The sequence below is a fragment of the Tardibacter chloracetimidivorans genome (genome assembly GCF_001890385.1).
Taxonomy (GTDB): domain Bacteria; phylum Pseudomonadota; class Alphaproteobacteria; order Sphingomonadales; family Sphingomonadaceae; genus Tardibacter; species Tardibacter chloracetimidivorans.
In genome coordinates this window covers 2,339,261-2,395,813 of the sequence record NZ_CP018221.1, presented here as the reverse complement: position 1 = coordinate 2,395,813, position 56,553 = coordinate 2,339,261, and the positions used below count along the sequence as shown (strand labels likewise).

50 protein-coding genes, 1 tRNA gene and 1 riboswitch (2 of these 52 only partly in view) are annotated in these 56,553 nt (G+C 65.6%); of the genes, 33 read left to right on the top strand and 18 right to left on the bottom strand.

Translation table 11 applies throughout. The annotated features are described in order from the left end of the window. On the bottom strand, nucleotides 1-439 hold the 5' portion of the coding sequence (locus tag BSL82_RS12325) for an outer membrane protein (protein WP_072597785.1). It extends 122 nt beyond the left edge of the window; the window shows 439 of its 561 coding nt (coding positions 1-439); the start codon lies at nucleotides 437-439; its stop codon lies beyond the left edge, outside the window. A 226-nt stretch (nucleotides 440-665) separates the two neighbouring features. On the opposite strand from BSL82_RS12325, the gene BSL82_RS12320 reads away from it, so the two are divergent. The 6 genes from BSL82_RS12320 (at nucleotide 666) to BSL82_RS12295 (ending at nucleotide 7,310) form a co-directional block, all read left to right on the top strand. Continuing rightward, a complete protein-coding gene (locus BSL82_RS12320; RefSeq protein ID WP_072597784.1) occupies nucleotides 666-2,105 on the top strand; it encodes a circularly permuted type 2 ATP-grasp protein in 1,440 nt (479 codons plus the stop codon). Next, nucleotides 2,105-3,037 (top strand): alpha-E domain-containing protein, encoded by a 933-nt coding sequence (locus tag BSL82_RS12315; protein WP_072597783.1) that lies wholly within the window; start codon nucleotides 2,105-2,107, stop codon nucleotides 3,035-3,037. The genes BSL82_RS12320 and BSL82_RS12315 overlap by 1 nt, the downstream gene beginning before the upstream one ends. Before the next feature lie 9 nt (nucleotides 3,038-3,046). Continuing rightward, nucleotides 3,047-3,880: a transglutaminase family protein gene (locus tag BSL82_RS12310; protein WP_072597782.1), complete on the top strand. Its 834-nt coding sequence runs from the start codon at nucleotides 3,047-3,049 to the stop codon at nucleotides 3,878-3,880. Nucleotides 3,881-3,890: 10 nt separating this feature from the next. Beyond that, the gene (locus tag BSL82_RS12305) at nucleotides 3,891-4,640 is read left to right on the top strand and encodes a proteasome-type protease (RefSeq protein WP_072597781.1); all 750 of its coding nucleotides are present in this window, start codon (nucleotides 3,891-3,893) and stop codon (nucleotides 4,638-4,640) included. 106 nt (nucleotides 4,641-4,746) lie between these two features. After that, nucleotides 4,747-6,066: a glycosyltransferase family 87 protein gene (locus BSL82_RS12300; RefSeq protein ID WP_072597780.1), complete on the top strand. Its 1,320-nt coding sequence runs from the start codon at nucleotides 4,747-4,749 to the stop codon at nucleotides 6,064-6,066. A gap of 17 nt (nucleotides 6,067-6,083) precedes the next feature. Beyond that, the gene (locus BSL82_RS12295; RefSeq protein ID WP_072597779.1) at nucleotides 6,084-7,310 is read left to right on the top strand and encodes a glycosyltransferase family 87 protein; all 1,227 of its coding nucleotides are present in this window, start codon (nucleotides 6,084-6,086) and stop codon (nucleotides 7,308-7,310) included. On the opposite strand, the gene BSL82_RS12290 is transcribed toward BSL82_RS12295, so the two are convergent. Then, entirely contained in the window at nucleotides 7,264-8,481 is a 1,218-nt protein-coding gene (locus BSL82_RS12290; protein WP_072597778.1) for an argininosuccinate synthase, read from the bottom strand. The two genes, BSL82_RS12295 and BSL82_RS12290, sit on opposite strands and share 47 nt — an antisense overlap. Nucleotides 8,482-8,619: 138 nt before the next feature. Here BSL82_RS12290 and BSL82_RS12285 point away from each other — a divergent pair, with 138 nt between their 5' ends. Beyond that, entirely contained in the window at nucleotides 8,620-9,186 is a 567-nt protein-coding gene (locus tag BSL82_RS12285) for an EF-hand domain-containing protein (protein WP_072597777.1), read from the top strand. A gap of 101 nt (nucleotides 9,187-9,287) precedes the next feature. On the opposite strand, the gene BSL82_RS12280 is transcribed toward BSL82_RS12285, so the two are convergent. Together BSL82_RS12280 and purD are read right to left on the bottom strand one after the other, a co-directional pair. Further along, nucleotides 9,288-10,511, bottom strand: a complete 1,224-nt coding sequence (locus BSL82_RS12280) for an SAM-dependent methyltransferase (RefSeq protein WP_072598766.1) — start codon at nucleotides 10,509-10,511, stop codon at nucleotides 9,288-9,290. A gap of 61 nt (nucleotides 10,512-10,572) precedes the next feature. Further along, a complete protein-coding gene (purD, locus tag BSL82_RS12275; RefSeq protein ID WP_072597776.1) occupies nucleotides 10,573-11,850 on the bottom strand; it encodes a phosphoribosylamine--glycine ligase in 1,278 nt (425 codons plus the stop codon). On the opposite strand from purD, the gene xseA reads away from it, so the two are divergent. The 4 genes from xseA (at nucleotide 11,849) to BSL82_RS12255 (ending at nucleotide 17,632) form a co-directional block, all read left to right on the top strand. Further along, the gene (gene xseA / locus BSL82_RS12270) at nucleotides 11,849-13,249 is read left to right on the top strand and encodes an exodeoxyribonuclease VII large subunit (protein ID WP_083579200.1); all 1,401 of its coding nucleotides are present in this window, start codon (nucleotides 11,849-11,851) and stop codon (nucleotides 13,247-13,249) included. The two genes, purD and xseA, sit on opposite strands and share 2 nt — an antisense overlap. 11 nt (nucleotides 13,250-13,260) lie before the next feature. Beyond that, nucleotides 13,261-13,464: a DUF2093 domain-containing protein gene (locus BSL82_RS12265; RefSeq protein ID WP_072597775.1), complete on the top strand. Its 204-nt coding sequence runs from the start codon at nucleotides 13,261-13,263 to the stop codon at nucleotides 13,462-13,464. A gap of 29 nt (nucleotides 13,465-13,493) precedes the next feature. Beyond that, complete coding sequence (locus tag BSL82_RS12260) at nucleotides 13,494-14,378, top strand: M23 family metallopeptidase (protein WP_226998456.1); 885 nt, start codon at nucleotides 13,494-13,496, stop codon at nucleotides 14,376-14,378. A 398-nt stretch (nucleotides 14,379-14,776) separates the two neighbouring features. Next, the gene (locus BSL82_RS12255; protein WP_083579199.1) at nucleotides 14,777-17,632 is read left to right on the top strand and encodes a TonB-dependent receptor; all 2,856 of its coding nucleotides are present in this window, start codon (nucleotides 14,777-14,779) and stop codon (nucleotides 17,630-17,632) included. A 54-nt stretch (nucleotides 17,633-17,686) separates the two neighbouring features. Here the strand turns inward: BSL82_RS12255 and clpB are convergent, their stop codons facing one another. Then, nucleotides 17,687-20,293 (bottom strand): ATP-dependent chaperone ClpB, encoded by a 2,607-nt coding sequence (gene clpB, locus BSL82_RS12250; RefSeq protein WP_072597773.1) that lies wholly within the window; start codon nucleotides 20,291-20,293, stop codon nucleotides 17,687-17,689. Nucleotides 20,294-20,496: 203 nt separating this feature from the next. Here clpB and BSL82_RS12245 point away from each other — a divergent pair, with 203 nt between their 5' ends. Further along, nucleotides 20,497-23,355 carry a M16 family metallopeptidase gene (locus BSL82_RS12245; RefSeq protein WP_072597772.1) on the top strand — a complete coding sequence of 953 codons (2,859 nt, stop codon included), beginning with the start codon at nucleotides 20,497-20,499 and terminating at the stop codon, nucleotides 23,353-23,355. Nucleotides 23,356-23,362: 7 nt separating this feature from the next. On the opposite strand, the gene BSL82_RS12240 is transcribed toward BSL82_RS12245, so the two are convergent. Both BSL82_RS12240 and purE read right to left on the bottom strand, forming a co-directional pair. Then, the gene (locus BSL82_RS12240) at nucleotides 23,363-24,427 is read right to left on the bottom strand and encodes a 5-(carboxyamino)imidazole ribonucleotide synthase (protein ID WP_237267705.1); all 1,065 of its coding nucleotides are present in this window, start codon (nucleotides 24,425-24,427) and stop codon (nucleotides 23,363-23,365) included. Between the two features lie 8 nt (nucleotides 24,428-24,435). Then, on the bottom strand, nucleotides 24,436-24,891 hold the full coding sequence (gene purE, locus BSL82_RS12235) for a 5-(carboxyamino)imidazole ribonucleotide mutase (RefSeq protein ID WP_418361279.1): 456 nt from the start codon (nucleotides 24,889-24,891) through the stop codon (nucleotides 24,436-24,438). Nucleotides 24,892-25,130: 239 nt separating this feature from the next. Here purE and BSL82_RS12230 point away from each other — a divergent pair, with 239 nt between their 5' ends. After that, a complete protein-coding gene (locus BSL82_RS12230; protein ID WP_072597769.1) occupies nucleotides 25,131-25,742 on the top strand; it encodes a GGDEF domain-containing protein in 612 nt (203 codons plus the stop codon). A gap of 49 nt (nucleotides 25,743-25,791) precedes the next feature. Here BSL82_RS12230 and gpmA read toward each other — a convergent pair whose 3' ends face one another. After that, on the bottom strand, nucleotides 25,792-26,484 hold the full coding sequence (gene gpmA / locus BSL82_RS12225) for a 2,3-diphosphoglycerate-dependent phosphoglycerate mutase (protein WP_072597768.1): 693 nt from the start codon (nucleotides 26,482-26,484) through the stop codon (nucleotides 25,792-25,794). Between the two features lie 105 nt (nucleotides 26,485-26,589). Here gpmA and rlmN point away from each other — a divergent pair, with 105 nt between their 5' ends. The 3 genes from rlmN (at nucleotide 26,590) to BSL82_RS12210 (ending at nucleotide 28,840) form a co-directional block, all read left to right on the top strand. Further along, nucleotides 26,590-27,777, top strand: coding sequence for a dual-specificity RNA methyltransferase RlmN (gene rlmN / locus BSL82_RS12220; protein WP_083579335.1), 1,188 nt, complete (start codon nucleotides 26,590-26,592; stop codon nucleotides 27,775-27,777). Between the two features lie 99 nt (nucleotides 27,778-27,876). Further along, nucleotides 27,877-28,167 (top strand): hypothetical protein, encoded by a 291-nt coding sequence (locus BSL82_RS12215; RefSeq protein WP_072597766.1) that lies wholly within the window; start codon nucleotides 27,877-27,879, stop codon nucleotides 28,165-28,167. 136 nt (nucleotides 28,168-28,303) lie between these two features. After that, complete coding sequence (locus BSL82_RS12210; protein ID WP_072597765.1) at nucleotides 28,304-28,840, top strand: helix-hairpin-helix domain-containing protein; 537 nt, start codon at nucleotides 28,304-28,306, stop codon at nucleotides 28,838-28,840. Between the two features lie 7 nt (nucleotides 28,841-28,847). Here BSL82_RS12210 and BSL82_RS12205 read toward each other — a convergent pair whose 3' ends face one another. Then, nucleotides 28,848-29,768, bottom strand: a complete 921-nt coding sequence (locus BSL82_RS12205; RefSeq protein ID WP_072597764.1) for a hypothetical protein — start codon at nucleotides 29,766-29,768, stop codon at nucleotides 28,848-28,850. Nucleotides 29,769-29,899: 131 nt separating this feature from the next. Here BSL82_RS12205 and BSL82_RS12200 point away from each other — a divergent pair, with 131 nt between their 5' ends. Then, the gene (locus tag BSL82_RS12200; protein WP_072597763.1) at nucleotides 29,900-31,219 is read left to right on the top strand and encodes an SLC13 family permease; all 1,320 of its coding nucleotides are present in this window, start codon (nucleotides 29,900-29,902) and stop codon (nucleotides 31,217-31,219) included. Between the two features lie 11 nt (nucleotides 31,220-31,230). On the opposite strand, the gene BSL82_RS12195 is transcribed toward BSL82_RS12200, so the two are convergent. The 4 genes from BSL82_RS12195 to tsaD form a co-directional block, all read right to left on the bottom strand. After that, complete coding sequence (locus BSL82_RS12195) at nucleotides 31,231-31,599, bottom strand: response regulator (RefSeq protein WP_072597762.1); 369 nt, start codon at nucleotides 31,597-31,599, stop codon at nucleotides 31,231-31,233. 36 nt (nucleotides 31,600-31,635) lie between these two features. Further along, entirely contained in the window at nucleotides 31,636-33,066 is a 1,431-nt protein-coding gene (locus BSL82_RS12190; RefSeq protein WP_072597761.1) for a DUF7125 family protein, read from the bottom strand. 92 nt (nucleotides 33,067-33,158) lie between these two features. Further along, the gene (locus BSL82_RS12185; RefSeq protein WP_072597760.1) at nucleotides 33,159-34,148 is read right to left on the bottom strand and encodes an NAD(P)H-dependent glycerol-3-phosphate dehydrogenase; all 990 of its coding nucleotides are present in this window, start codon (nucleotides 34,146-34,148) and stop codon (nucleotides 33,159-33,161) included. After that, complete coding sequence (tsaD, locus tag BSL82_RS12180) at nucleotides 34,145-35,188, bottom strand: tRNA (adenosine(37)-N6)-threonylcarbamoyltransferase complex transferase subunit TsaD (protein WP_072597759.1); 1,044 nt, start codon at nucleotides 35,186-35,188, stop codon at nucleotides 34,145-34,147. The genes BSL82_RS12185 and tsaD overlap by 4 nt, the downstream gene beginning before the upstream one ends. Before the next feature lie 42 nt (nucleotides 35,189-35,230). Between tsaD and hemC the strand changes: the two genes are divergently transcribed. The 9 genes from hemC (at nucleotide 35,231) to arsB (ending at nucleotide 44,586) form a co-directional block, all read left to right on the top strand. After that, on the top strand, nucleotides 35,231-36,157 hold the full coding sequence (gene hemC / locus BSL82_RS12175; RefSeq protein WP_072597758.1) for a hydroxymethylbilane synthase: 927 nt from the start codon (nucleotides 35,231-35,233) through the stop codon (nucleotides 36,155-36,157). Then, entirely contained in the window at nucleotides 36,157-36,867 is a 711-nt protein-coding gene (locus BSL82_RS12170) for a uroporphyrinogen-III synthase (RefSeq protein WP_072597757.1), read from the top strand. Before hemC ends, BSL82_RS12170 begins: the two co-directional genes overlap by 1 nt. A gap of 28 nt (nucleotides 36,868-36,895) precedes the next feature. Further along, the gene (locus BSL82_RS12165) at nucleotides 36,896-37,867 is read left to right on the top strand and encodes a hypothetical protein (protein WP_072597756.1); all 972 of its coding nucleotides are present in this window, start codon (nucleotides 36,896-36,898) and stop codon (nucleotides 37,865-37,867) included. Between the two features lie 108 nt (nucleotides 37,868-37,975). Further along, nucleotides 37,976-38,060: riboswitch (glycine riboswitch) on the top strand. 152 nt (nucleotides 38,061-38,212) lie between these two features. Continuing rightward, nucleotides 38,213-39,352, top strand: coding sequence for a glycine cleavage system aminomethyltransferase GcvT (gcvT, locus tag BSL82_RS12160; RefSeq protein WP_226998455.1), 1,140 nt, complete (start codon nucleotides 38,213-38,215; stop codon nucleotides 39,350-39,352). A 17-nt stretch (nucleotides 39,353-39,369) separates the two neighbouring features. Beyond that, nucleotides 39,370-39,735, top strand: coding sequence for a glycine cleavage system protein GcvH (gene gcvH / locus BSL82_RS12155; RefSeq protein ID WP_072597754.1), 366 nt, complete (start codon nucleotides 39,370-39,372; stop codon nucleotides 39,733-39,735). Between the two features lie 14 nt (nucleotides 39,736-39,749). Beyond that, entirely contained in the window at nucleotides 39,750-42,605 is a 2,856-nt protein-coding gene (gene gcvP, locus BSL82_RS12150) for an aminomethyl-transferring glycine dehydrogenase (RefSeq protein WP_072597753.1), read from the top strand. 37 nt (nucleotides 42,606-42,642) lie between these two features. Continuing rightward, on the top strand, nucleotides 42,643-42,975 hold the full coding sequence (locus tag BSL82_RS12145; RefSeq protein WP_072597752.1) for an ArsR/SmtB family transcription factor: 333 nt from the start codon (nucleotides 42,643-42,645) through the stop codon (nucleotides 42,973-42,975). 10 nt (nucleotides 42,976-42,985) lie between these two features. After that, nucleotides 42,986-43,516 carry an arsenate reductase ArsC gene (locus tag BSL82_RS12140; RefSeq protein WP_072597751.1) on the top strand — a complete coding sequence of 177 codons (531 nt, stop codon included), beginning with the start codon at nucleotides 42,986-42,988 and terminating at the stop codon, nucleotides 43,514-43,516. Between the two features lie 38 nt (nucleotides 43,517-43,554). Beyond that, entirely contained in the window at nucleotides 43,555-44,586 is a 1,032-nt protein-coding gene (arsB, locus tag BSL82_RS12135) for an ACR3 family arsenite efflux transporter (protein WP_193408610.1), read from the top strand. A gap of 11 nt (nucleotides 44,587-44,597) precedes the next feature. Here the strand turns inward: arsB and BSL82_RS12130 are convergent, their stop codons facing one another. Continuing rightward, complete coding sequence (locus BSL82_RS12130) at nucleotides 44,598-44,873, bottom strand: hypothetical protein (RefSeq protein ID WP_158010881.1); 276 nt, start codon at nucleotides 44,871-44,873, stop codon at nucleotides 44,598-44,600. 146 nt (nucleotides 44,874-45,019) lie between these two features. Between BSL82_RS12130 and BSL82_RS12125 the strand changes: the two genes are divergently transcribed. Genes BSL82_RS12125 through BSL82_RS12105 form a run of 5 tightly spaced genes read left to right on the top strand, consistent with a single transcriptional unit; the run spans nucleotide 45,020 to nucleotide 48,642 of the window. Next, nucleotides 45,020-45,502 carry a UPF0262 family protein gene (locus BSL82_RS12125; protein ID WP_072597748.1) on the top strand — a complete coding sequence of 161 codons (483 nt, stop codon included), beginning with the start codon at nucleotides 45,020-45,022 and terminating at the stop codon, nucleotides 45,500-45,502. A 10-nt stretch (nucleotides 45,503-45,512) separates the two neighbouring features. Further along, entirely contained in the window at nucleotides 45,513-46,067 is a 555-nt protein-coding gene (gene dcd / locus BSL82_RS12120) for a dCTP deaminase (RefSeq protein ID WP_072597747.1), read from the top strand. Next, nucleotides 46,067-46,954, top strand: coding sequence for an EamA family transporter RarD (gene rarD, locus BSL82_RS12115; protein ID WP_072597746.1), 888 nt, complete (start codon nucleotides 46,067-46,069; stop codon nucleotides 46,952-46,954). Before dcd ends, rarD begins: the two co-directional genes overlap by 1 nt. Before the next feature lie 12 nt (nucleotides 46,955-46,966). Continuing rightward, nucleotides 46,967-48,253: a UDP-N-acetylglucosamine 1-carboxyvinyltransferase gene (murA, locus tag BSL82_RS12110; protein WP_072597745.1), complete on the top strand. Its 1,287-nt coding sequence runs from the start codon at nucleotides 46,967-46,969 to the stop codon at nucleotides 48,251-48,253. Beyond that, entirely contained in the window at nucleotides 48,250-48,642 is a 393-nt protein-coding gene (locus BSL82_RS12105) for a DUF2948 family protein (RefSeq protein WP_072597744.1), read from the top strand. The genes murA and BSL82_RS12105 overlap by 4 nt, the downstream gene beginning before the upstream one ends. A gap of 2 nt (nucleotides 48,643-48,644) precedes the next feature. Here the strand turns inward: BSL82_RS12105 and BSL82_RS12100 are convergent, their stop codons facing one another. Together BSL82_RS12100 and BSL82_RS12095 are read right to left on the bottom strand one after the other, a co-directional pair. Then, nucleotides 48,645-53,339 carry an NAD-glutamate dehydrogenase gene (locus BSL82_RS12100; RefSeq protein ID WP_072597743.1) on the bottom strand — a complete coding sequence of 1,565 codons (4,695 nt, stop codon included), beginning with the start codon at nucleotides 53,337-53,339 and terminating at the stop codon, nucleotides 48,645-48,647. 43 nt (nucleotides 53,340-53,382) lie between these two features. Continuing rightward, nucleotides 53,383-54,684, bottom strand: coding sequence for a PAS domain-containing protein (locus BSL82_RS12095; RefSeq protein ID WP_072597742.1), 1,302 nt, complete (start codon nucleotides 54,682-54,684; stop codon nucleotides 53,383-53,385). A 166-nt stretch (nucleotides 54,685-54,850) separates the two neighbouring features. Between BSL82_RS12095 and BSL82_RS12090 the strand changes: the two genes are divergently transcribed. Together BSL82_RS12090 and BSL82_RS12085 are read left to right on the top strand one after the other, a co-directional pair. Continuing rightward, nucleotides 54,851-54,926, top strand: a tRNA-Thr gene (locus BSL82_RS12090). A gap of 62 nt (nucleotides 54,927-54,988) precedes the next feature. Continuing rightward, the gene (locus BSL82_RS12085) at nucleotides 54,989-56,335 is read left to right on the top strand and encodes a tyrosine-type recombinase/integrase (protein ID WP_158010879.1); all 1,347 of its coding nucleotides are present in this window, start codon (nucleotides 54,989-54,991) and stop codon (nucleotides 56,333-56,335) included. On the opposite strand, the gene BSL82_RS12080 is transcribed toward BSL82_RS12085, so the two are convergent. Further along, on the bottom strand, nucleotides 56,332-56,532 hold the full coding sequence (locus tag BSL82_RS12080; RefSeq protein WP_072597740.1) for a helix-turn-helix domain-containing protein: 201 nt from the start codon (nucleotides 56,530-56,532) through the stop codon (nucleotides 56,332-56,334). The genes BSL82_RS12085 and BSL82_RS12080 overlap by 4 nt on opposite strands. A gap of 3 nt (nucleotides 56,533-56,535) precedes the next feature. Then, nucleotides 56,536-56,553, bottom strand: partial view of a DUF2274 domain-containing protein gene (locus BSL82_RS12075; RefSeq protein ID WP_072597739.1) — the 3' portion only. 198 nt of this gene lie beyond the right edge of the window; 18 of the gene's 216 nt are visible here — the last part of the coding sequence; its start codon lies off the right edge, out of view; the stop codon is at nucleotides 56,536-56,538.

Below are 56,553 nucleotides of genomic sequence, written 5' to 3'. Positions count from 1 at the left end.
CGACTTCAAGACCCAGACCGTAGATCCAGTCCTTCTGGTCGGAAAAGCCGCGATTGCCCTTGCCGTTCACCCATTGATAGCCGGCAGACGCAAAGATGAGGCCGCTTTCACCGGCACGAAAACCGGCGCGGCCCGCGACTCCATATTCCCAGTCAATGTCGCCGAAGCCCTTGCCGACATTGCCCTCGGCACCGATGACTATCGGCCCAAGCGGCACGTTCACGCCCGCGATTCCGCTGATCACCGCACCGTCAAAGCGGCTTCTTCCGGGAACAGTGCCGAATTCGCTGTCGCGGTCGAAGGAGTGATAACCGCCGAGCACCCCGACATAGGGCTCGATTCCAAAGGCCTCGGTTCCATCGGGCGCCGTCATTTCCTGAGCCGAAGCGGCGGAAGAGATCCCGGCGGCCAGCGCCAGGGCAGTCAAAATTCTGAACATAAGCTACTCCAAACTACTGTCACACATCACGGCGAACCGCGGACTGTCACAACGGCTTGAACAGCAACGGGTTTCGTTGGCGGCTCGTTCCCCGGCCGGGTGTTGCACAATGGCCGCACCTCGGTGGGCGCGGTCTTTCGTCCTTCCGTGACATTTTGGTTAAGCCCACTTGTGCAGTGCAGCAACTTGGCGCAGCATGCTCAGGAACACGACTCTGGGAGGGTGGATGCCGGGGCCAGCGTTTGACGAAATGTGGGGCGGCGAAGAGGGCGACGGCGTCCGGCCACCTTATGAGGAAGTCGCTTCCTGGCTTGAAAACACCCCGCATGACGAACTGCTGCAACGGCAGGATGCTGCCGAGACGATCTTCAGAAAATTGGGAATTACCTTTGCCGTCTATGGCGATGACGCCGCCGAGGAGCGGATCATCCCGTTCGACATCGTGCCCCGCGTGATTTCAAGCGACGAATGGGCGCGGCTTGAACGTGGGCTTGAGCAGCGTGTATCCGCGATCAACGCCTTTCTCTGCGACATCTATGGCCGCCGCGAGATCCTGAGCGCGGGGCTGATCCCCGAAGAACTGGTCCTCGCCAATCCGCAGTTCCGGCTGCCGATGACTCGCATCAAGCCGCCGCACGGCGTCTGGGCGCATATCTGCGGCACCGATCTTGTCCGCACCGGCCCCGACAGCTTCTTCGTGCTGGAGGACAATGCACGGACGCCGTCGGGCGTGTCCTATATGCTGGAAGACCGCGAGGCGATGCAGCGCCTTTTCCCCGGCCTTCTGGCGCGTCACAAGGTGCGTCCGGTCGAACATTATCCCGATACGCTGCTGGCGATGATGCGATCGGTCGCGCCGCCGGGGGCGGGGCGCGACCCCTGCTGCGTGGTGATGACTCCCGGGCCGTTCAACTCGGCCTTTTACGAGCACAGCTTTCTTGCCGACCGGATCGGCGTGGAACTGGTGGAAGGCAACGACCTGTTCGTGCGCGACCGCGCCGTCTACATGCGGACCACCGAAGGCCCCAGGCGCGTGGACGTGATCTACCGCCGCGTGGACGATGACTACCTCGATCCGCTGATGTTCAGGCCCGATTCCATGCTTGGGCTGCCGGGGCTGATGGACGCCTATTCGGCGGGCAACGTCACCGTCGTCAACGCGCCCGGCACGGGCATCGCCGACGACAAGGCGATCTACAGCTACATGCCCGAGATCGTCCGCTTCTACAGCGGCGAGGACGCCATATTGCCCAATGTCGAGACCCATCGCTGCCGCGAGCCCGACGCGCTCGCCTATGTGCTGGACCGGCTGCCCGAACTGGTCGTGAAGCTGGTCGACGGATCGGGTGGCTATGGCATGCTGGTGGGGCCGACCGCGACCGCGGCGGAAATCGAGGCGTTCAGGGCGCGCATCGTCGCGTCGCCGGAACGATTCATCGCCCAGCCCACGCTCGCGCTCTCCACTTGTCCGACGCTGACCGCCAAGGGCCTGGCTCCGCGCCATGTCGACCTGCGGCCCTTCATCCTGACCGGGGCCACGGGCAGCACCATCGTTCCGGGCGGTCTGACCCGGGTGGCGCTGACCGAAGGATCGCTCGTCGTCAATTCCAGCCAGGGCGGCGGCACCAAGGACACCTGGGTGCTCCATGACGGAGGGCGGCGGTGATGCTGTCGCGCGCGGCATCCAGCCTCTACTGGATCGGCCGCCACATCGAACGCGCGGATTTCACCGCCCGGCTGATCGAGGCGGCGCTTCAGTTCGACCTCCTGCCGTTCACCGAAACGCAGAGCGACTGGACCAGCGCAATGCAGGCCTCGGGCTCGGCGGGCCTGTTCGACGGCGATCTCGCCACCGCCACCAGGGAGATGGTCACGCATTTCCTGGCCTTCGACCAGGGCAACCCAAGCTCGATCATCTCCTGTCTGGAAAAGGCGCGGAACGACGGCAGGACCGTCCGCACCGCGCTGACCCGCGAATGCTTCGAGACGCTGAACGACGCCTGGATGAGCTTCCGGCCCCGTGCGCGCAACGCGCGCGGCGGCGACCTCCAGCCTTTCCTCGACTGGGTGAAGGAAGTGGGCCGCACCTTCGAGGGCGCCCTCCACCGCACCATGCTGCGGAACGAGCCGTGCTGGTTCCTGCAACTGGGCCTTGTGCTGGAGCGGGCCGACAACACCGCGCGGCTTCTTGACGTCAAATATCATGTGCTGCTGCCCAAGGGCGAACAGGTAGGTGGGGCGCTGGATCAGGCGCAGTGGACGGCGCTGTTGCGCAGCGTCTCGGCAGTCACTGCCTATCGCTGGGTCTATCGCGAGGGGCTGCAACCATGGCTGATCGCCGATCTGATGATCCTGCGCGAGGAAATGCCGCGCTCGCTTGCGGCCTGCATGGTGGAGGCGAACGCACTGCTCGCACAGCTTCGCAGGACCAGCGGCCGCACGGGCCCGGCCGACCGGCAGGTCCGTGCGTTGCAGGCCTGCCTGACCGACCGGAACATTGAGGAAATCTTCCAGTCGGGCTTGCACGAGTTCCTGGCGGGGTTCATCTCCGACAGCAACCGTCTCAGCCTGGCGGTTGCCGAACAGTTCCTCTTCTGAAGCTGAACCATGCGTATCCGGATCGATCACCTGACCCAATATGGCTACAGCCTGCCTGTCAGGTCGGTGATCCAGATTCTGCGCCTGACGCCCCGTTCGACCGCGCATCAATCCGTGATCGACTGGCGTATCGAGGTGGATTGCGACGCCCGCCTCCGTCCCTTCACCGATGCGCACGGCAACCTCTGTCACATGATGACAGTTGATCATCCGGTGGAAAGTCTGACGATCGAGACCATCGGCCAGGTGGATACCACGCCCGGCAGCGGGGTGGTGGAAGGGGTGTCGGAGCCTCTGCCTCCGGCCGTCTATCTCCGCCCCACGCCGCTTGCCACGGCGGACGGGGCGATCGCCGATTTCGCGCGTCAGGCGATGGGCGACGCCACGCGCGATCCGCTGGAGCGGCTGCATACGCTGTTGGGTGCAGTCCACACGGGCCTGCGCTTCGATACCGGAACGACATCCATATTGACGGACGCAGCCTCCGCCTTCGCCGCCCGGAGCGGGGTCTGCCAGGATCTGGCCCATGTCTTTATCGCCGCCGCACGCAGCCAGGGCCTGCCCGCGCGCTATATATCGGGCCATCTGCTTCGGCAGGACGGGGCGGAGCTTCAGGAGGCGGCCCACGCCTGGGCGGAAGCGCATGTGCCGGGACTGGGCTGGGTGGCGTTCGACCCCGCCAACGGCATTTGCGCCGACGAGCATTATGTTCGCGTTGCAGCTGGTCTCGATTATCGTGATGCTGCTCCGGTCGCCGGCGCGCGCTATGGGGGCGGGCTGGAAACCATGTCCGTCGGCTTGCATGTAAGGCCCGGGCAGGCACAGTCGCAGTCACAGTCTTGAGCGAACGAACATGACCTATTGCGTGGGGATGCTGATAGAAGCGGGGTTGGTGATGATGGCCGACACCCGCACCAATGCGGGCGTGGACAACATCTCGGTCTATCGCAAGCTGCATATATATGAGGGTGACGACCGCTTCATCGCGATCGCGACTGCGGGCAATCTTTCGGTCACCCAGTCTACCCTTTCAAAGCTGGAAGAGGGCATATTGAACCCCGAGACCGGCGAGCATGAAACGCTGTGGACGGTGCCGTCGGTATTTCGCGCGGTGCAGCTCGTCGGGCGGATATTGCGCGAGACCCGTGACGAGGTGACGAGCGGCCTCCATGCCGATGAAGGCATAGCCTTTGGCGCGACCATGCTGCTGGGCGGCCGCGTCGGCGGCGAGGCGCTGCGCCTCTACATGATCTATGACGCGGGCAACGCGATCGAATGTCAGCCGGATACACCCTATCTGCAGATCGGCGAGTTCAAATATGGCAAGCCGATCCTCGACCGCTCGCTCGATTACGGCACGCCGCTCAATGAGGCGGTGAAGATCGGCCTGATCTCGTTCGATTCGACCATGCGGTCCAATCTGGCGGTGGGCCTTCCGATAGACATGGTGACGCTCAGGAACGGAGAGGGGCAGGAGGCGCAGCCCTTCCGCATTGAGCGGGGCGATCCCTATTTCACGGAATTGTCCCGTTCCTGGGGCGAAAAGCTGCGCGAGGCGCAAAGCCTCATCCCGCGGCCGCCGTTCATCCCACTGGATGAATGACCCACCTCTGTATATTCCGCCGCCGATGCATTATGGCGTTGCCGCTGCCCGGTGAGGCGCATGGCTGAGGCCGCCGGGTCGACGCCATATTGGTGGTTGGGGGCATATGGATCTTGAGCGCGGACATGAGGGCTGGACGGTCTGGCGCGGGCTCCTGTTGGGCCTGCTCTGGGTGCGCGCCCAGATCAGCGCCCGCCTTCCCACCTTCGGCCTCCTCGGGCTGGCGGCCTGGGCCACGGCCTTCTACTTCGCCCGGCGGCTCTACCTTTTCGACCTGGAGCGGCTGACCGGACTCCACGTCTCGCGACAGGTGCTGATCGGCCGCGATTTCGTGAATGTGTGGACGGGCGGCCTGCTCGCGCGGCTGGGCGATCTCGGCGTCATCTATGACGTGCCCGCCTATCGGTTCGTCCTGCGCAAGGCGATGGAGCTTGGCGGCATCTACGCCTATTCCTATCCGCCGCACACGCTGTTGCTGGCCGTGCCGTTCAGCCTTTTCTCCTATCCGGTGGCGCTGGCGCTGTGGACGGCAGTTGGCGCGGCTTTGTTCTGCCATGCCGCGCGGCCCTATCTGTCGCGGGTGCGCCTGCCGATTCTGGTCGCGCTGATCCTGCCGGGCAGCCTCGTCAATATATGGGCGGGCCATTACGGCTTTCTGGTGGGGGCGCTGGCGCTTTACGGCTGGCGGTGGCTGGATACGCATCCCAGGCGCGCCGGGATCATCTTCGGCATCATGACGATCAAGCCGCATCTGGGCGTGCTTGTGGCGCTGGTGCTTTTGCTGCGCAGGGACTGGGCTGCGATCGGCTGGGCGGCGGCGGCGACAGGCGCGCTGGCGCTGGTGTCGGGCAGCCTGTTCGGCTTCGGATTGTGGCCCGTCTATGTGTTGAAGACGCTGCTGTTCCAGGCCGATCTTTTCACGGGCGAGGTGACTCGGTCGTTCCATCACATGATGCCGACCACATCCGCCGCGATCCTGCTGCTGGGCTATTCGGAAACGACGGCCAAGTTCTGGCAGGCGGTCAGCGCCCTGATCGCGGTGGCCGTGGTGATCGAGGCGTTCCGCAGGCGCGTGGACACGCTGGACCTTGGCCTCATCGCATCCACGGCCGTGTTCCTGGTGGTGCCCTACGCCTTCAACTATGACATGACGGTGGTGTCGTTGGCGGCGCTGGTGTTCCTTGCCCGCGCATCGGAATGGGAAGGCTTCTGGACCCGCCTTGGCCTGCAGACGGTGCTGGCCATCGGCTTCGTCCTGCCGCTGGCGCTGCCCTGGCTGGGCCAGCAGGACGTCGTGATCGGCCCTGTCGTGCTGGCGCTGATGCTGGGTGGGCAGTTGCTTCTAGTTGCCCGCCCACATGGGTTGAAAGTGTCTTTCCCGACGCGGTTCATCCGCCACGTCTTCGGCCAGCGTTTAAGCGCATGAGAAAAGTTTCGAACTGAATGAACATGTCGGTCCGGCTCGAAAGATTATTGCCGGGCTTTGCTCCGTTCGCACGGGTCTGGATCTTATTTACATGTGCCAGCTTCGCCGTTCTGGTGACTGCCGATCTTTTCCGATTGGAGGGGGTGCGGATTGGACCGCATGCGGTAATCGGCCGAGATTTTGTCAATGTCTGGATTGGCGGAAAGCTGGCCTGGATTAATCAACCATCCATTGTCTACGACATAGATGCCTATCGACAGTTTCTGGAGAACAGGCTCAATATCAGAGACGTATACGCCTATTCCTATCCGCCTTCCACACTGCCGATCGCAATGCTTTTTGCGCCCATGCCCTATTGGCTGGCGCTCGTGGTGTGGACTTTGGCAGGAATTGGCGCATTCTATTGCGCGGCTCGGTCGTACTTCAATGCTCTAGGCCTGCCCACCCTGTTGGCGCTATGCAACCCTGCCGCGTTCGTTTGCATTTGGGCTGGCCACTATGGTCTGCTCGTCGGGGCGCTGGCGCTTGCAGGCTGGCGGCTGTTGGATGACCGGCCTCGGGCCGCTGGAATTATGTTTGGTCTGATGACCATAAAGCCGCACCTCGGTATATTGATCGCTCTTGTGTTGCTGGTTCAACGTCGTTGGACCGCAATCATTTATGCAATTCTGACCCTCGGCGGGCTTTTCTTGGTGAGCAGTGCGATGTTCGGCCTCAACAGTTGGTCAGTGTACTTGCTGCACACTTTGAGCTTCCACGCGGAACTGCTGACCAGAGGAGTGGCGGCCTTCCACAGTATGATGCCGACCGTTACGGCCAGCCTGCTCCGGATGAATGTTCCGGAACCTCTGATCAATGCTGTCCAGGCAGCAAGCGCTGCCCTTGCCATTCTCGTTGTCTTGTTTGCGAGCCACCGGGGCGTCAAAACCACAGATATTGGCCTGATTGCTGCCAGTGCAGTCTTTCTCGCTCTGCCTTATGCCTTCAATTATGACATGACCGTGGTCTCGGCGGCGGCGCTTCTTTTCGCTGCTCGGCAGGACTATTCCTACAGCACAATGGAAAAGCTGGGATTGACTGCGGGGTTCTTGCTGCCGTTGCTTCTTGGTCCGGGCCGCACTTACATGGTCGTGGGGCCAGCGATAATGGTCCTGCTGCTACTTGTTCAGTTGAAGATCGCGGTTGCCACCCGCCCCCTCACAGCCCTTCGCGGCGGCCCAGCAGGCGCAGGCGCAGCGCGTTGAGCTTGATGAAGCCCTCGGCGTCACGCTGGTCATATGCGCCCGCGTCGTCCTCGAACGTCACGACCTTTTCCGAATAGAGGCTGTTGGGCGATTTGCGGCCCACCACCCAGGCGCTGCCCTTGTAGAGCTTCAGCCGGACGGTGCCCGTCACTTGTTGCTGGCTGTGGTCGATCGCCGCCTGCAGCATCTCGCGCTCGGGGCTGAACCAGAATCCGTTGTAGACAAGCTCGGCATAGCGGGGGGCAAGCTCGTCCTTCAGATGCGCCGCGCCCCGGTCCAGCGTGAGCTGCTCGACAGCGCGGTGCGCGGTGTGGAGGATGGTCCCGCCCGGCGTCTCGTACATGCCGCGCGATTTCATGCCGACGAAGCGGTTTTCCACCAGGTCCAGACGGCCGATGCCATGCGCGCGGCCAAGGTCGTTCAGCCTCGCGAGCAGGCTTGCGGGCGACAGGCCCTCGCCGTTGACGGCCACCGCATCGCCGCGCTCGAAATCAATGGTGATGTATTCCGGCTGGTCGGGCGCATCCTCGGGGTTCACCGTGCGCGAATAGACATAGTCGGGCACTTCTTCCCACGGGTCTTCCAGCACCTTGCCTTCCGACGAGGTGTGGAGAAGGTTTGCGTCCGTCGAAAAGGGGCTTTCGCCGCGCTTGTCCTTCGGCACCGGAATCTGGTGCTGTTCGGCAAAGGCGATCAGCGCGGTGCGGCTGGTCAGATCCCACTCGCGCCAGGGGGCGATCACCTTGATGTCGGGGTTGAGGCCGTAATAGCCAAGCTCGAACCGCACCTGGTCGTTGCCCTTGCCGGTCGCGCCATGGGAGACGGCGTCGGCGCCCACCTCGCGCGCGATCTCGATCTGGCGCTTGGCGATCAGCGGCCGCGCGATGGAGGTGCCGAGCAGGTACAGCCCCTCGTACAGCGCATTGGCGCGCATCATCGGGAAAACATAATCGCGGGTGAATTCTTCGCGCAGATCGTCGATGAAGATCTGCCGGACGCCCATCAGCTCCGCCTTCTTCCGGGCAGGTTCCAGCTCCTCCCCCTGGCCGAGGTCGGCGGTGAAGGTCACGACCTCGCAACCATAGGTCTGCTGCAGCCATTTCAGGATGACGCTGGTGTCCAGACCGCCCGAAAAGGCCAGCACCACCTTGTTGATCGAACCCGCAGCCATCGCTTGCTCCCCGAATCCAGCACGAATTGCGCCGCGCCTTGCCATTGCACAACCGCTTGTTCAAGCGCGATACAGGATATTCCGTCTATTCAACGAATCAGCGTCGGCCGGAAGGCTGGCAACCACGGGAGACGATGGATGAAGAAGATTCTCTTGCTGGCCGCGGCCGCCGGCGTGCTTGCGGTTCCGGGAATGGCAATTGCCGAGCATCATGGCCATGGCAAGGACCAGCCGATGACCCGCGCCCAGCTTCAGCAGAAGCTGGACGAGAAGTTCGCCAAGATCGACACGAACAAGGATGGCGCGATCACCAAGGCCGAAAGCGACGCCCATCGCGAGGCGATGAAGAAGGAATGGGCCGCCAAGCGTGCGGAACGCCATAACGAACGCTTCACGGCGATGGATACCGACAAGGACGGCCAGATCAGCAAGGCCGAATTCGACGCCGCACACGCGGCGCGCGCTGAAAAATGGGGCGATGGCAAGCGCGGCGACCGCAAGATAATGCGCGGCCACCACATGGGTCATGGCGAGATGCGAGGCGACATGTTCGCGAAGCTTGACGCGAACAGCGACGGCAAAGTGACGAAGGCGGAATTCACCGCCAAGCCGCTGGAAATGTTCGGCAAGGCCGACGCCAACAAGGACGGCACGGTGACGCCTGAAGAGCGCAAGGCCGCTTGGGATAAGATGCGTAGCGAGTGAAAGACAAGGCCGCGGCCAAGCCCGCGGCCTGATCACCAAACCGGCCCGATTTCGTCATCCCGAACTTGTCTCGGCATGACGGGATCGGGGTAATTCTCGACCTACCCCTTCGCCCGGTACTGCGCTTCCGCCCCGGCGATATAGTCGCGCGTCAGGGGCACGGAATCGCGTTTGCGGGCAAGCTGTATCTGGAAATTGCAGTGCCCGTCGTTGCGGAAGGCCGTGATCGCACCTGCCAGATAGAAGGTCCACATCCGGTAGAAGCGTTCGTCGTATAGCGCGACGATCCTGTCCCGCGCGGCGCGCGCGCGGGCATACCAATGCTCGATCGTATAGGCGTAATGGAGGCGGAGCACCTCCACGTCAGTCACCCACAGCCAGCTTTGCTCGATTGCGGGCAACACCTCGGACAGTGCGGGCGAATAGCCGCCGGGGAAGATGTATTTGCGCGTCCAGGGGTCGGTCACGCCCGGCCCGTCCGCGCGCCCGATGGTGTGGAGCAGCGCGACTCCGTCATCGGTCATGCGGTCGCGTACCACCTCGCAGAAGCGGCGGTAGTTGGGCAGCCCGACATGCTCGAACATGCCGACCGAGACGATGCGGTCGAACTGCCCGGCGAGGGCGCGATAATCGACAAGCTGGAACTTCACCCGGTCGGAAACGCCCGCCTCGGCGGCGCGGCGCTGGGCCACGGCGAACTGCTCCTCCGACAGGGTGATGCCCAGCACGTCCACATCGGCGACGCGGTTGAGGTAGAGCGCAAGCCCGCCCCAGCCGCAGCCGATGTCGAGCACCCTCTGTCCCGGCTTCAGACACAGCTTGGCGGCGATATGGGCTTTCTTGTCCGTCTGCGCCTGTTCAAGGCTGTTGTCCCGATCGGTGAAATAGGCGCAGCTGTACTGGCGGTCGGCGTCGAGGAAAAGATCATAGAGCCGGTCCGACAGGTCGTAATGATGGGCGACGTTCTTCTTGGATCGCACCGCGTCGTTCAGCTGGGTCAGGCCCGACAGCCAGCGCTGGCCGCTGGACAGGAGCATGCGCGCCCTGTTGCCCCATTCCCAGCGCATGTTGTGCGAGACGAGATCGAGCAGCGGCAGGATGTCGTCATCGGGCACCCGAAGGCCGCCCGACATGAACTCCTCGCCCGCAGCAAGCATGGGGTTGGTTGCGATCCGACGGGCGGCGGTGGGCGAGGCTATGGTGATCGCAACCGGGGCGCGGCCGGGTGTGGGGCTTCCGTAACGCGTCGTTGAACCGTCCGGCCAGGTGGTGACAAGCTCGCCTTCCCGTATCAGGCGCTTGAGCAATCGGTCGAGCAGCATCACCGGAAGGCGGTTCGACATTGGCGGCTTGTCCTTCTCCCTGTCCCGCTGCAATGGGTAAACGTTATCCGCCTTCCCTTGCAACTTCCCGCCAGCCGATGTCGCGCCGGCAGAAGCCGCCGGGCCAGCGGATGCTGTCGACGGCACGATAGGCGGCTGCCTGCGCCTCTCCCACCGTCGCCCCCAGCGCGGTGACGTTGAGTACGCGGCCGCCGTTGGCGATGATCCGCCCTTCGGCATCGCGGGCAGTGCCGGCGTGAAAGACCATGGCTCCCGTCCCGGCGGCCGCATCCAGTCCTTCTATCACCGTGCCCTTGGTGGGTGTCCCCGGATAGCCTTGCGCCGCCATCACCACGGTCAGCGCCGCCTCGTCCCGCCATTTCGGTTCGATCTCGCCGAGCCTGCCGGAGCAGGCGGCGTCGATCAGTTCCACAAGGTCGCTTTCCAGCCGCATCATCAGCACCTGGCATTCGGGGTCGCCGAAGCGGGCGTTGTATTCGATAAGCTGGGGGCCGTCCGCCGTCAGCATCAGCCCTGCGTACAGCACGCCGCGATAGGGCGTTCCCTCCGTCGCCATCGCCTTCACCGTCGGCAGGACGATGTCCGCCATCACCTGCGCCTCAAGCGCGGGAGTCAGCACCCGCGCGGGCGAATAGGCGCCCATGCCGCCGGTGTTGGGGCCGGTGTCGCCCTCGCCCACGCGCTTGTGGTCCTGCGCCGAACCGAAGGGCAGCACCGTCTCGCCATCGGTTATTGCGAAAAAGCTCGCTTCCTCGCCTTCCAGAAAGGCCTCGATCACCACTTCGGCGCCTGCCGCGCCAAAGCCGCCGTCGAACATCATGTCGACCGCGGCGTCCGCCTCCTCGCGGGTGGTGGCGATCACCACGCCCTTGCCCGCGGCCAGGCCATCGGCCTTGATGACGACCGGCACCGGTTGCGTCGCGAGATAGGCGCGCGCTGCCTTCGCATCGTCGAACCGCGCGTAGGCGGCGGTCGGGATGCCGGCGCGGGCGCACAGATCCTTGGTGAAGCCTTTCGATCCTTCAAGCTGCGCGGCCTTTGCCGATGGGCCGAACGCCTTGATCCCCGCCTGCGCGAGAGCATTGGCCAAGCCTTCGACCAGCGGCTGCTCCGGGCCGATCACCACCAGGTCGATCTCGTTCTCGCGGCAAAATGCAATGACCTCGCCGTGATCGGCCACATTGAGGGCGACACATTCGCCATGGTTTGCGATACCGGCGTTGCCGGGCGCGGCCCAGAGCTTGCCCAGACGCGGCGATTGCGCCAGCTTCCACGCCAGCGCATGTTCCCGGCCGCCGGAGCCCACAAGCAGGACGTTCATGACTTCAGTGCCCAATGATCCGACCCTTAACGAGGAGAATGCCCGGCTGGTAGCCGAGGAAGGTGCTTCAGGCAATTCGCCCGCCCTTTCCGTATCCGAACTGTCGAACGCGCTGAAGCGCACGGTGGAGGACCGTTTCGGCCATGTCCGCGTGCGGGGCGAGATTTCCGGATGGAAACGGGCGGCGTCGGGGCACGGCTATCTGTGCCTGAAGGACGACAACGCCGTGCTTGACGGGGTGATGTGGAAAGGCGTGCTGCAATCGCTGCGCTTTGCGCCCGAGGACGGGCTTGAGGTGATCGCCACCGGCAAGCTCACCACCTATCCCGGCCGGTCGAAATACCAGATCGTCATCGAAAGGCTGGAGATCGCGGGCGCGGGCGCGCTGATGGCGCTGCTGGAGCAACGGCGCAGGAAGCTGCTGGCCGAAGGACTGTTCGACCCTGCCCGCAAGCGCCCGCTGCCGTTCCTGCCCGAAGTGATCGGCGTCGTGACGTCGCCGACGGGTGCGGTGATCCGCGACATATTGCACCGGCTGGAAGATCGCTTCCCGCGCCGGGTGATCGTCTGGCCGGTGCTGGTGCAGGGCGAGACGGCGGCCGCCCAGGTGGCGGCGGCGGTGAGGGGCTTCAACGCCATCTCGGGCGTGGATCGGCCAGATCTGCTGATCGTGGCGCGGGGCGGCGGATCGATCGAGGATCTCTGGGCCTTCAACGAGGAGATCGTCGTGCGGGCGGTCGCCGAAAGCGGCATTCCCACCATCTCGGCGGTGGGACATGAGACGGACACGACATTGTGCGATTTCGCCGCCGATGTCCGCGCGCCTACGCCCACCGCCGCCGCCGAAATGGCGGTGCCGGTCCGCGCCGATCTGATCACCGCCGTCCGCCAGCTTTCGCTCAGGGCGGAACGCTGCGCCCAACGGGTGCTGGAGTCGCGGCGGGAGCGGGTGGAAGGGCTTGGCCGCCGCCTGCCGACACCGCGCGCGCTGCTGGGGCTTGCCCGTCAGCGGGCCGATGACATCGGGGAACGCCTGCCCCGCGCGCTCGCAGTCCGTGCGCAGCGGGCAAGCGCCTCGCTGGATGCAGTGGGCGCACGGCTGCGGCCCCAGCTTCTGGACCGGCGGCTGAAGGAAGCCGGGAGCCAGCTGGAAAGGCTGTGGCGGGTGGCCGAAAGCCTCAATCCCAAGGGGGTTCTGCGCCGGGGCTATGCTTTGGTGACCGATACTTCGGGTCATGTCGTCACCAGCGCGGCGGGCGCCCGAGCGGCGCGGCGCGTATCTCTGCAATTTGCGGACGGCGGCGTCGATGCTACGATAGGGTCAGATGAATCCGCGCCGCGCGCGCCGTCTCCCAAAAAGGCGGCCGCCGCGTCGTCGAGCCAACCCAAGCTGCTTTGAGGTTCTTTCAAATGCTGATGTCGAACGGAGGCCGGCAGGCCCGGCTCCATTATCTCTCCAGTTCCTTCCGCGTCCTGTCGGCGGGGGATTATGTGCTGTGCGCGGTGACGGGCCAGCAGATTCCGCTCGATCGGTTGCGCTACTGGAGCGCGGAGCGGCAGGAGGCCTATGCGTCTGCCGAAGCGTCTGCGAAGCGGGAGTCCGGCATATCCTGAAACCGCCGGGTCGGCTGTCGCTGATCCTTGTGGCGGCCGTCGCAGGGTGCGCGCCGCCTTCGGTTCCGCCTCCGCCGCCCACACCTCTCCCGCCGCCGGTCGCCATCCGTCCGCTGGAGCGGGTGGACGACAACGCCTTTGCCTTTCAGGGGGCGCTCGCCCAGGGCGGCTATGCGATCGGGCAAGCGCCGCCCGACGCCATATCGGTGACGCTCGACGGGCGGCAGGTGATGCTTGCGCCCAACCGCCGGTTCGCGCTTGGCTTCAACCGCGATGCGCAGGAGCGTTCTACCGTTGAGGCGCGCATGGCCGACGGATCGCGCCTGATCGCAAGGATCAGGATCGCGCAGCGCCGATATGATGTGCAGAGCATCCCCGGATTGCCGGGCCGGTCGCAGCCAAGCCCCGAATATGAGCGGCTGAGGAAGGCAGAGCGCGCCCGGATCGTGGAGGCGCGCGCGCAGAGAAACGCAAGCGACGGCTGGCAGCAGCGATGGATCTGGCCGGTGATCGGGAGGATGTCCGGCGTGTACGGATCACAGCGTGTCCTTGGCGGTGTGCCCCGCAATCCGCATTACGGAGTGGACATCGCCGTGCCGAGCGGTACGCCCATCGTCGCTCCGGCGGATGGTGTGGTGGCGCTTGCCAGCCCTCCGCAATTCAGCCTTGAGGGCAATCTGGTGATCATCGATCACGGCATGGGGGTGAACACGGCCTATCTGCATCTGTCGCGCGTGGACGTGCGGCGCGGCGAACGGGTGCGCCGGGGCCAGCGGATCGGCACGGTGGGCACCACCGGCCGCTCCACCGGGCCTCATCTGCACTGGGCGGTGAACTGGCTTGACCAGCGTCTCGACCCGGAGCTTGTGGCCGGAACGATGCCCGGCGCCTCCCGCCGGGGCGATGACGGCTGACGGGCTGACCGGCCGACACCGGAACAAACGTTTTTCTGAAAGGTTGAAATGCCGCGGCCCCGTTTGCCGTACGGCGTTCATGTGCCTGCCACGAGGCGAACAGCGGTCCTCGGGACAAGGCCGCTCGCACACTATTTACACTGTTGCAAATAAGATACATCGCCGCTGAAAGCATGAACCGCGGGTGAACGGCTGCTTTACAGTGGCGTTACGACTCCGCACGATTTGTTCATGCCCGATGGCCGGGGACGCCCGCCGTTGGAAAGCGTTCAGCGGCCAACCCCGCTGGCCGGGAATGATCGAGAGGCCGCGAACGCGCAACTCTTGTTCAAGGAAACGTAACAGTGAGCACCAAGTCAGACAGCGTATGCCGCGCAGCTTTGCGCGGTGGATCAGTGTTGTCGGCGTTCGCCCTGGCGGCCGCCCTTGCATCGCCTGCCGCCGCGCAGGAGACGACGCCATCAGAGGCGCCAGTGCTTCCGATGGCGTCGGCCGAAGATGTCATCATCGTGACCGGCTCCCGCATTGCGCGGCCCGATCTTCAGGCCGCCAGCCCCGTTTCGGTTGTGACGCAGGAATCGATCAAGCTTTCCGGCACGTCCGGCGTCGAGGATTATCTGCGCGACATTCCGCAGGCGGTCGCAGCCTGGGGCAGCGCCACCAACAACGGCAATGAGGGCGCGGCCACGGTCGACCTTCGCAACCTCGGCGAGGAGCGCACGCTGGTGCTGGTCGACGGCAAGCGCTTCGTTCCTTATGATTCGAACGGCGTCGTCGACCTCAACATGATCCCGCCCGCGCTGATCGAGCGGGTCGAAGTGGTGACCGGCGGCGCTTCGGCCGTCTATGGGTCCGACGCCATTTCGGGCGTCGTCAACTTCATCATGCGCAAGGATTTCGAGGGGATAGAGGCCGATGCCCAATACGGCCTGACGACGAGGGGCGACGGACAAAAGACCGCGCTCAGCCTGACTGCGGGCGCGAACTTTGCCGAAGGGCGGGGCAACATCACCATCAACGGCACCTATCGCAAGGAGCAAGCCGTCTATCAGGGCGCGAGGGGTTATTCATTCGATGCGCTGGCCGCGGCCGATTTCAGCCCCGGCGGCAGCTTCACCAATGCGCCGGGCTTCGTCGATCTCGGACCGGACGGCTATCAGTTCGACGCTGGAGGCAATCTGATCGACCTTGGGGCGAACCCGGGCGCGTTCGAGCCGTTCAACTTCAACCCCTATAATCTCCTCCAGGCACCGAACGAGCAATGGACCGCGACCGTCCTTGCCAATTACGAGATCAGCGACAGTCTGGAGTTCTACGGGCGCGGGTCATGGGCGAAGAGCAAGGTCACGACCATCGTCGCACCGACCGGCACCTTCTTCTTCCCGTTCGACATCAACTATCTGGACAATCCGTTCCTGAGTGCACAGGCGCGCGGGGTCTTTGCGGGCTTTGACCTGGACGATCCGGCAACGCCTGCAAACGAGGCGGGGGACGGCATCGTCTCCGCCGCGCTGGGCCGCCGCCTGACCGAGCTTGGAACGCGTGATTCCATCTATGAGAACAAGGCCTGGCAGGTCGTCGGCGGGCTGCGCGGCGAATTCTCCGGCACCTTGCGCTGGGAGGTGTTCGCGCAATACGCCAAGACGAAGCGCACGCAGGATTTCGTCAACGACGTCGCCTATGACCGTCTGTTCCAGGCGGTTCAGGTCACCCCCGGAGGGGCCTGCGTCGATCCGAGCGGCGGCTGCGTTCCGGCCAACATCTTCGGGCCGGGCAATTTGAGCGAGGAAGCGGCGGAGTTCATCCGGCTGGACCTGCACCAGGACGACAGCACCTCGCAGTTCGTGACGGGCGGCTTCGTGACCGGCGACCTGCCGTTCACCGTGCCGATGGCAGCGACGCCGGGCGCTTTCGTGGTGGGCGTGGAATACCGCAAGGAAACATCCAAGGCCCGGCCGGACGCCAATCTGATCGCTGGCAACAGCATCGGCTTTGGCGGATCGACTCCGATCGATGCGCAATATGACGTGAAGGAAGCCTATGCCGAACTGAAGCTTCCGCTCGTCTCGGACATGTCCTTCGTCCAGGAACTGAACCTTGAAGGCGGCGTCCGCTATGCCGACTACAAGAACAAGGTGAAGACGCTGGGCGTTGGCAACAGCTATTCCAACTGGAGCTGGAAGCTGGGTGGCGACTGGAAGCCGGTCAACGATCTTCGGGTCCGGGTGATGTATCAGCGGTCCGTGCGCGCGCCCAACATCAACGAAATTGGCCAGCCCCAGACGCCTTCAACCGGCGATGCGACCTTCGACCCATGCGCCGATTCCAATCCCGTCGGCAATCCGGCGTTGACCCAGCTCTGCATCGACACGGGCGTGCCTGCCGCGCAGATCGGTTCGGTCGGCGGCCCGATCGCCGGACAGATCAACAACTTCATCGGCGGCAACCCCGATCTCGTGCCCGAAAAATCGACCACCTGGACGATCGGCGCGGTGATCCAGCCGCGGGCGCTGCCCGGCTTCACGGCGACCGTCGATTTCTTCGACATCAAGGTTAAGGACGCGATCCTGCAGATACCGGAACAGTCGGTTCTGGACATCTGCTATGGCATTGAACAGGACGCCTCCGGCACCTTCTGCTCGCTCATCGCGCGAAGCCCGACCGGCCGGCTTAATGGCGATACGACGGTGGGCGTCGACGTCAGCCGCCGCAACATCGGCCAGCTGCGCTCGCAAGGCATCGACATTGGCTTGCAGTACCGCTTCGACATCGGCGCGGCGGGCAGTCTGGGGCTGGCCTTCGCGGCGACACGCCAGCTCAAGACCGATCTCCAGTTCGCAAGCCTGCTGCCGACCAACGAATGCGTCGGGCTGGTCGGCAAGATCTGCCTCAGGCCCGATCCGAAATGGCGCTGGACGCAGACCACCACCTGGAACAACGGCCCGCTCACGCTCCAGCTTCGCTGGCAGTATATCGGCAAGCTGACCAACGACACGGTCGGCTTCGGCACGGCCGACCCTGCGGACTTCGTGGTCCCGAAGATCAAGGCCTATAACTATTTCGACCTGGCGGGCAGCTATGACGTGACCGAGCGCTTCTCGCTGCGCGGCGGCATCAACAACCTGTTCGACAAGCAGCCGCCCGTGGTCGGCAACGACTATGGCGGCACGACCGAGAACAGCGGCAACACCTATCCGGCGACCTATGATCCGCTGGGCCGCGCCTTCTTCGTCGGGGCGACCGTCAGCTTCTGAGAAAGCGAGGAGGACCGATAGGGGCGGGAGACATCCCGCCCCTTGTTTATGGCGCTAGGCCGCCTCGGCCGCGCCCGATGAGCCGGTGACCGAGAGCAGCAGTTCGCCGTCGCCTTCCTCGACGCGGATCAGCGATCCGTCCGGCGCGGCTCCGCGCAGCAGCATATCGGCCAGCGGATCCTGCAGATGCTTCTGGATCGCGCGCTTCAGCGGACGCGCGCCATAGACCGGATCATAACCCACCCGGCCCAGCCAGTTGCGCGCGCCTTCCGTCAACTCCAGCCTGATCTTGCGGTCCTTCAGAAGCGCCTGCACGCGCTCGACCTGGATGTCGACGATCGCGCCCATGTGCTGCTGCCCCAGCCGGTGGAAGAGAATGATCTCGTCCAGCCGGTTCAGGAACTCGGGCCTGAAATGCGCCCGCACCATCTCCATCACCTGCGGCTCGGCCTCCTCGACGGACTGGTCGTCGCGCAGCGCTGCGATGAACTGGCTGCCGAGGTTCGATGTCAGGATGATGAGCGTGTTGGTGAAATCCACCGTCCGTCCCTGCCCATCGGTGAGGCGGCCGTCGTCCAGCACCTGCAGCAGCACGTTGAACACGTCGCTGTGGGCCTTTTCCACCTCGTCGAACAGCACGACCTGATAGGGCCTGCGCCGCACCGCCTCGGTCAGCACGCCGCCTTCCTCATAGCCGACATAGCCCGGAGGCGCGCCGATGAGCCGCGAGACCGAATGCTTTTCCATAAACTCCGACATGTCGATGCGGACCATCGCCGCGGGGTCGTCGAACAGGAATGCGGCCAGCGCCTTGGTCAGCTCCGTCTTGCCGACGCCGGTGGGGCCAAGGAAGAGGAAGCTGCCGAGCGGCCGGTTCGGGTCCTGCAGCCCCGCGCGGGCACGGCGGACGGCGGCGGACACGGCTTTCACGGCATCGGACTGGCCGATCACGCGCTTGCCGATTTCCTCCTCCATCTGGAGCAGCTTCTCGCGCTCGCCCTCCAGCATCTTGTCGACTGGAATGCCGGTCCAGCGCGAGACGACCGAGGCGATGTCCTCGGACGTCACTTCCTCGCGTAGCATCGCGCCCGCGCTTTCGGCCTGCGCGTCGGCAAGCTGCTTCTCAAGCCCGGGGATCACGCCGTAGCTCAGCTCTCCGGCACGGCCGAGATCGCCCCGGCGCTGCGCCTGCTCAAGCTCCAGCCGCGCCGCGTCGAGCTGTTCCTTCAGCTTCGCTTCCGCCTGGATCTTGTCCTTTTCGGCCATCCACCGCTGGGTCAGTTCGGCCGACTGCTGCTCAAGCTGGGCAAGCTCGCGCTCCAGCGCCTGCAACCGGTCCTTGGACGCGGCGTCGGTTTCCTTTTTCAGCGCCTCGCGCTCGATCTTGAGCTGGATGATCCGCCGGTCCAGATTCTCGATCTCTTCGGGCTTCGATTCCACCTCCATGCGCAGGCGGCTTGCGGCCTCGTCCATCAGGTCGATCGCCTTGTCGGGCAGGAAGCGGTCGGAGATATAGCGGTTGGAAAGCGTCGCCGCCGCCACGATCGCGCCGTCGGTGATGCGCACGCCGTGGTGCAGCTCGTATTTTTCCTTCAGGCCGCGCAGGATGGAGATGGTGTCCTCCACCGTCGGCTCGCCCACGAACACGGGCTGGAAGCGCCGCTCCAGCGCCGCGTCCTTTTCCACATGCTTGCGATATTCATCCAGCGTCGTCGCGCCGATGCAGTGCAGTTCGCCCCGCGCAAGCGCCGGTTTCAACAGGTTGGAGGCATCCATCGCGCCTTCGGTCTTGCCCGCGCCCACCAGCGTGTGCATCTCGTCGATGAAGAGGATGATGTCGCCTTCGCCGGCCTTCACCTCGTCGAGCACGCCCTTCAGCCGCTCCTCGAACTCGCCGCGATATTTCGCGCCCGCGATGAGGCTGCCCATGTCGAGCGCCATCAGCTTGCGGTCCTTCAAGGTGTCGGGCACGTCGCCGTTGGCGATGCGCAGCGCAAGGCCCTCGGCTATCGCGGTCTTGCCGACGCCGGGCTCGCCGATCAGCACCGGATTGTTCTTGGTGCGACGGGCAAGCACCTGGATGGTGCGGCGGATTTCCTCGTCGCGGCCGATCACCGGGTCCAGCTTGCCGTCCCGCGCCGCCTGGGTCAGGTCGCGGGCGAACTTCTTCAATGCGTCATAGCGGTCCTCGGCGGTCGCGGTGTCGGCGCTGCGGCCCTGGCGGATCTGGTTGATCGCGGCGTTCAGCCCCTCGGCCTTCACGCCTGCGTCGGCCAGCGCCTTGCCGGCCGGAGTGGTGGTGGCAAGCGTCAGCGCCAGCAGCAGCCGTTCCACCGTGACGAAGCTGTCGCCCGATTTCTGGGCGATCTGTTCGGCCGAATCGAGCACGCGCACGCTGTCGTTGTCGAGGCCGGGCGGCTGGTTCGCGCCGCCGCCGGACACCTGTGGTATCTTTGCCAGCGCGGCGTCGGTCGCGCGCACGGCCGCCTCCACATTGCCGCCGCCCGCGCGGATAAGGCCCGACGCCATGCCCTGATCGTCTTCCAGCAGCGCCTTCAGCAGATGCTCCGGCCCGATCCGCTGATGGTTCATGCGGATGGCGACGGTCTGCGCGGCCTGCAGAAAGCCCTTGGCCCGATCGGTGAATTTCTCAAGGTTCATAATGCGATCCCCTCGTGGAACAGGGCCGATATGGTGTTGCCTTTTTGCAACACAAGAGCTTCGGCGGCGGTATTGAACCAGCAGACATCAAACGCCGGTCAGCCTCTCCTGGTTCAGTCAAGCAGGCGCCGTTCGTCCGATGCCGGGTGACGACGCCGGTCGGGGCGGCTATGGTCCGCGCCACCTCTGCGAAAGGACCCGGCATGGTGGCCAACTGGTTGCGTAATCTTGGAATCGGCATCGTCCTTGGCTTTCTGCCGCTTTCATCGCCACTGCCCGCCGCACCATCGCAGAAGGTTGCGCCAGTCGCCGAGCTGGTCAAGACCGTCGACATTCCATATCAGCAGTTCACGCTGGACAACGGCCTGCGGGTGATCGTCTCGACGGACCGCAAGGCCCCGGTGGTCGCGGTGTCCATCTGGTATCATGTGGGATCGAAGAACGAGCCGAAGGGCAAGACCGGCTTTGCCCATCTGTTCGAGCATCTGATGTTCAACGGCTCGGAAAACGCGGACGGGGAGTTCTTCGTGCCGCTGGAAAACGCGGGCGCGACCGATTTCAACGGCACCACCTGGTTCGATCGCACCAATTATTTCGAGACGGTGCCGACCGGCGCGCTGGAGCTGGCGCTGTTCCTCGAATCCGACCGTATGGGCCATTTGCTGGGCGCGGTGACGAAGGAAAAGCTCGATAACCAGCGCAACGTCGTCCAGAACGAGAAGCGGCAGGGCGACAACCAGCCGTTCGGCCTTGTCGAATATGCGCAGCTTGCGGCGCTTTTCCCCGAAGGCCACCCCTATCGTCATTCCACCATCGGCTCCATGGCCGATCTGGACGCCGCCAGCCTTGAGGATGTGAGGAGCTGGTTCCGCGCCCATTACGGCCCCAACAACGCCGTGCTGGTGCTGGCGGGCGACATCGATGCCGAGGCCGCGCGCCCGCTGGTGGAGAAATATTTCGGGGATATTCCGCGCGGGCCGGAGCAGCCGCCCGTAACCGCCCCCGTGCCGACGCTGTCCGCGCCGGTCGAAGAGGTGATGAAGGACAAGGTCGCCACCACCCGCATCTACCGGATGTGGACGGTCCCCGGCCTGAACGACCCGGATGCGGTGAATCTGGACGTGGCGACGTCCGTTCTGGGCGGGCTGGCGTCTTCCCGGCTCGATAATGAGCTGGTGAAGAAACAGCAGCTCGCGGTCGCCGTGTCGGCCGGGCTTCAGGCGTTCGAGAAGGTCGGGCTGGTGGAGGTCTATGCCGATGTGAAGCCGGGCGTCGATCCGGCCGTGGCGGGCCGGGCGCTCGATCGCCAGATCGAAAAGCTGCTGAAGGAAGGCCCGACGGCCGACGAGGTGCGCCGCGTCGCCACGGGTCAGGTCGCAAGCCGCATCGCGGGGCTGGAAAAGGTCGGAGGGTTCGGGGGCAAGGCCGTCGCGCTGGCCGAAGGCGCGATCTATGCGAACGATCCGGAATTCTACAAGCGGCAGCTCGCCCGATATGCGGCGGCGACGCCTGCTTCGGTGAAGGCGGCCGCCGCGAAATGGCTGACGCGCCCGGCCTATCGCTTGATGGTGGAACCCGGCGAGCGCGAGCCCGATGACGTCGCGGCGGCGCGCAACACGGGCGTCAGGCCGCGCTATTACGCCGATCCCGATGTAAAGCCGGTGCCCGCCGCCGAAAAGGCGGCTCCACAGACAGCGGCGGTGACGAAGCGCAAAGCGCCCGATGTAAAGCCGGTGGACGATCTGGAATGGCCGGACGTGGAACGGACGAAACTCTCCAACGGGATGGAAGTCGTCTTCGCGCGGCGCGCGACCGTGCCGACGGTGCGCCTCTCCATGTCGTTCGACGCCGGATATGCGGCCGACGACAAGGCGAAGCTCGGCACCCATGCGATGATGCTTGCGCTGATGGACGAAGGCACGCGGACCCGCAGCTCCATCGACATCGCCGAAGAGCAGGAGCGGCTGGGCGCGGTCATCACGCCCGAGGCAAGCATGGACCGCACCGATGTTTCGCTGTTCGCCCTGAAGCCCAATCTCGCGCCCTCGCTCGCGCTGTTCGCCGACATCGTCCGCAACCCCGCCTTCGCGGCGGGAGAGGTGGAGCGGGTGCGCGGCCAGATGCTGACGAAGATCCGCTCGGAAAAGACCCAGCCATCGGGTCTGGCGCTGCGCGAACTGCCGCCGCTGCTTTACGGCAAAGCGCATCCCTATGGCATTCCCTTCACCGGCACCGGCGACGAGCAAGGCGTGACCGCCGTGACGCGCGACGATCTGGCGGCGCATCACCGCCATTGGCTGCGGCCCGACAACGCGACCATATTCGCGGTGGGCGACACTACGCTGGCGGAGCTGACGCCGCTGCTGGAGGCGCAGTTCGGCGACTGGCGATCGCCTGCCGGCGCAAAGCCCGCCAAGCTGTTCCGCATGGATCGGATGGCGCGCCCCGCGCGGATCGTGGTGATCGACAGGCCCGGACCGCAATCGCTGATCCTCGCCGGCCAGACGCTGGGGGTGGAGGGAACGGACGATCCGCTGACGCTCATCACCGCCAATGAAGTGCTTGGCGGCAGCTTCGTCTCGCGGCTCAACATGGACCTGCGCGAGGCGAAGGGCTGGTCCTATGGAGTCGGCACGCAGGTGCGGCTGGTGAGGGAAACGGTCCCGTTCCTGCTGTTCGCGCCGGTCCAGACCGACCGCACCGGGGATTCGGTGAAGGCGCTGATCGGCGGGATGCAGGACTTTCTCACCAAGAGCGGAGTGACGGCCGAGGAACTGGGCCGCACCATCAACAATCAAGTGCGGTCGCTGCCCGGCAGCTTCGAGACATCCTCCCAGCTTCTCGGTGCGATCGCCCGCAATGCCACCTTCGAGCGGCCCGACGACTATTACGAAACGCTGGCCGACCGTTACCGCGCGATGGACGCGGCCGATCTGGATGCGGCCGCCCGGCGATATATCCGTCCCAACGACCTGATCTGGGTGATCGTCGGCGATGCGGCGAAGGTCGGCCCGCAGCTCCAGCCGCTCGGCCTCCCGGTGGAAGTGATGAAGGCGGAGTAGCCTCTGCTCAGAACTCCAGCCGGGTCACATGGCCCATCTTGCGGCCGGGGCGCGCCTCGCCCTTGCCGTAAAGATGCAGATGGGCGTTGGGATCGGCCAGTGTCGTCAGCCAGTCGTGCACGTCGCCGCCGATCAGGTTCACCATCTCCACCCGTGCGGCGACGAGATCGACCGCCCCCAGCGGCAGGCCGCAAACCGCGCGGATATGATTCTCGAACTGGCTGGTGCGCGCGCCCTCGATGGTCCAATGGCCGGAATTGTGAACGCGCGGGGCCATTTCATTGAACACCGGCCCGTTCTCCGACGCGAAGAACTCAAGCGTCAGCACGCCCACATAATCGAGCGCCGCGGCGACCGCGCGGGCAAGCTCGCCCGCTTCGGCAGCCTGCGCACGGATCAGCGGACCGGCGGGCACGGTGCTGCGATCCAGAATGCCCGACTTGTGCTCATTGTCGGGCGCGTCCCAGATCACCACCTGCCCGTCGACGCTCCGGGCGAGGAGGATCGAAAACTCCCGCTCAAAGCTGACGAAGCCCTCAAGCATGGCGGGCTGACCGCCGGTCGCGGCCCAGGCGGCGTCGGCATCGGCGCGCGACATGATGCGCGCCTGACCCTTGCCGTCATAGCCGAACCGCCGCGTCTTGAGGATCGCGGGCGTGCCGATCTCGCCCAGAGCCTCGTCCAGCTCCGCGCGGCTGGACACGGCCCGGTAGGGCGCCGGCCTTCCGCCCAGCCCGCTCACGAAATCCTTCTCGCTCAGCCGGTCCTGCGCCACCTGAAGGGCGCCGATCGACGGGCGCACCGTCACCACCTCGGCAAGTTCCAGGACCGGCCCGGTCTCGATATTCTCGAACTCATATGTGACGACGTCGACCTGGGCGGCGAAGCGGCGCAGCGCATCGCCGTCGCCATAGTCGCCCTGTGTCACCGCGGCCGAAACATCGGCGGCGGGCGGCGCTTCCTCGGGCGCATAGATGTGGCAGCGATAGCCGAGCTGGGCCGCGGCGATGCTCAACATGCGGCCGAGCTGCCCGCCGCCGAGGACGCCGATCGTTGCGCCGGGTTCGATCATCGCGCCGCTCATTCGGGTTGTTCGGCCACCTGATCGGTCTGCGCCTTGCGCCATGCCTCCAGCCGGGCGGCCAGCGCCTCGTCCGACGTGGCGAGCATTGCGGCCGCCAGCAGCGCGGCGTTGACCGCGCCCGCCTTGCCGATGGCGAGCGTGCCCACAGGGATTCCGGCGGGCATCTGGACGATGGACAACAGGCTGTCCATGCCTTTCAAGGCCTTGGATTCCACGGGAACGCCAAGCACCGGCAACCGTGTCATCGAGGCCGCCATGCCCGGCAGATGGGCCGCGCCGCCCGCGCCCGCGATTATTATTTTCAGGCCTCTCTGAACGGCGGAACCCGCATAGTCGTAAAGGCGTTGTGGTGTGCGATGTGCAGACACCACCTTAACTTCATGGGGCACCTGGAGCGCGCTCAGCGTTTCATCGGCATGGCGCATGGTTTCCCAGTCCGAGGTGCTGCCCATGATGATGCCGACGACGGGCCGGTGTTCTGACAATGACATTCCCCTTGGACCAGATACCCCCTGGAAGGTCGCGGACATTAGGCACGTCGTTTGCTCCTGACAATGCAACAGCTCATCGATTGGCGGGATTTGTAGCCGAACCGGATGGGGCAAAGCGTATTCTGGTTGTCACAAGTTCAAGAGAAAATGCGTACATGGATTACTCAAGACAACCGCCGTCAGCGGCAAAGGGGATCGACATGTCGTGGCCGGACCGGCGCGTAGCCGATGCGCTGGCCGAGCGGGTCGCGAGCCTGCCGCCGGTCATGCAGCGGGCGGATCAGGAACTGGCGCGGCTGCGTCAGGCGCTGGTCCAGGCATGGGCGGAAATCGCCGAACTGCGCGTGCTTGCGGACCACGACAGCCTGACGGGACTTGCCAACCGCCGCCGCATGATGGCCGAACTTGAAGATGTGGTGGAGGATTGCCGCAGGCACGGCGGCGATGCGTCGCTGGTCTTCATGGACCTGAACCGGCTCAAGATGCTGAACGACAGCCATGGCCATCAGGCGGGCGACGCCGCCATCGTCCATGTCGCACGCATCATCCGCGAATCGTTGCATGGGGGCTTCGCGGCCCGCTTCGGCGGCGACGAATTCGCGCTCGTCTTCCGGAACCTGACGGAAGCGGACGCGCGCGCCAGGGCCGCCTCGATCGCGGACCGGATCGCCCGGTCGCCGCTGTTTTGCGACGGCATCGAGCACCGGCTGTCGGTGTCCTTCGGCGTCACCGCCATTTGCCCGTCGTTGTCGGTCAAGACGCTGCTCGCACGCGCCGACAAGGCGATGTACGCCGAAAAGCGGGTCGCCTAGCGTCTGCGTGGAATCGCCCCGCTCACCCTGAGCGCTTCAAATCAGGATTTTACGCCGCCCGCTCGGACAGATAATAGCGGTCCAGCGCGTTCAGATCATCGTCCAGTTCATAGACGATCGGCTGTCCGGTCGGGATTTCCAGGCTCGGGATCTCGGCGTCCGAAATGTTCGACAGATGCTTCACCAGCGCGCGCAGCGAATTGCCATGGGCCGAGATCAGTACACGCTCGCCGCCCTTCAGCGCGGGGGCGATCGCCTTGTTCCAATAGGGTAGCACGCGCGCGATCGTGTCCTTCAGGCTTTCGGTCCTCGGCACATCCACGCCCGCATAGCGGCGGTCCATTGACGGGTCATATTGCGAGCCCGGCTCCACCGGCGGGGGCGGCACGTCGAACGATCGCCGCCAGATCTTCACCTGCTCTTCCCCGGCCTTGGCGATCATCTCCGCCTTGTTCAGCCCGGTAAGCCCGCCATAATGCCGCTCGTTCAGCCTCCAGTGCTTCTCGACCGGAAGCCACAGCCGGTCCATCGCTTCCAGCGCCAGGTTCAGCGTCTTGATCGCGCGGGTCTGATAGCTGGTGAAGCAGCGGTCGAAATCCAGCCCCCGCTCCGCCATCAGCGCGCCCGCCGCCTTTGCCTCGGCCGCGCCAAGCTCGGTCACGTCCACGTCCCACCAGCCGGTGAAGCGGTTCTCCAGGTTCCAGGCGCTCTGGCCATGGCGGATGAGGACGAGAAGCGGCATCGGGGCACTCCGGCGTTTGAGGTTCGCGGGCCTGATAAGCGGTCGCGTCCGCCGGGGCAACCGTGCGGCATTGGCTTTTGGCCCGCGAATCACTAAATGCGCGCGATGCAGATTCCCGGCCATATCGACCCCGTTGCCGTCCCGCGCGGCGAGATCGCGCGCGCCGATGGCCGCGTCGACGTAGTCGGCCTTACACGGGCGGAGCTGCGCGAGGCGCTGATCGCCGCCGGCATTGCCGAAAAACAGGCGAAGATGCGCGCCCAGCAGATCTGGCACTCGATCTATAATCGCGGCGCGACCGATTTTTCCGCAATGACGAGCATTTCAAAGGAAACGCAGGCCCAGCTTGCCGAACGCTTCGTCATCGGGCGGCCGGAAGTGGTGGAGGCCCAGGTTTCCACCGACGGCACGCGCAAATGGCTGCTCCGTTCGGCGGACGGGCAGGATTATGAAATGGTGTTCATCCCCGACGCCGATCGGGGGACGCTGTGCGTGTCGAGCCAGGTCGGCTGCACGCTCAACTGCCGCTTCTGCTACACCGGCACGATGAAGCTGGTCCGCAACCTGACGGCGGGCGAGGTCGTGGCCCAGGTGATGCTTGCCCGCGATGCGCTGGGCGAATGGCCAAGCCAGCCCGATGGCCGGCTGCTCACCAACATCGTGATGATGGGCATGGGCGAGCCGCTCTATAATTTCGACAATGTGAAGAAGGCGCTCGGCATCGTGATGGACGGCGACGGACTGTCGCTGTCCAAGCGCCGGATCACGCTTTCCACCTCCGGCGTGGTGCCGATGATGGCGCGCGCGGGCGAGGAGATCGGCGTCAACCTCGCCGTCTCGCTGCACGCGGTCACCAAGGAGGTGCGCGACGAGATCGTGCCCATCAACAAGAAATACGGCATCGAGGAGCTGTTGGCCGCCTGCGCCGCCTATCCCGGTGCCAACAATGCGCGGCGCATCACCTTTGAATATGTGATGCTCAAAGGGAAGAACGACAGCGACGACGACGCGCGCGAACTGGTGCGGCTGATCCGCAAATACCGGCTGCCAGCCAAGGTGAACCTCATTCCGTTCAACCCCTGGCCTGGCGCGGCCTATGAATGTTCGGACGACGATCGCATCGCCCGCTTTTCGGACATCATCTTCAAGGCCGGGATTTCCGCGCCCGTCCGCACGCCACGGGGGCGCGACATCATGGCGGCCTGCGGCCAGCTCAAATCGGCCGCCGAGAAGATCAGCCGCGCCGAGCTGGATCGCCGCGCGGCGGAAAAGGAAGCCGCCTGGACGTTGTGAGGCGTGGCGGGCGGCAATGGCACGGACTTGAGAATGTCAGCGTTTCCGCTAGGTTCGCCCCTGCGGAGCCGGGGGATGAGGAGCACAGGCTGAAAAATCATGGCCAATATTGCCAAATTGCTGTCCGGTATCTTCGTCGTTCTGCTGCTGACCTATGCGGCCTTCTACGGCCGGGGGATGGGCGAGCGGACGATCAACGACCTGACCGCCCGCGCCAATCAGGAGCTGGTCAATCACAATCTCGTGGGCGTGACCGTTGCCTTCGAGGCAAGCCCGGTGCGCCGCGTCGCGCATTTGAGGGGCAATCTGCCGCCCGCGCAGATGGCACAGGCGATCACCATCGTGCGCGGCGTTCCCGGCGTGGCCGAGGCCGTCTGGGACCAGCAATGATCGAAAGGCGCGGGTGATGACGCTTTACCTTTTCGCAGAGATGCTGCTGCTCAATCTTGCCGCCTTCGCCATCGGCCTGGGCGCCGCCTGGGCCATCTGGGCCATCTGGGGCCGCCGGGCCGAAAGGGACTGAGCCATGGCCTATCTCATTCAGATGAACCTCTGGTTCCTGATCGCGGCGCTGCTGGTCGGCTTTGTGACGGGCGCATGGATGTGGGCGCGGCGGCGGCATCGGGTTGTGCTGACCCAGCCGGACGAAAACGCGCCGTTCGCCCGCACGCTGGAGCGTGCGCCGATGCCGCAAGGCCCGGCTCCGGACGCGGGCATGGTCGGGGCGGGCGACGCCGTGCTTTCGGGCGGTGGAGGATTTTCACCATTTCTGGATGCGCCGCAGGGCGACCCGGACGATCTCAGGCGGCTGAAGGGGGTTGGTCCCAAGCTGCATTCGATGCTGGGGGAACTGGGCGTCTTCCATTATCACCAGATCGCAAGCTGGTCTGACGAGCATGTGACGATCATCGACGAGCGGCTGGGCAGCTTCAGGGGCCGCATCCACCGTGATCGCTGGCGGGAGCAGGCGCGGCTTCTGGCCGAAGGCCGTCTCGATGAGTTTGAAGCAATGTTCGGATCGGGCGGCGCGGAGCAGCCAAGGACCGACAGCGACGAGAGCTGACTGTCCGTCAGCTCACCCATTCCGAAATGATGGAGCCGTCCGCCGGATCCTCGAACGCAACGCGGCTGAACTCCACCGCAACCAGACACACGGGCCTGATGCCTGCTCCCCGGTTCCAGCAATGCACCGGTTGTCCGTCGGGATAGCCGGTGATGCGGCCGCTGAGCACCAGCCGATAGCCCTGCGGCTTGGTCGGGGGCGTGCCGGGCCGGGCCTTCACCGTCGCGGAATAGGGCCGCGTTCCCCTGCGCAAGGTGCGCCGTCCTTCGGGCGCGAAGAACTGGGCGATGCCGACCGTCTGCGATTCCACCGGAACAGGCGGTGGCGGCCCCGCCACTTCCGGGGCCTCGTCGACATCGGACTCGGCCCCTGCATCCGCCGTCTCGGGCGCGGGTTGCAGCGCGGGCGCGCAACGCTCTGAACTGGTCCAGGGCCGCCTGATCCAGAAGCCTTCCACCGCATCGAACCGAAGTTCGCCCGCAAGCGCGCGGACCCAGTCCGGCTCGTCCCAGATATGCGGCTTGGCCACCAGTTTGAGCGCGCCTGACTTGGGATTGCGGCTCCAATAGGCCCATTCGCCGGAATCCTCTCCTTCAGGCCCGCCGCACCCGAAGGGCAGGCGGATGACGAATGTCCTCCCGACCAGCGCCTCATTCTGCTCAGGCAACGCCAGACCGGCCGCGACCGCATCGGCGGCCGCAGTGGCCGCCTGCAGAAGTTGCGCGCGGTCGAGCGGTGCCAGCGGAACCGGGATCGCCGGAACCGGCGTCGTATCCGCAAGCTGGTTATCGGCCAGGGCCGCATCCTCGGCCGGGGGGGCGGACGGGCGGTCCATGGTGGTGGTGACGACCACGCCGGCAAGCACGATCGCAAGGAATGCCGCCACGGCCCAGCCGAGCCGCGCCATGTTGTTTCGGTCGTCGCCCATTGTCGAAGCCTAGCAGAAACATGCTGCTGAATTGAACCCCACTCGGCGGGCGGCCGCAAAATGTGACGACGATTTCGATATTTGCGGTGGGACCGCGCCCGTAATAGAGCGTGGGATCAGGCAAAGGAACGATGACCCTAGACCAGATCATAACCCTGCTCGTGCTCGCGGGCGTCATCGCAGCGCTGATCTGGGACCGGGTGCGCGCGGATGTCGTCGCCCTCGGCGGCGCTGCGATCCTCCTGATCACCGGCGCGGTCAGGCCAAGCGAGGTGCAGGCTGCGTTCGGAAGCCCCGCCATCGTCACGCTGGCGTCGCTCTTCGTCATCGCCCATGCGATGGAGCTGTCGGGCCTGCTGGACCTGATGATCCGGCGCATGATTGCGCTGTGCAAGCGAACAGGGGCTGCTGGACTGTGGACACTGATCACCCTGTGCGGCGGGGCATCGGCCTTTCTCAACAATACGCCGATCGTGGTGCTTGCCGCCCCGGTGGTGCGCGACGTCGCCAATTCGCTGAAGCTCGATCCGAAGCGATTCCTGCTGCCGCTGTCCTATGTGGCGGTGCTTGGCGGATGTTGCACGTTGATCGGCACATCCACCAACCTGCTGGTGGACGACATGGCCCGCACCTCGGGCCAGGCGCCGTTCGGCATTTTCGAGATCACGCCCGTGGGTCTTGTCGTGGCGTTGGTCGGCGGGCTTTACCTGCTGCTGTTTTCGGGGACGCTGCTGGAACATACATCCGACCGCCCAGATCCCAAGCTGTTCCAGACGGAGCGCCATCACGTCAGCCATCTCGACATCGCGGGGGATGCGCTTGGCGATACTTCGGATTTCGCGGAGGAGCGGCCGCTTCGCATCTGGCGGGCGCTTGCATCGCTGGGCGTGTTCGCGGGCGTCGTGGCGCTGGCTGCGCTTAACGTCGCACCGATCGCCGCGGCCGCCTTTGCGGGCGCGGTGCTGCTGATCCTGATGCGGGTGATCGCGCCGGACGAGGCCTATGGCGGGCTCCGGCCCGAGATATTGCTGCTGATCGCCGGCATGGTGGTGCTGGGCATCGCGCTGGAACAGACCGGCCTCGCCGCGGCGGTGACGAACTGGCTGGTCGGATCGGTCGGCGGACTCGGTCCGCTGATGGCGCTGATCCTGCTTTATGGCGGAACGCTGATCCTGACCGAGCTTTTGTCAAACGCGACGGTCGCCGTGCTGGTCACGCCGGTTGCAGTGGCGCTCGCCGAAAGCCTTGGCGTCAGCCCGCGTCCCTTTCTGGTGGCGATCATGGTCGCCGGCAGCGCCGCATTCGCGACGCCCTTCGGCTATCAGACCAATGTTCTGGTCTACCAGATGGGTGGCTATCGCTATATGGATTTCGTCAAGGTGGGCCTGCCGTTGAACCTCATCACATGGATTGCGGCGGTGATCGCAATCCACTGGTTCTTTCCGTTCTAGGGCCGTAACGTTCAGGCGTGCCTGTCCGCCAGCAGCCGCGCGACAAGGTCGATCAGCACCCGGTTGTCATAAGGCTTGTCGAGCACGTCGACGAACAGATCGCTACGCTCCCGCGCGATCATCCCCTGCGCGCCGCTGACGAGAAGAATGGGAATATCCGACACGGCGGGATCGTCGCGAATGGCCTCGGCAAGTTCCAGCCCGGTCATCAGCGGCATCATGAAATCGGTGATGACCAGTTCCGGACGCCGCTCGCGCACCAGCCGCAACGCGGCCTCGCCCTGCGAGGCGGTCAGCACTTCATGCCCGGCGTCCTCCAGCAGGTCGGCCAGCATCTCGGCGAGCAAGAACTCGTCGTCCGCGACGACGATCAACGCCATGGCGTGAAGGCTCCCTCTTCGGCGCGCATCGCCGCCTCAGCGATCGCTTGGCGCGGCCGCCGTGGCGCCGGAACGCCCAAGCTTGCCCAAAGGTGCTCCGATGCTCAACCCCTTGTCCGAAAAGGTCACCAGATGCGCGCGGGTGTCAAAGCTGCTGTCGCGCATCTTCTGAATCGCAATCGACCTGATGAGATCATGATCCTCCTCGGTCGTTCGCAACACCAGAAGATTGTCGAGAATGGCGGAAATGTCGGACCCGGGCGTCGTGACCTCCCCCCCGGTCAGTTCGCGCGTCTCCCATGTCGCCATTGTGGTGACGCCGAGCGCGCGCAGCCGTGCGGTGAGGACGGCGAAGAACTCCATGAGCCGGGGGCGGTGGAGCGCCGCCCGCTCGAATCCGCCCAGTCCGTCGATGAAGAGCCTCTTCACCTTGTGGGCGGCCACGTGACTGAGGAGTTGCTCCCCCAGCTTGTCGAGCAGATGTTCCTGCAAAGGGTGCCAGATGATGTCCAGCCCGCTGGAAGGCAGATCGATGTTGAGCGCCTTGGCCTTCAGATGGAGCCGTTCGGGCGTTTCGAAGAAGCCGAAATGGAGCCCGGGCTCGTCGACGGTGGAGCGGCTCAGAAAGTGAAGGCCAAGCGTGGTCTTGCCGCCTCCCGATGGCCCCACGGTAAGCGTCACCGAGCCAAGCGGAAGGCCACCTCCCGTCAGCCGGTCAAGATCGGCGCAGCCGCTGGAGATGCGTTCTGACGATGGCTGGTCCCTGAGCGCAGCGGGCTCCATCACCGCCTCGAGCCGCGGATAGACGCATATGCCCGCGTTGGTGATCTCGAATTTGTGCAACCCGCCGATCGCAGGGCTTCCGCGCGACTTGCGGACCTGAAGACGGCGGGCGGTGCGGACGCCGTACAAATCCTCGTTCAGTTCGATCACGCCGTCGACCATGGTGTGTTCGGGGCTGCTGTCCTCCAGACGGGTGCTCGTCAGAAACAGTACGGTGCAGCCGACGAATCCGGCCTGGCTCTGCACCTCGGCGACGAAGGTCTTGACGTCGAGATCGGTGTCGGCCCGGTCGCGGGCGTTCAACAGGCCGTCGAAGACCAGCAGCGTGGCCCCGTGCCGCTTGGTTTCGCGGCGAAGCAGCTTGACGACCGCGCCCAGCCCCTCATCGCGCAGCGCCTGAAAGACGCTGATATAGACGATCTCCTCGCCCAGCTTGCTTCTGTCGAAAAAATCGAGCGTGGCGAGCGCCTGGAACAGCCGTTCATGGCTTTCGGACAACAGGGTGACGTAAAGCACCCGCGCGCCCCCTGCCGCGCGCGAAAAGGCGATCTGGTTGGAAAGTATCGTCTTGCCTGCCCCGGGACGGCCCTGAACGATATAGGACGCGCCTTCAATGAGGCCGCCGTTCAGGACGCGATCGAGACCTTCGATGCCGGTCGCGAACCGCGCTAGATGCTGCGCCACGATTTTCCTCCGTTGCTGTCGGTCGGGCAGTACGCCGCCCCCGCGCCGCTTGAACTACAGCTAGTTTCCAAAAGACGGCTTGCCAACCGCCGTCATGCGCCTTCCGTCCTTAGGGGACGCGAGAGCATCTGTTCCACGACCGAATCTATTTTCTCCGATCCGTCCAGCAGATCGCACACCGCGTCGACGATCGGCATTTCGACCCCGGCCGTATGCGCCGCCTCGCGCAGCACGGGGGCGGTGAACGCGCCTTCCGCCACGGTCTTGCGGTCGGCCATCAGCGCGGCGGCGCTCTCGCCCCTGCCAAGGCCAAAGCCCAGGCTGAAATTGCGCGAGGATTGCGAGGAACAGGTCAGCACCAGATCGCCAAGGCCGGACAGGCCCGCCAGCGTTTCCGGCCGCGCGCCACGGGCCACGCCGAACCGCGACATCTCGGCAAAGCCCCGGCTGATCAGCGCCGCGCGGGCGTTCTGGCCAAGGCCGCGGCCTTCCACCACGCCGCAGGCGATCGCCAGCACATTCTTGACCGCCCCGCCGATCTCCGCGCCGATCAGGTCGCTTGAGGCATAGGGGCGGAAGGTGGGCTGGGCGAGCCGCGCCACCAGCGCCTCGGCAAGCGCCGGATCGGCCGCCGCAAGCGTGATGGCGGTCGGCAGTCCCTGCGCGACCTCATGGGCGAAGGTGGGTCCGGACAGCACCGCAATAGGCGCCTGCGGTTGCGCTTCGGCCGCGACCTCGGTCAGCAGTTTCATGCTGCCTGCCTCTATGCCCTTCGAGCACAGAATGAGCGGCCTGCCCCCTTGCGGAAGACTGCCGAGCAGGGTCCGCACATGCTGGGCCGGCGCGACGACGAGCAGCGCATCCGCCCAGTCAAGTTCGCCAAGGTCACCGGTCGCGCGGATCGACGGCGAAAGCGCAATGCCGGGGAGGAAAAGCGGGTTGGTGTGGGCGTCGTTGATCGTGTCCACCACCTCCGCCTCGCGCGCCCAGAGCCGCACCTCGCGGCCGCCGGTCGCCGCGACCTGCGCCAGCGCCGTTCCCCAGGCCCCTCCGCCGATGACTGCGATCCGCTCGATCTTCATGCCTTCACCCCCGCTCCCCGTGCAGGCGGCGCGTCGGGATCGAGCGGCCAGCGCGCCCGTGCCGCGACATCCGCCTCGCCCATCAACCCAAGGCCGAAGCGCTCCGCGCCTGCCCATGCGATCATCGCCGCATTGTCCGTGCACAGCCAGCCCGGTGGGGCGATGAACGGCAGCCCCTGCGCGTCTGCAAGCGCGCCGAGCGCCGTGCGGATCGCCTGATTGGACGCGACCCCGCCGGCAACCACCAGCGCCGTTGCTTCGGGCATCGCCTCCAGCGCAAGCCGGGTGCGGTCGATCAGGCAATCGACCACCGCCTGCTGAAAGGATGCGGCAAGATCCTCGCGGCCGTGCGCGCCCGCTTCCGCCGCGCGAAGCACCGCGCTTTTCAGCCCTGCAAAGGAGAAATGCGGCTCGCCCGACCCGACCAGCGGCCGGGGGAATGCGACGGCCCGCGAATCGCCTTGCCGCGCCGCGCGCTCCACCGCCGGGCCGCCGGGAAAACCCAGCCCGAGGATTTTCGCCACCTTGTCGAACGCCTCGCCCGCCGCGTCGTCGATGGTCGTGGCGAGCCGCCGGTAGCAGCCGACTCCATCGACCGCCAGCAGCTGGCAATGGCCGCCGGACGCAAGCAGCAGCAGATAGGGAAAGCCAAGCTCCGGCTCGACCAGGCGCGGGCTGAGCGCATGGCCCTCCAGATGGTTGATCGCGATCAGCGGCTTTCCGGTGGCCAGGCTGAGCGCCTTGCCGGTGACCAGCCCCACCATCACGCCGCCGATCAGCCCCGGTCCGGCGGTGGCGGCGATCGCGTCGACCTGATCGAGCTGCATCCCGGCTTCGTTCATCACCTGCGAGATCAACGGCGCAAGCACCTCCACATGGGCGCGCGCGGCGATTTCCGGCACCACGCCGCCAAAGGGGCGGTGCGCCTCCTCCTGCCCCGCGATGCGCTGCGCCAATATGCGGCGGTCCGTGGCGACCAGCGCCGCCGCCGTTTCGTCGCAACTCGATTCAAGGCCCAATATGATCGCCGAAGATGACATGGCGGCTTTCCTGCCAGCCGAGTTGCACCTAGAGCAAGTGCAATGACGGCTCCAAGGATCAGACTCGGCACGCGCGCCTCCCCGCTGGCGCTTGCGCAGGCGCATATGGTGGCGGATGCGCTCGCGACGGCGCACGGCTGGGACAGGGGCGAAATCGCGCTTGTCCCCCTTACCACCACTGGCGACCGCGTGCAGGACAGGGCGCTTGCGGAGATCGGCGGCAAGGCGCTGTGGACCAAGGAGCTGGATGCGGCGCTTCTGGGTGGCCACATCGACGCGGCCGTTCATTCGATGAAGGATGTGGAGACGATCCGCCCGCCTGAAATCAGGATCGCGGCGATGCTGCCCCGCGCCGATGTGCGGGACCGGCTGATCGGCGCCGCCTCGATCGAGACGCTGCCCCTGGGCGCGCGCGTCGGCACCGCCTCCCCCCGCCGCGCCGCGCAGTTGCTGGCGCTTCGTCCGGACCTGAAGATCGGGCTGTTTCGCGGCAATGTCGCCACGCGGCTGAGGAAATTGGCTGAGGGAGAGGCCGATGCGACGCTGCTCGCCGCCGCCGGGCTGCACCGGCTGGGACAGGATGATGTCGGATCGCCCGTGCCCGTAGAGGTGATGCTGCCCGCCCCCGCCCAGGGCGCGATCGGGATAGAGGTGCGCGCGGCTGACAGCGACGCGACGCGCCTGCTGGCGGCGATCAGCCACGCGCCCACCTTTGATGCGGTGATGATGGAGCGGGCGCTGCTCGCGGCCCTTGGCGGCACCTGCCGGAGCCCGGTGGCGGCGCTTGCCCTTCCGCAAGACAGCGGATTTCAGATGAGGGCCGAAATACTGCTTCCCGACGGCGGCGAGACGGTGCGCGGAGAGGCGTCGGGCTGCTCTGCCGAGGATGCAGCCGCGCAGGCCATGGCGTTGGGGCGGGATCTTCTGTCGCGGGCCAGTCCGGCCCTGCGGGCGCTGTTCGAGGGTTGATGGCGCGGGTTCTCGTCACGCGGCCGCAGCCCGGTGCCGATACGACGGCGGAGCGGCTTTCGGCCCTTGGCCATGACGTGACGACAGCACCGCTTTTCACCGTGCATTCACTCCAATGGTCCCCGCCGGGTGAAGTGATCGACGCCCTGATGGTGACGAGCGCCAATGCGATGCGCCTTTCGGGACCGCTGCCGGAGGCGTGGCGGGCGCTTCCCTGCTATGCGGTGGGCGAGGCGACCGCCAAGGCGGCGGCGGAGCGCGGCTTCACCCGCATCATCGTCGGCGATGGCGACGCGAGCGCGCTGGCCGCCCAAATGGCGGCGGATGGCGTTGGCGTGGCGCTGCATCTGGCGGGGCGGGAACACCGCGCCGTGGCGGGCGGCGCCCTGAGGATCGTGACATGCACCGTCTATGCGGCGGACCCGGTGGGGAGGCTGGGCGCGGATGTGGAAAGCGCGCTGTCGGCCGGGAAGGTCGACCGGGTGCTTCTCTATTCCGCGCGCGCGGCGGGCGCTTTTGCCGCTCTGATGGACGGGGCGGGGATCGACCGGGGCGGCGTTGCGCTTGGCGCGATGAGCGACCGGGTCGCCGATGCCGCCGGTGAAGGATGGCGCGGCATCGCGGTCGCGCCAGCGCCTGTCGAGGATCAACTGTTTGCGGCATGCGGCCTGCTGTGCGACAAGCCGCAATCCACCGTGCGGGATCGCTGACATGGCGCTCGGGCAGTAAAGGAACGACATGGCCGGTTATCCTGGTGAGATGAGCGAGCCCGATCCCGGCGTCCGGACAAGGCCGCGCCGCAGCGTGCTGCCGTGGATACTCACCTTCGCCTCGCTGACGTTCGCGCTCGGCCTGCTCGCCAACCCCTGGTTCGAGCGGGAAATCCGCTCCCGCCTTCCGTTCGGCGGCGGCAGCCAGGTTGCGGATGCTCCGCAGGCCGGCGCGAGGGAGGCATCGACGCCGCTCGCAGCAGAGGACCGGAAAGTCGCGGCGGCGACGGTCCTCGCGTCCACGGCCGATGCCGAGGAGGAAGTGAAGGCGAGGCTGGCGCAGGCCGAACGGCTTGCCGCGCTTGAAAAGCGGTTTGAGGCGCTTGACGCCCGCAGCGGAATGGCGCTCGCCAACAGCGCGCGGGCCGAAGGCATGCTGATCACGCTTGCCGCGCGTCGTGCGGTCGACACTGGCCAATCGCTGGGGGTGATCGAGGGTATGCTCCGCGAGCGCTTCGGCGGCACGCAGCCGCAGGCGGTCGCCGCGCTGATCGCCGCAAGCCAGCAGCCGGTGACTCTGTCGCAGCTCCAGGCCGGGTTGCAGACGCTTGAGCCGCAGTTGCAGCATGCGGCCCAAGGCGGAAGCTGGTGGAGCGAGCTGAGCAGCGATATCGCCGGGCTGATCCTGTTCAAGCGCGAGAGCGAGCCAGTGATGCAGCCGATCGAGCAGTTGAGGGATGCGCGCCAGCGGCTGTCCATGGGCGATGTCGCGGGCGCATTGTGGCAGATCGGCCGGCTGCCGGAAGGCGCACGGGCGAAGGCCGCGGCATGGCGCGCGGCGGCGCGGCGTTATCTGTCGGCGCATCAGGCGCTCGATACGCTGGAGACGGTGGCGCTGCTTTCTCCCCCGCCGGGCCAAAAGGAACAGGTGATCCCGCTTCCATCCGCCCCGCCTGCGCCGACGCCTGCCGAAAATGCGGAACCAGCCCCACGCGGCTGACTCCAACTCCGCCGACAGTCGTGCTATGCAAATCCAGTTGCCCGCCGCGCCCGCTTGGGATAGTTGCGGTGCAGCATCAATGCTTCGAGGAGTAACAGGCTAGACGACCGGCACCACAGGGAGAGAGCGGATCATCCGCCGCCGAAGGAGCAACCGCCCCGGAAACTCTCAGGCAAAAGGACCAGTGGGCTGACGGATTCTGGAAAGAGACGCTTTGGGCGTCCGCCGACGGGATAACGATCTCAGGCAAACAGACAGAAGGGGCGCATTCGACTGACAGTTGGAGAGCGCACCCGTGCCTTATATTCTCGTTTTTTCATTTCCGACTTTCATATGGGGCCGCCCGTGAGCGATGCAGGCCCCCTGTTGCGCACGCCGCTTTACGATCTGCACGTCGCGAGCGGCGGCCGGATGGTGCCGTTCGCCGGCTATGAAATGCCGGTGCAGTTTCCCCCCGGGATCATGGCGGAACATCTTCATGCCCGGAGCGCCGCCGGGCTGTTCGACGTGTCGCACATGGGACAGATCATCCTCCGGCCGCGTTCGGGCAACACGGCGGACGCGGCGCTTGCGCTGGAACGCCTGGTGCCGGTGGACGTGCTGGGCCTGGGCGAAGGGCGGCAGCGCTATGCCTTTTTCACCAACGAGCACGGCGGAATCCTTGACGATCTGATGATCGCCAATCGCGGCGACCATCTGCTGCTGGTGGTGAATGCCGCCTGCAAGGCGGAGGACGAGGCGCATCTTCGCGCAAGCCTTTCCGATTCCTGCGAGGTGGAGGTTCTGGCCGACAGGGCGCTGCTTGCGCTGCAGGGGCCGCAGGCCGAAGCGGTGCTCGGGCGGCTGGACCCGAAGGCGGCCGAGATGCGCTTCATGGATGTGGCCGATCTGGTGCTGGCGGGCATTGCCTGCGTCGTCTCGCGCTCCGGCTATACGGGCGAGGACGGGTTCGAGATCAGCCTGCCCGCCGTCGATGTGGCCGTGGTTGCCGAAGCGCTGCTTGCCGACCACCGGGTGCTTCCCATCGGCCTTGGCGCGCGCGACAGCCTGCGGCTGGAGGCAGGGCTATGCCTCTACGGAGCCGATCTCGACACAGGGACGACGCCGGTCGAGGCCGGGCTTGAGTGGGCGATGCAGAAGGTCCGCCGCACGGGCGGCGCGCGCGCGGGCGGCTTTCCCGGCGCGGACGCGATCCTTCGCCAGTTGGAGGAGGGTGCAGCCCGCCGCCGTGTGGGTTTGAGGCCCGAAGGCCGCGCCCCGGTTCGGGGCGGCGCGGCGCTTTTCGCGGCGGTGGAAGGCGGCGCGCAGATCGGCGTCGTCACATCGGGGGCGTTCGGCCCCAGCATAGAGGGGCCGGTGGCGATGGGCTATGTCGAAACCGCGCTTTCCAGCCCCGGCAGCACGGTTTTCGCCGAATTGCGCGGCAAGCGCGTTCCCGTTGCCGTGACGCCGCTTCCATTCGTTCCCAACCGCTACAAACGCTGACAGACGTGGAGTTTTCAATGACGACCTATTTCACCAAGGACCATGAATGGATTCGCGTCGAAGGCGACACCGGCGTCGTCGGCATCACCCCGCACGCGGTGGATGCGCTGGGCGACATCGTGTTCTTCGAATCGCAGCCGGTCGGCACCAGCTTCTCGCGCGGCGATGCGATGGCGGTGGTCGAATCGGTTAAGGCCGCGTCCGACATCTATGCCCCGGTATCGGGCGAGATCATTGCCTTCAACGAGGCGTTGACCGACGCCCCCGAGACGATCAACGCCGCGCCCGAAGGCGACGGCTGGATGGTGAAGCTGCGCATCGCCGATCCGGCGGAGCTGGGCTCGCTGCTCGACGCGGCGGGCTATCAGGCAACCCTCGGCTGAAGGCGGAACAAGGCATGGGCAACAGTATCTGGACAGGCGCGCGACCGGAGCGCGACGAGTTTTCCCACCGCCACATCGGCCCGTCGGACGCCGAGGCCGCGACCATGCTGGCGGCGGTGGGCGCGGCGTCGCTGGATGCGTTGGTGGACCAGACGGTGCCCGCCGCCATCCGCCAGAAGGAGCCTTTGGGCTTCGGCCCCGGCATGACCGAGATGGAAGTGCTGGCAAGGCTGCGCGCCGTCGCCAGCCGCAACAAGGTGCTGACCTCGCTCATCGGCCAGGGCTATCACGGCACGATCCTGCCGCCCGTCATCCAGCGCAACATTCTGGAAAATCCGGCCTGGTACACCGCCTATACGCCTTATCAGCCGGAAATCAGCCAGGGCCGGCTCGAAGCGCTGCTCAACTATCAGACGCTGGTGTGCGACCTGACCGGGCTGGACGTCGCCAACGCCTCGCTTCTGGACGAAGCGACGGCCGCCGCCGAGGCGATGGGGCTTGCCGCGCGCGTGGCGAAGAGCAAGGCGCAGAGCTTTTTCGTCGACAGCGCCTGCCATCCCCAGACGATCACGCTGCTTCGCACCCATGCCGAGCCTTTAGGCTGGGCGCTGGTCGTTGGCGATCCGGCGACGGACCTCGATCCGGCGGCCGTGTTCGGCGCGATCTTCCAATATCCGGGGACGACCGGCGAAATCCGCGACTTCCGCCCGCAGATCGAGGCGCTGCACGCGGCCGGAGCGATCGCGGCGATGGCGGCCGATCCGCTTGCGCTGACCCTGCTCGCCTCGCCGGGGGATCTGGGCGCGGACATCGCGATCGGATCAATGCAGCGCTTCGGCGTGCCGATGGGCTATGGCGGCCCGCACGCCGCCTATATGGCGGTGCGCGATGCCTACAAGCGCTCCATGCCCGGGCGGCTGGTGGGCGTTTCCATCGACAGCCGGGGAAGGCCCGCGACGCGGCTTGCGCTCCAGACGCGCGAGCAGCACATCCGGCGTGAAAAGGCGACGTCCAACATCTGCACGGCGCAGGTGCTGCTTGCGGTGATGGCGTCCATGTACGCCGTCTATCATGGGGCGGAAGGGCTTGCCGCCATCGCACGGCGGGTGAACCGCCTCGCCACCGTGCTTGCGGCGGGGCTCAAATCGCTGGGCTTCGCGCCCTTGAGCACCGGATTTTTCGATACGGTTACGGTCGATGCGGGCGACCGGGCCGGGTCGATCATCGCGGCGGCAGCGGCGGCGGGCGTCAACCTGCGGCGGGTGGACGGATCGCGTATCGGCATCAGCCTTGACGAGACGACCACGCCTGAAATCGTGGAGCAGGTCTGGGCGGCCTTCGGCGGCAAGCCCGATGCCGAGGCGCTGAGCCCGGCCGACTCGATACCCGAAGCGCTGGCGCGCACCAGCGCCTATCTGACGCATCCGGGGTTCAACACCCATCATTCCGAGACCGAGATGCTGCGCTACATGCGCAGGCTTTCCGACCGCGACCTGGCGCTGGACCGGGCGATGATTCCGCTCGGCTCCTGCACGATGAAGCTGAACGCCACGGTCGAGATGATGCCCGTCACCTGGCCGGAGTTCGGCCAGCTCCACCCCTTTGCGCCGGAAGACCAGGCACAGGGGTACAGGGAGATGTTCGACGATCTGTCCGCCCGGCTGTGCGCGATCAGCGGCTATGACGCGGTGTCGCTCCAGCCCAATTCGGGCGCGCAGGGCGAATATGCGGGGCTGCTCGCGATCCGCAACTATCACCTGAGCCGCAGCGATGCGGGCCGCGACATCTGCCTGATCCCGGCGTCGGCGCATGGCACCAACCCGGCGTCGGCCCAGCTTGCGGGGATGCGGGTCGTCGTCGTCGGCTGCGACGATTCGGGCAATGTCGATATCGACGATCTGAAGGCGAAGGTCGCCCAGCACGGCCCGCAGCTTGCAGCCATCATGATCACCTATCCTTCGACCCATGGCGTGTTCGAGGAGGCGGTGACCGAGATCTGCGACATCGTCCACCAGGCGGGCGGGCAGGTCTATCTGGACGGCGCGAACCTGAACGCCCAGGTGGGGCTTGCACGGCCCGGCAAGTTCGGCGCGGACGTCAGCCACTTCAACCTGCACAAGACCTTCTGCATCCCGCACGGCGGCGGCGGACCGGGCATGGGGCCGATCGGCGTCAAGGCGCATCTGGCAGCTTTCCTGCCGGGCGACCCGCGCGAGGCGGGCAGCCATGCGGTGTCGGCCGCGCCTTTCGGCTCTGCGTCGATCCTGCCGATTTCCTGGGCCTATATGCTGCTGATGGGCGACGGGGGGCTGAAGAAGGCGACCGAAGTCGCGATATTAAGCGCCAACTATATCGCTGCTCGTCTGGAGGATCATTATCCGGTGCTCTATCGCGGCGCCGAGGGCCGGGTGGCGCATGAGTGCATCGTCGATCTGCGCCCGCTGAAGGATAAGACCGGGGTGACGGTCGACGATGTCGCCAAACGGCTGATCGACTATGGCTTCCATGCGCCGACGATGAGCTTTCCGGTGCCGGGCACGCTGATGATCGAGCCGACCGAATCCGAGCCGCTGGTTGAGATCGACCGCTTCTGCGACGCGATGATCGCGATCCGGCAGGAGATCCGCGCGATCGAGGAAGGCCGCTGGCCGGTGGAGCAAAGCCCGCTGCGCCATGCCCCGCATACGGTCGACGACGCGGCGGACGAGCAATGGAACCGCCCCTATTCGCGCCGCGAAGGCTGCTTCCCGTCGGGCTCGTCCACCGACAAATACTGGCCGCCGGTCAACCGCATCGACAACAGCTATGGCGACCGCAATCTCGTCTGTTCCTGCCCGCCGCTTTCCGAATATGCGGAGGCCGCCGAATAGGCTTGTGCAATATCCATATATCTAATAATCTGGATACATGGATATTGATTCGGTCACCACAGGGCTTGCGGCGCTGTCGCAGACCAGCCGGCTGGAGGCGTTCAGGCTGCTGGTGCGCCACGAGCCGTCCGGCCTTCCGGCGGGCGAGGTCGCTCGCGAACTGGCCGTCCCCCAGAACACCATGTCGGCGCATCTGTCGGTGCTTGCCCATGCCGGGCTGGTGTCATCCGAACGGCACGGCCGCTCCATCATCTATCGCGCCGATCTGGAGCGCTTGCGGGCGCTGATGATGTTCCTGGTGAAGGACTGCTGCGACGGCAGCCCGGCCTTGTGCGAGCCGCTGATCGCCGAACTTTCCTGCTGCGGTTGAGGAGAAGGCAATGACGGACAGGCTGTTCAACGTGCTGTTTCTGTGCACCGGCAATTCCGCGCGCAGCATTCTGGCAGAGGCGATCCTCCAGCGCGAGGGGCTGGGCCGCTTCCGCTCGTTCAGCGCCGGAAGCCAGCCCAAGGGGGAAGTGCACTCGCTGAGCCTGAAGGTGCTGCAGAGCCTCAACTACGCTATCTCCGGCTTTCGCTCCAAAAGCTGGGAGGAGTTCTCCGGGCCGGATGCGCCCGTGCTCGATTTCGTCTTTACCGTCTGCGACAATGCGGCGAACGAGGTGTGCCCGATCTGGCCGGGGCAGCCGATGACGGCGCACTGGGGCGTTCCGGACCCCGCAGCCGTCGAAGGGACGGAGGCGGAGCGCCACGCCGCCTTCTTCGACACCTATCGCATGCTCGCCAACCGCATCTCGTTGTTCACGTCGCTTCCGCTCGACAGCCTTGACCGGATCAGCCTTCAGAACCGGCTTAGGCAGATCGGCAGCAGCAAGGCCGCCGACGCCACCCCTGCGGAACCCGCCGCATGACGCAACACCCGTCGCAATCGGCTGCGCCGCCTGCCGCCATGGGACTGTTCGAGCGCTATCTGAGCGTCTGGGTGGGGCTGTGCATTTTCGCGGGGATCGGGCTTGGCCATCTCGCGCCCGGCCTGTTCTCGGCCATCGCGGCGGCGGAAGTGGCGCGGGTCAACCTGGTGGTTGCGGTGCTGGTCTGGCTGATGATCGTGCCGATGCTGCTCAAGATCGATTTCGGCGCGCTGGGTTCGGTCAGGCAGCACTGGAAGGGCGTCGGAGTCACGCTGTTCATCAACTGGGGCGTGAAGCCGTTTTCCATGGCGGCGCTCGGCGCGTTCTTCATCGGCTGGCTGTTCGCGCCGATGCTGCCGGAGGGGCAGATTTCGTCCTATATCGCCGGGCTGATCCTGCTGGCCGCGGCGCCTTGCACCGCGATGGTGTTCGTCTGGTCCAACCTGTGCGAGGGCGAGCCGCACTACACGCTGAGCCAGGTGGCGCTAAACGACGTCATCATGGTCTTCGCCTTCGCGCCACTGGTGGGGCTGCTGCTGGGGGTCGCCTCCATCACCGTGCCCTGGGACACGCTGCTGCTGTCGGTTGTCCTCTATATCGTCATTCCCGTTGTCGTGGCCCAGTTGCTGCGCGCGAGGCTTGTCTCCACGGGTGGAGAGGCGGCGCTGGCGCGCGTGCAGGCAAGGCTTGGCCCGGTTTCGCTGGTGGCGCTGCTCGCCACGCTGATCCTGCTGTTCGGCTTTCAGGGCGAGCAGATCATCGCCCAGCCGCTGGTCATCGCGCTGCTCGCGGTGCCGATCCTGATCCAGGTCTATTTCAATGCAGGCCTCGCCTATTGGCTGAGCCGGAGGTTCGGCGTCGCCTGGTGCGTGGCCGCCCCTGCCGCACTGATCGGCGCGTCCAATTTTTTTGAACTGGCGGTGGCGGCGGCGATCAGCCTGTTTGGCATCGATTCAGGGGCGGCTCTCGCCACGGTGGTCGGCGTTCTGGTGGAAGTGCCGGTGATGCTCTCCGTCGTGGCAATCGTGAAGCGCACGCGCGGCTGGTATGAAGCCGGGGCGGCGGCATAGCGCACGCCGCTCTATTTCAGCTCCTCTGTCACATTCACCAGCCGCAGTCCCGGCCGAAATGGAGGATCATCCCCCAGGGCGACCAGCCACGACCGCACCTCATCAGCGCTTGCCCGGCAGATTTCGGCGTTATCGCCGGTCCCCGTCCGGTGCGCCTCCATGCTTAGCCGCGCCACCATATGTTCAAGATCACCCCGGCCGATCAGGCTCCGGCGGACCATCAGTTCGATCAGCAGATAGAACAGCTTGAGCGCGACCGCGCCTTTTGTAACCCTGCTCCCCGTCATCTTCTGTTTCCCGAGTTTGAACCCGGTCCCCGCATTAACCATATTCGAGAGATGGTTAATGTTTCGTTTTCATTACATTTCCGCCGCAGGGGAGCGTTCGCATGCTTCTCTTTGCCAAGCGCGACGGAGCCGGATAGACGCGGCTCATGGGCGATCCGCGCATCATCGACATAGAACTGGACGACCGCACCATCCTGTGGCGCAGCGCCGATGTCGAGCAGGAGCGCCGGATCGCGATCTATGATTTGCTCGAGGAAAACCGTTTTCGACCGGTCGTGGAGCTTGAGCGCCCCTGCGACGGCCCGTTCAAGCTGCTGCTGCGTGTCGAGGAGGGGCGGCTGATCATGGACCTGAGCGATGGCGAAAGCGCGCGCGTCGGGTCGATCAGCTTTGCGCTTGCCCCGTTCCGGCGCACGATCCGGGAATATTTCGCCATCTGCGACAGCTATTACAAGGCGATCCGCAACGCCACGCCGATGCAGATCGAAACGATCGACATGGCGCGAAGGGGAATCCACAACGATGCGGCGGAGCTATTGAAGGAACGGCTTGCGGCGAAGGTGGAGGTTGACTTCGATACCGCACGCAGGCTTTTCACCCTCATCTGCGTACTCCACATCAAAGGTTAGGAACAGGTCCATGGCGGTAATGTCGGACAAGTGGATTCGCGCACAGGCGCTTGAAAGCGGCATGATCGAGCCGTTCGTCGATCGCCAGACCCGCGACGGCTGCATCAGCTACGGCCTGTCTTCCTATGGCTATGACGCGCGCGTGTCGGACGACTTCAAGATCTTCACCAATGTCGACAATGCGCTCGTCGACCCCAAGGATTTCGCGCACAACAGCTTCGTCGATCGCAAGGGGCCGGTGTGCATCATCCCGCCCAACAGCTTCATGCTGGCGCGGACGGTCGAGTATTTCCGCGTCCCGCGCGATGTGCTGGTGATCTGCCTCGGCAAGTCCACCTATGCCCGGTGCGGCATCATCGTGAACGTGACGCCGCTGGAGCCGGGGTGGGAAGGCCATGTGACGCTGGAGTTTTCCAACACCACGCCGCTTCCGGCCAAGGTCTACGCCAATGAAGGCGCGTGCCAGTTCCTTTTCCTGAAGGGCAATGAGCCGTGCGAGGTCAGCTATGCCGATCGCGCGGGCAAATATATGGGCCAGCGGGGCGTGACGCTGCCGAAGCTGTAATGGACAGGCGCGGCCTGGCGGCGGGCGTATCCGCCTATGTCATCTGGGGTACGCTTCCCGTCTACATGAAGGCGTTGAAGCATGTGTCGCCGGCTGATGTGGTGGCCTGGCGCGTGCTTTCCGCGTTGCTGTTCGCCTTCATCATCATGGCGGCGGCCGGCGGTCTGGAAGAATTCGTCCGGACGCTCAAGGACAAGCGGCGCCTGGCGATGCTGGCGGCCAGTGGCGTGCTGATCGCGATCAACTGGACTCTCTATGTCGTGGCCGTGGTCAACGATCATGTGCTGGAAACCAGCCTCGGCTATTTCATCAATCCGCTGCTCAACGTGGTCCTGGCGGTGGTGGTGCTGCGTGAGCATCTGCCCGTGGCGGGCCGAATCGCCGTGGCGCTCGCGGCGGTGGGCGTCGGCATACTTGGCTGGCAGGCGGGCGCGATACCCTGGATCGCGCTGGGGCTTGCAGTCAGTTTTTCCGGCTATGGCCTGATCCGCCGTTCCGTCCCGGTGGCGGGGCCGACCGGACTTTCCATCGAAATGCTGCTGCTCGCCCCGCTGGCGCTCCTCTGGATCTCGCTATGGGGCGGGCTGGGCGATTGGCCCGGCATCGGCACCGTCAGCCTGCTTGCGCTGGGAGGGCCGGTTACCGCCATTCCGCTTACGCTGTTCGCTTTCGCGGCCCGCCGTCTCCCGTTTGCGACCATCGGCCTGCTGCAATTCGTCGCCCCGACGATGATTTTCCTGCAGGGGGCGTTCGTCTATGGCGAGCCCCTCGGACCGGCGCGGATCGCAGCGTTCGCCTGCATCTGGGCGGGGCTTGCCGTCTATGTCGCCGACATCGTGCGCCTGTCGCGCAGGAGAGCGCTGGCGCAAGCCGCGACGCTTCGCTAAACCTCGGCCCGCATGGACAAGATCGTAATTCGCGGCGGCCGACGCCTGAAGGGCCGCATACCCATTTCCGGGGCCAAGAACGCAGCGCTGACGCTGATGCCCTGTGCGCTGCTTTCCGACGAGCCGCTCACCTTCAGGAACCTGCCCAGGCTGGCCGATGTCGACACCTTCGGCCATCTGCTGAACCAGCATGGCGTCTCCACCATGGTCGAGGGCGCGCGGCCTGAGGATTTCGGCCGGGTGATGACGCTGCGTGCGGGGCGGATCACGTCCACGGTCGCGCCCTATGACATCGTCCGCAAGATGCGCGCCTCGATACTCGTGCTCGGGCCGTTGCTCGCCCGGGCGGGCGAGGCGACGGTGTCGCTGCCCGGCGGCTGCGCGATCGGCAACCGCCCCATCGACCTCCACCTCAAGGGGCTGGAAGCGCTTGGTGCGGAGATCGAGCTGGCGGCGGGCTATGTGAAGGCGACCGCGCCGCGCGGCGGCCTGAGGGGCGGGCGAATCGTCTTTTCCACCGTTTCGGTCGGTGCAACCGAGAACGTCCTGATGGCCTCCGTTCTCGCCAAAGGCGAGACGATCATCGAGAACGCCGCGCGCGAGCCGGAGATCATCGATCTGGCGCGTTGCCTGGTTGCCATGGGCGCGAAGATCGACGGCATCGGCACCGAGCGGCTGACCGTGCAGGGAGTCGAACGGCTGCACGGCGCGACCTATGCGGTGATGGCCGACCGGATCGAGGCGGGAAGCTATGCCTGCGCCGCCGCGATCACCGGCGGTGAAGTGGAGCTTGCCGGGGCCCAAAGCGAATCGATGGAAGCGGTGCTCGACGGCTTGAGGCGGGCTGGCGTCGTCGTGGAGGAAGTCGGCGGCGGCCTGCTGGTGAAGGCGGATGGCGGTTTGCGCGGAGTCAATCTTTCGACCGCGCCGTTTCCGGGCTTTCCAACCGATATGCAGGCCCAGTTCATGGCCATGCTCGCGCTGGCGGAGGGAGCAAGCCTGCTGAGCGAGACGATTTTCGAAAACCGCTATATGCATGTCCCCGAACTAGCCCGCATGGGCGCGGACATCACAGTGACCGGCCGGTCGGCGCTGGTGCGCGGCGTCGATCATCTGATCGGCGCGCCGGTGATGGCGACCGACCTGCGCGCCTCGATGAGCCTTGTCATCGCAGGCCTTGCAGCGCGCGGCGAAACCGTGGTCAATCGCGTTTATCATCTTGATCGCGGCTATGAACGGCTGGAAGAAAAGCTGTCGGCGGTGGGCGCGGACATAGAAAGGGTGTCGGACGGCGGATGACACGGCTGTGGGCGCAGGATCAGGATGACGCTGCCGTCGTTTCGGCCTTGATGCAGGATGCCTGCGTCCGTCCCGATGAAATTGCCTATGACCGGGCGCACCGGCGCTTCGTTATTCTGGCCAGTCGCTTCTGCTGGGAGGAAAAGGACGCGCAGCGCGTGCGCGCCGCGCTGCGGATTGAAAGCGTGACGGGCGCGCAACGACGCAACTGGCCCGAGGGCTCGGAGTTGCCGCTGGAACTGCTCGCGCTGAGCGTGGAGCCCGGCGAGATTTCACTCCACTTCGCGGCGGGCGCGGAAATCCGGGTGGAGATCGAATGCGTCGATCTGATCCTTGAGGATCTGGGGCCACCGCATCCGGCGCTCACCCGCCCGCAGCACCGCGAATAGGCTCAGCGCGCCAGCAGCACGCGCGCCTGACTTGCGACCTGGGCCAGTATCGCGGGCGTGATCACCGGCTGGGCTCGCGCGCGGCTGACGAGCGCCCGAAACTGGTCGACTCGCTGCGCATGGTCCGAAAGCCAGGTTTCGACGGCCTTTTCCGGCGAGCCCGTTTGCCCGGCGATGCGGCCAAGCAGATCGAGCCGGAACTGCTCGAAATCGCGCACCAGTCCTGCCAGCAGAAGTCGGTCCCAGCTATCCGACGGATCGAGCGCCAGCGCCGCGCCCTTCGCCCAGTCGACGCCCAGCGCCTCGCCGATGATGGTGTAGGCCTTTGCCAGCGCCACTTCGCTGCCCTCGCGCCCCATTCGGGCGGCAAGGTTGGCGACTCCAATGGTGCCGTCAAGGCCATGAAGCTCGACGATCCGGTCGACCAGCGGAGCAGGAGCGGATGCGCCAAGCAGTTCGTCGCGCAGGGCCCTGAGGTGGCTCCGGGTATTGTCGCGCAACAGCTCGTCGAGTTGCTCCCGCACGCGCTCGACGCCCGGCCTGAGTTCGCTGCAAATCGCCTCCGGGTTTTTTCCGGCCGGGCTGGTGCGAACAAGGTCGGCGATGTGCAGCCGAACGCCGGACGCGGTTGCGTCGAACAACGCAAGCTCGGTGTCGGGGGTCAGCCCCGCATCCTCGATCGCCTGCCAGAGCCGGGGCAGCCCGAAAAGCGACTCGGCAACGGCATAGGCGGCGGCGACCTGCCCCAGCGCGCAGCCTTCCTCCTCCGCCAATGCAAAAGGCAGCACGATGCCGTTGCGATTGACCATGCGATTGGCGAGCTCTGTCGCGACGATCTCCGCCCGCAGGCGATGCGCCAGAATGGCGGGCTGGAACCGTTCCGTCATCTGCCGGGGAAAGGCGGCAAGCAACGTCGGCTGCAAAAGCGCGTCTTCGGCAAAGCCCGCCCCCTCGATCGCATCCTGCACCGCGAGTTTCGCATAGGCGAGGAGCACGGCAAGCTCCGGCCGTGCAAGGCCGCGCCCGTCGCGCAACCGGCTCAGCAACTGCTCGTCGTCGGGCAGGCCTTCGACGGCGCGGTCCAGCCTGCCGGACGCTTCGAGCAGCTGGATCACCCGCTGGTGCGATGGAAGCGCCTGCGCGCCGTCCCGTTCGGCAAGCGACAGCGCCAGCGTCTGAAGGTGGTTGTCCTCCAGCACCAGTGCGGCCACCTCTTCCGTCATGTCCTCCAGCAGCGCGTTGCGGTCGGCGAGCGCAAGCTTTCCGGCGCGCACCTCGGCGTTGAGGGCGATCTTGATGTTGACCTCATTGTCCGAACAGTCGACGCCCGCCGAATTATCGATGAAGTCTGTGTTGATGCGCCCGCGGCGCGCGGCATATTCGATTCGGCCCGCCTGGGTGACGCCAAGGTTCGCCCCTTCGCCGACCACCCGCGCGCGAAGGTCGCGGCCGTCGACGCGATGCAGGTCATTGGCGCGGTCGCCCACCTGGCCGTTGGTTTCCGATGCTCCCTTCACATAGGTGCCGATGCCCCCGAACCAGAGCAGATCGACCTGCGCCTTGAGGACTGCCCCAATGAGGGCCGAAGGGCCGAGGCTGTCCGCCTCGACGCCAAGCAGCGCCTTTGCCTCCGGCGAAAGCGGGATTTCCTTCTGCGTCCGGGGAAAGACGCCGCCGCCCCTGGAAATCAGCGCTGTGTCATAATCGGCCCATGAGGAGCGCGGAAGCTCGAACAGGCGCTTCCGCTCCGTCCAGCTTGCGGCCGGATCGGGGTCGGGATCGATGAAGATGTGACGGTGGTCGAAGGCGGCGACCAGCCGGATCGACTTCGACAGCAGCATGCCGTTGCCGAAAACATCGCCCGACATGTCGCCCACGCCCGCCACGGTGACCGGATCGGTCTGAACGTCCACGCCGATTTCGGCGAAATGGCGCGCGACGGAGATCCATGCGCCCCGCGCGGTAATGCCCATCGCCTTGTGGTCATAGCCGTTGGAGCCGCCGCTCGCGAAGGCGTCGCCCAGCCAGAAGCCGCGTTCCAGCGCGATGCCATTGGCGATGTCGGAAAAGCTTGCGGTGCCCTTGTCCGCCGCGACGACGAAATAAGGGTCGTCGCCGTCGCCGCACACCACATGATCGGGGTGCACCACCGCGCCGTCGACGATGTTGTCGGTGAGCGAAAGCAAAGCCCGGATGTAGATCCGGTAGGCCTCCGTTCCTTCCTTCAGCCAGGCATCGCGGTCGGCGGGTGAGGGAAGGTGCTTGGGGTGGAAGCCGCCCTTGGCGCCCGTCGGGACGATGACGGCGTTCTTCACCATCTGGGCCTTCATCAGCCCCAGCACCTCGGTGCGGAAATCGTCGCGGCGATCGGACCAGCGGATGCCGCCGCGCGCCACCGGTCCGCCGCGAAGGTGGATTCCTTCCACCCGTGGTGAATAGACGAAGATTTCCCGCCACGGCACGGGCCGCGGAAGCCAGTTGATCGCCCCGCTGTCGAGCTTGATCGCCAGCGCCTCCGGCCCGCCGGGAACAAAGGCATTGCTCCTGACGGTCGCGCGGATGATCGCCAGCAGCCGTCGCAAGATTCCGTCGTCGTCGATTGCGGTAACTTCGGTCAGCGCAGTTTTGATCTGCGCTTCGGCCTTCTCCACCCGCTTTTGGCGCTGTCCCGCATCCTCCATCGGGCGGTGCATCGCCTCGAACAGTTCGACCAGCGACCGGGTCAGGCCCGGATAACGCGCCAGGGTATCGACCACGGTCTGAAGGCCGTAGGCGCTGCCCGTCTGCCGCATATAGCGGAACCAGGCGCGGAACAGGGTGATGGAGCCGGGCTCCAGTCCAACCTCCGCGATCAGCGCATTGAATGCGTCGTTTTCCGCCTCGCCCGAGAGGACGGCGCGAATCGCGGATTCGAGCCGGCCATTGGCTTCGGGTGAAAAAGCATCTGCGGCCCGGCCTTCCAGCAAAAAATCATGTATCCAGCCCAGCCTGCCGTCGCGCAGATCGAACGGATATTCCTCGATCACTCGAAAGCCGAAATGCTCAAGCACCGGCACTGCGTCGGACAGCGGGATGATCTCCCGCAGTCGATAGACCTTGAGGCGCAACTGGCCGGGCTTGTCGTCGTGCCTGCGGTAGACGCGGACGTCGCGTTCCTCCCGTCCGGAAAGGGCTGCGAGGCGCAATATGTCGCTTGCCGCATCTTCGGGCTCGAACTGGCTCCGATAGGACTGGCTGAACGCGCTGCCATGGGTCAGCGCCAGCCGCGCGGCGCGGGTCGCGCCGACGGACGACCGAAGCGCCCCTTCCACCGCCGTGTTCCAGCCGCGAATCATGTCTCGCAGCTGGGCGTCGAGCGCAGCCTCGTCGATCTCCCGGTTGCGTTCGTGGCGGATGATGTAGCGCAGCGATACGAGCGGGTCCTCGCCCATCATCGACGTCCAGCCGTCCAGAACGCCGTCGACAAGGCCGGTGGCAAGATCGCCGATCTCGCGTCTACGCTGGGATGAAAGCTCGTCGCGGGGAAGCCAGACGAGCACATTGGTGAAACGGCGAAGCGTATCCCTGACCGTTTTTGCCCTGGGGCGCGGGCGGTCGACAAGCGACATGGCCGTCGTCGCGATGTCGCGCAGGCAAGGCTCGTCCATTTCGAACAGCAGGTCGCGCGGCAACTGGCCGATGACGTGGACCAGCGCCTTTGCGGCATGCCCGCCCGGCGCAAAGTGCAAAGCGCTGCCGACCCGCGCCACCCGCTCGCCAAGCACGGGAATGTCGTCGGGCGGCGCGGACATGGCCTGGCTGGTGAAATGGCCAGCATAGCAGGAGACGCCGGTCAGCCGCCCTTCTTCGTCGCGCAGCGGCGCCGCGACGATGTTCATCCGGCTGCGGCGATGGACCCGGGCGACGCGGTCGGCCCTGACGACCAGCACCGGCAATCCGGGTCGTTCCAGCGCATCCAGCGCTGCCCGACCGGCCGTGCGGTCGTCGGCAAGCCCATAGACGCCGGTCTCCGACAGCAGCCCCAGGCCGTCGCGCGGACTGTCGGCGTCGGCGCGAAACTCTGCATGACCGAGGAAGGTGAAATTGTCCGCCGCAAGCCATTCCAGAAACGCCTTCGCCTGCGGGTCGGCGATCCGGTCGGTGTCCGACCGAAGCCTCGCCAGAATCGGCTTCCAGCCACCCACCGCGCGGCGGACCTCGTCGAGCACCTGTTCGATCTCGATTGCAAGCTCCGCGCGATTGCGGGCGGCAGTCCGGTCCATCTCGATGAAGATCAGCGATTCGCGCTGTCCGGCGACGGCGCGGTCCGGCTCCAGCGGCTGGATCGACCGCAGCCGGCCTTCGGGCGTCCGCACCGCGTCCACGACGGGATGGAGAAGCCGCTCCATGGTGAGGCCGCGCGCGGTAATCGCGGCGGTCACCGAATCGACGAGGAAGGGCATGTCGTCGGTGTTGACAAGGACCCAGCTTGTCCGCTTGCCGTCGCTTTCCGCGCCGCTCGCGACCTGTACGACCGGTTTACCGGGCGGGCGTTCGGCAATTGCGGCGGCGGCAAAGGCCGCGATCGCGTGCAGCCTGTCCTTGTCGAGGCGGTCGATTTCACCCGGCAGCGCATTCCGGACCAGCACATCGGCCACGGTCCGCGCGAGCGGGTCTGCGGTTGCGGATCGATTTTCTTCGTCGGCTGACGCCGGCATGACCAACTCCGCCGGGGCCGAAAAGACGCACCCGGAGGCGCTGTTATGCGTCCTTGTCGGCGGGGGGGCAAGTCATTGCGACCAGCGCCCGCTCCACCAGCGCGGCATTGTGCGGCACGCTGTCGATGACCGAAAGCCCGGTGGCGTCGCGGCGCGCCACCAGCAGGACGAACTCCTCCTCGCCTTCGGGCGCGAAATCGATATGCACCGCGGGGGCGGCGGAGCGCAGCCATTGCCGCACCTCGATGCTGTGCGCCAGACGACCCGATTCGGCCGGGCGGCGCATGGCGCGTTCGGCCGCGACCACGCCTTTCAGCCCGCCCTCATAGCCTTCGAGCACAGCCTGGAGGTGCCCCGGCTTCACGCCGTTGCGCGCCGCATAGGAGAGGGCGGCCGCAAATTCGGTGAGCCGCGTCTTGTCGTAATCCATGCCGAACACGAGCTTGACGACAGGCGTCATCGGCGCGCGGGCCTGCACGGCGATGCCCGCATCCTCCAGCAGCTCCGCATAGCCTTGCGGGTCCTGCTCGGCTGCAAGATGAAAATCATAGGCAAGCGATAACGCGCGGTAGAGCGCGGCCCGCGAACGGCCTGCGGCGACGCTTGCTTCCTGTGCGCCGTCGCGCGCGGTGGCGAGCCTGTCGGCAAGCCCATCGTCCTCGTCGGCAGCGCCTTGCGACGGCCCGGGCCCCGATAGTGTCGACAGCACTGATGCGCTCGGGCCGTCAGCCCATATGGGAGCCTGCGCATCGGCACGCGGCGCGGCCGGCTCCGCGCCGAAGCCCTTGATCTGGGCGGTGAGCTGGGCGGCGATGTCGTCCTGCGCCAGCTCTTTCCAGTTGATGACTCCGTAGACGAAATCGATGCTGCTGCCATCGGCGGAGAGCGGCATCAATATGCCGCGATACATGGTGTTGTTGCCGCGCAGGTTGACGAACTCTGCCTCAAAGCCGATCGGCGCGCGATTGGCGATGATCTGGAAATAATGATCGGTCAGCCGGGAAAGGAGCGACCGCGCGGGCACATCGGCGATCGTCGCCATCTGCACTTCAACGCCGCCTTCCTCGCGCAGGGCATGGCCGACATAGGCGATGGACGGAATCGTGGGATCGCGCGTGAAGTCCAGCAGCACGCTGTGCGGGCCGAAGTCGTTGAGGCTGGTGGGGTCGAGATCGGCGACCGACGGGAAGGGGCGACCGCGAAGCAGCGAAACCCAGTAATTATAGGCGCGCACGTGCATGCGGCGCTCATCGGTGCCGATTTCGGGTGGTATGTCATAGGCTGGTTCGGTCAGTTCCAGCACTTCATCCGCCGGTTCGACTTCCGAACGGTCCAGGCGATCCATCGAGCCCCCAATCACATCAGCCTAATGCTACCGGCCGGTTATCGGCCCATCATGGTTGCCAAAGGATTAAGGCGGCGGTTTTCCTGTCGGGGACCGGCCGCGCCTGCGCCAAGCGAGAGAGGCTTGTCTTGCCGCCCGTGCACTGTTATGCGCCCGCAGCCTATAGGCCGCTTTAGCTCAGTTGGTAGAGCATCGCATTCGTAATGCGGGGGTCACAGGTTCGAGTCCTGTAAGCGGCACCAGAGACCTTTCCGGCAACGTCCGGAATCGTCCAGCAAGCGGCTGGTTTTCCAGCATTTTTTCAGTGAAAATCGCCGAATGGAATCCGGGCTCATCCACCCGAATCCATCGGCAGCACCATCAAGATGATGGTGTTTTTGATGGTGCCGGTGAGCCCTTTGGAGCTGGCACCATCATGGCACTGAATCACATCCAGATCACCAACGCCAAGCCCCGGGACAAGGCCTACAAGCTGGCAGATTCCGACGGTTTGTATCTTTTCGTTCAGCCGAATGGCGCGAAGCTATGGCGAATGAACTACCGGCACCTCGGCCGGCAAAAGACGCTCTATTTCGGTGCTTGGCCCGAAGTCGGGATCGCGGCAGCGCGCCAACAGCTTAACAAGGCACGGGAGCAGATCGCCGCCGGCCTTGATCCCTCCGCCGAGAAGAAGATTGAGACGCTCGCACGCAAGGTCGCCGCCGACAACACGTTCAAGACGATCGCAGAGGAATGGGTCGCCAAGAACGAACGGGAGGGCCGCGCGCCGATCACACTCGACAAGATTCGCTGGCTGCTTGGCATGGCCTATCCCATGATTGGTGCCCTTCCGATCTCGAAAATCACACCGCAGGAGGTGCTGGCCGTCCTGCGCAAGGTGGAAGCGACCGGTCGCTACGAAAGTGCGCGCCGGATGCGCAGCGTGCTCAGTCGGGTGTTCCGCTACGCAATCGCGACTGCTCGGGCCGATCGCGATGTCGCTGCCGACCTGCGCGGCGCGCTCATTACTCCGAAGGTCCAGCATCTTGCCGCGATCACGACGCCCAAGGAGGCTGGCGGGCTGCTGCGCGCAATCGACGGTTATACGGGACATGAAATTACCGCGATCGCTCTGCGGCTGTCGCCCCACCTGTTCGTCCGTCCGGGCGAGTTGCGCAAGGCGGAGTGGGAGGAAATAGATATGCGAACCGCCATCTGGTCGCTCCCGGCGGAAAAGATGAAGATGCGCCGTCCGCACCGCGTATCGCTATCGCGACAGGCGCTGGCGCTATTGGAAGAACTTCACCCGCTGACCGGCGACGGAAGGTATCTTTTCCCGTCATTCCGGTCACCTCGCCAGTGCATGTCGGAAAACACCATCAACGCGGCACTGCGCCGGCTGGGCTACAGCCAGGAAGAAATGACGGCGCACGGCTTCCGGGCTATGGCCGCGACCCTGCTCAACGAGATGGGCATCTGGAACCCGGACGCCATCGAGAAGCAGCTCGCCCACCTCGACACCTCGATGGTGCGCCGTGCTTACACCCGCGGTGAATATTGGGATGAACGCGTCCGCATGATGCAGCACTGGTCCGACTATCTCGACGAGCTGCGGGACGGCGCGAAAATCCTGCGGCCGGACTTCGGCAAAGGTAGGGGCACGCCAGGCTAGACGCCGGTCAGGGCTTTCAGGCTTTTGTACGGGATCAGCGTGGATCGACCCACCTTTACAGTTTCCAGCTCACCGGACTGGATCAGCTCATAGAGACGCGAGCGGCTGATACCGGTGAGCTGGACCGCCGTGGAGATGCGGACCGTCAGAGGCTCGATGAGGACGGCGTCGGCCTGGCGATCAGTGCTGTGCGCCATAAATCACAGCTTCGTCCTGTT

Coding starts and splice junctions, on each gene's coding strand:
- BSL82_RS12320 (WP_072597784.1), top strand. CDS start 666: ATGCCGGGGCCAGCGTTTGACGAAATGTGGGGCGGCGAAGAGGGCGAC.
- BSL82_RS12315 (WP_072597783.1), top strand. CDS start 2,105: ATGCTGTCGCGCGCGGCATCCAGCCTCTACTGGATCGGCCGCCACATC.
- BSL82_RS12310 (WP_072597782.1), top strand. CDS start 3,047: ATGCGTATCCGGATCGATCACCTGACCCAATATGGCTACAGCCTGCCT.
- BSL82_RS12305 (WP_072597781.1), top strand. CDS start 3,891: ATGACCTATTGCGTGGGGATGCTGATAGAAGCGGGGTTGGTGATGATG.
- BSL82_RS12300 (WP_072597780.1), top strand. CDS start 4,747: ATGGATCTTGAGCGCGGACATGAGGGCTGGACGGTCTGGCGCGGGCTC.
- BSL82_RS12295 (WP_072597779.1), top strand. CDS start 6,084: ATGAACATGTCGGTCCGGCTCGAAAGATTATTGCCGGGCTTTGCTCCG.
- BSL82_RS12290 (WP_072597778.1), bottom strand. CDS start 8,481: ATGGCTGCGGGTTCGATCAACAAGGTGGTGCTGGCCTTTTCGGGCGGT.
- BSL82_RS12285 (WP_072597777.1), top strand. CDS start 8,620: ATGAAGAAGATTCTCTTGCTGGCCGCGGCCGCCGGCGTGCTTGCGGTT.
- xseA (WP_083579200.1), top strand. CDS start 11,849: ATGACTTCAGTGCCCAATGATCCGACCCTTAACGAGGAGAATGCCCGG.
- purD (WP_072597776.1), bottom strand. CDS start 11,850: ATGAACGTCCTGCTTGTGGGCTCCGGCGGCCGGGAACATGCGCTGGCG.
- BSL82_RS12265 (WP_072597775.1), top strand. CDS start 13,261: ATGCTGATGTCGAACGGAGGCCGGCAGGCCCGGCTCCATTATCTCTCC.
- clpB (WP_072597773.1), bottom strand. CDS start 20,293: ATGAACCTTGAGAAATTCACCGATCGGGCCAAGGGCTTTCTGCAGGCC.
- BSL82_RS12245 (WP_072597772.1), top strand. CDS start 20,497: ATGGTGGCCAACTGGTTGCGTAATCTTGGAATCGGCATCGTCCTTGGC.
- BSL82_RS12240 (WP_237267705.1), bottom strand. CDS start 24,427: ATGATCGAACCCGGCGCAACGATCGGCGTCCTCGGCGGCGGGCAGCTC.
- purE (WP_418361279.1), bottom strand. CDS start 24,891: ATGGGCAGCACCTCGGACTGGGAAACCATGCGCCATGCCGATGAAACG.
- BSL82_RS12230 (WP_072597769.1), top strand. CDS start 25,131: ATGTCGTGGCCGGACCGGCGCGTAGCCGATGCGCTGGCCGAGCGGGTC.
- gpmA (WP_072597768.1), bottom strand. CDS start 26,484: ATGCCGCTTCTCGTCCTCATCCGCCATGGCCAGAGCGCCTGGAACCTG.
- rlmN (WP_083579335.1), top strand. CDS start 26,590: ATGCAGATTCCCGGCCATATCGACCCCGTTGCCGTCCCGCGCGGCGAG.
- BSL82_RS12215 (WP_072597766.1), top strand. CDS start 27,877: ATGGCCAATATTGCCAAATTGCTGTCCGGTATCTTCGTCGTTCTGCTG.
- BSL82_RS12210 (WP_072597765.1), top strand. CDS start 28,304: ATGGCCTATCTCATTCAGATGAACCTCTGGTTCCTGATCGCGGCGCTG.
- BSL82_RS12205 (WP_072597764.1), bottom strand. CDS start 29,768: ATGGGCGACGACCGAAACAACATGGCGCGGCTCGGCTGGGCCGTGGCG.
- BSL82_RS12200 (WP_072597763.1), top strand. CDS start 29,900: ATGACCCTAGACCAGATCATAACCCTGCTCGTGCTCGCGGGCGTCATC.
- BSL82_RS12195 (WP_072597762.1), bottom strand. CDS start 31,599: ATGGCGTTGATCGTCGTCGCGGACGACGAGTTCTTGCTCGCCGAGATG.
- BSL82_RS12185 (WP_072597760.1), bottom strand. CDS start 34,148: ATGAAGATCGAGCGGATCGCAGTCATCGGCGGAGGGGCCTGGGGAACG.
- tsaD (WP_072597759.1), bottom strand. CDS start 35,188: ATGTCATCTTCGGCGATCATATTGGGCCTTGAATCGAGTTGCGACGAA.
- hemC (WP_072597758.1), top strand. CDS start 35,231: ATGACGGCTCCAAGGATCAGACTCGGCACGCGCGCCTCCCCGCTGGCG.
- BSL82_RS12170 (WP_072597757.1), top strand. CDS start 36,157: ATGGCGCGGGTTCTCGTCACGCGGCCGCAGCCCGGTGCCGATACGACG.
- BSL82_RS12165 (WP_072597756.1), top strand. CDS start 36,896: ATGGCCGGTTATCCTGGTGAGATGAGCGAGCCCGATCCCGGCGTCCGG.
- gcvH (WP_072597754.1), top strand. CDS start 39,370: ATGACGACCTATTTCACCAAGGACCATGAATGGATTCGCGTCGAAGGC.
- gcvP (WP_072597753.1), top strand. CDS start 39,750: ATGGGCAACAGTATCTGGACAGGCGCGCGACCGGAGCGCGACGAGTTT.
- BSL82_RS12145 (WP_072597752.1), top strand. CDS start 42,643: ATGGATATTGATTCGGTCACCACAGGGCTTGCGGCGCTGTCGCAGACC.
- BSL82_RS12140 (WP_072597751.1), top strand. CDS start 42,986: ATGACGGACAGGCTGTTCAACGTGCTGTTTCTGTGCACCGGCAATTCC.
- arsB (WP_193408610.1), top strand. CDS start 43,555: ATGGGACTGTTCGAGCGCTATCTGAGCGTCTGGGTGGGGCTGTGCATT.
- BSL82_RS12130 (WP_158010881.1), bottom strand. CDS start 44,873: ATGACGGGGAGCAGGGTTACAAAAGGCGCGGTCGCGCTCAAGCTGTTC.
- BSL82_RS12125 (WP_072597748.1), top strand. CDS start 45,020: ATGGGCGATCCGCGCATCATCGACATAGAACTGGACGACCGCACCATC.
- dcd (WP_072597747.1), top strand. CDS start 45,513: ATGGCGGTAATGTCGGACAAGTGGATTCGCGCACAGGCGCTTGAAAGC.
- rarD (WP_072597746.1), top strand. CDS start 46,067: ATGGACAGGCGCGGCCTGGCGGCGGGCGTATCCGCCTATGTCATCTGG.
- murA (WP_072597745.1), top strand. CDS start 46,967: ATGGACAAGATCGTAATTCGCGGCGGCCGACGCCTGAAGGGCCGCATA.
- BSL82_RS12105 (WP_072597744.1), top strand. CDS start 48,250: ATGACACGGCTGTGGGCGCAGGATCAGGATGACGCTGCCGTCGTTTCG.
- BSL82_RS12100 (WP_072597743.1), bottom strand. CDS start 53,339: ATGCCGGCGTCAGCCGACGAAGAAAATCGATCCGCAACCGCAGACCCG.
- BSL82_RS12095 (WP_072597742.1), bottom strand. CDS start 54,684: ATGGATCGCCTGGACCGTTCGGAAGTCGAACCGGCGGATGAAGTGCTG.
- BSL82_RS12080 (WP_072597740.1), bottom strand. CDS start 56,532: ATGGCGCACAGCACTGATCGCCAGGCCGACGCCGTCCTCATCGAGCCT.